Origin of the sequence: Chenggangzhangella methanolivorans (assembly GCF_042648545.1) — a bacterium.
Taxonomy (GTDB): Bacteria; Pseudomonadota; Alphaproteobacteria; order Rhizobiales; family Methylopilaceae; genus Methylopila; species Methylopila methanolivorans.
The window spans coordinates 438,158-494,672 of sequence record NZ_JBHRXS010000003.1; the positions used below are offsets into that span (position 1 = coordinate 438,158).

At 68.8% G+C, this 56,515-nt stretch carries 52 protein-coding genes, 1 tRNA gene and 1 pseudogene (2 of these 54 cut by a window edge); 22 read left to right on the forward strand and 32 right to left on the reverse strand.

Annotated features, from left to right (window positions below):
- The 6 genes from ACFOWB_RS02440 to ACFOWB_RS02465 all read right to left on the reverse strand — a co-directional run.
- Positions 1-1,357 carry the 5' portion of a tape measure protein gene (locus ACFOWB_RS02440; RefSeq protein ID WP_378145478.1) on the reverse strand. It extends 1,688 nt beyond the left edge of the window, so the window shows 1,357 of its 3,045 coding nt (coding positions 1-1,357); it begins with the start codon at positions 1,355-1,357; its stop codon lies off the left edge, out of view.
- A gap of 182 nt (positions 1,358-1,539) precedes the next feature.
- Positions 1,540-1,764 carry a hypothetical protein gene (locus ACFOWB_RS02445; protein WP_378145480.1) on the reverse strand — a complete coding sequence of 75 codons (225 nt, stop codon included), beginning with the start codon at positions 1,762-1,764 and terminating at the stop codon, positions 1,540-1,542.
- Complete coding sequence (locus tag ACFOWB_RS02450) at positions 1,764-2,828, reverse strand: hypothetical protein (protein WP_378145482.1); 1,065 nt, start codon at positions 2,826-2,828, stop codon at positions 1,764-1,766. The genes ACFOWB_RS02445 and ACFOWB_RS02450 overlap by 1 nt, the downstream gene beginning before the upstream one ends.
- An 8-nt stretch (positions 2,829-2,836) precedes the next feature.
- Positions 2,837-3,055: a hypothetical protein gene (locus ACFOWB_RS02455; protein WP_261401476.1), complete on the reverse strand. Its 219-nt coding sequence runs from the start codon at positions 3,053-3,055 to the stop codon at positions 2,837-2,839.
- Between the two features lie 99 nt (positions 3,056-3,154).
- Positions 3,155-3,775 (reverse strand): hypothetical protein, encoded by a 621-nt coding sequence (locus tag ACFOWB_RS02460; protein WP_378145484.1) that lies wholly within the window; start codon positions 3,773-3,775, stop codon positions 3,155-3,157.
- Between the two features lie 116 nt (positions 3,776-3,891).
- Positions 3,892-4,362, reverse strand: coding sequence for a hypothetical protein (locus tag ACFOWB_RS02465; RefSeq protein ID WP_261401474.1), 471 nt, complete (start codon positions 4,360-4,362; stop codon positions 3,892-3,894).
- Between the two features lie 487 nt (positions 4,363-4,849).
- Here ACFOWB_RS02465 and ACFOWB_RS02470 point away from each other — a divergent pair, with 487 nt between their 5' ends.
- On the forward strand, positions 4,850-5,065 hold the full coding sequence (locus tag ACFOWB_RS02470) for a hypothetical protein (protein ID WP_261401473.1): 216 nt from the start codon (positions 4,850-4,852) through the stop codon (positions 5,063-5,065).
- On the opposite strand, the gene ACFOWB_RS02475 is transcribed toward ACFOWB_RS02470, so the two are convergent.
- The 8 genes from ACFOWB_RS02475 to ACFOWB_RS02510 form a co-directional block, all read right to left on the reverse strand.
- Complete coding sequence (locus ACFOWB_RS02475; protein ID WP_261401472.1) at positions 5,040-5,297, reverse strand: hypothetical protein; 258 nt, start codon at positions 5,295-5,297, stop codon at positions 5,040-5,042. The genes ACFOWB_RS02470 and ACFOWB_RS02475 overlap by 26 nt on opposite strands.
- A complete protein-coding gene (locus ACFOWB_RS02480; RefSeq protein ID WP_261401471.1) occupies positions 5,294-5,545 on the reverse strand; it encodes a hypothetical protein in 252 nt (83 codons plus the stop codon). Before ACFOWB_RS02480 ends, ACFOWB_RS02475 begins: the two co-directional genes overlap by 4 nt.
- 112 nt (positions 5,546-5,657) lie before the next feature.
- Positions 5,658-7,508, reverse strand: a complete 1,851-nt coding sequence (locus tag ACFOWB_RS02485) for an AAA family ATPase (protein ID WP_378145487.1) — start codon at positions 7,506-7,508, stop codon at positions 5,658-5,660.
- 204 nt (positions 7,509-7,712) lie between these two features.
- Positions 7,713-8,021: a hypothetical protein gene (locus ACFOWB_RS02490; RefSeq protein ID WP_378145489.1), complete on the reverse strand. Its 309-nt coding sequence runs from the start codon at positions 8,019-8,021 to the stop codon at positions 7,713-7,715.
- Complete coding sequence (locus ACFOWB_RS02495; protein WP_378145492.1) at positions 8,018-8,272, reverse strand: hypothetical protein; 255 nt, start codon at positions 8,270-8,272, stop codon at positions 8,018-8,020. The genes ACFOWB_RS02490 and ACFOWB_RS02495 overlap by 4 nt, the downstream gene beginning before the upstream one ends.
- Positions 8,269-8,406 carry a hypothetical protein gene (locus ACFOWB_RS02500; protein WP_261401467.1) on the reverse strand — a complete coding sequence of 46 codons (138 nt, stop codon included), beginning with the start codon at positions 8,404-8,406 and terminating at the stop codon, positions 8,269-8,271. The genes ACFOWB_RS02495 and ACFOWB_RS02500 overlap by 4 nt, the downstream gene beginning before the upstream one ends.
- Before the next feature lie 66 nt (positions 8,407-8,472).
- Positions 8,473-8,670 (reverse strand): helix-turn-helix transcriptional regulator, encoded by a 198-nt coding sequence (locus tag ACFOWB_RS02505; RefSeq protein WP_261401466.1) that lies wholly within the window; start codon positions 8,668-8,670, stop codon positions 8,473-8,475.
- A 772-nt stretch (positions 8,671-9,442) separates the two neighbouring features.
- A complete protein-coding gene (locus ACFOWB_RS02510; protein WP_261401465.1) occupies positions 9,443-10,720 on the reverse strand; it encodes a tyrosine-type recombinase/integrase in 1,278 nt (425 codons plus the stop codon).
- A gap of 499 nt (positions 10,721-11,219) precedes the next feature.
- On the opposite strand from ACFOWB_RS02510, the gene ACFOWB_RS02515 reads away from it, so the two are divergent.
- The 5 genes from ACFOWB_RS02515 (at position 11,220) to ACFOWB_RS02535 (ending at position 13,579) form a co-directional block, all read left to right on the forward strand.
- On the forward strand, positions 11,220-11,780 hold the full coding sequence (locus ACFOWB_RS02515) for a hypothetical protein (RefSeq protein WP_261401464.1): 561 nt from the start codon (positions 11,220-11,222) through the stop codon (positions 11,778-11,780).
- A 95-nt stretch (positions 11,781-11,875) separates the two neighbouring features.
- Positions 11,876-12,103, forward strand: coding sequence for a YARHG domain-containing protein (locus ACFOWB_RS02520; RefSeq protein ID WP_378145496.1), 228 nt, complete (start codon positions 11,876-11,878; stop codon positions 12,101-12,103).
- Positions 12,091-12,615: an SH3 domain-containing protein gene (locus ACFOWB_RS02525; RefSeq protein ID WP_261401462.1), complete on the forward strand. Its 525-nt coding sequence runs from the start codon at positions 12,091-12,093 to the stop codon at positions 12,613-12,615. The genes ACFOWB_RS02520 and ACFOWB_RS02525 overlap by 13 nt, the downstream gene beginning before the upstream one ends.
- A gap of 257 nt (positions 12,616-12,872) precedes the next feature.
- Positions 12,873-13,256 carry a hypothetical protein gene (locus ACFOWB_RS02530; protein WP_378145498.1) on the forward strand — a complete coding sequence of 128 codons (384 nt, stop codon included), beginning with the start codon at positions 12,873-12,875 and terminating at the stop codon, positions 13,254-13,256.
- Positions 13,253-13,579: a hypothetical protein gene (locus ACFOWB_RS02535; RefSeq protein WP_261401461.1), complete on the forward strand. Its 327-nt coding sequence runs from the start codon at positions 13,253-13,255 to the stop codon at positions 13,577-13,579. Before ACFOWB_RS02530 ends, ACFOWB_RS02535 begins: the two co-directional genes overlap by 4 nt.
- 159 nt (positions 13,580-13,738) lie before the next feature.
- On the opposite strand, the gene xoxF5 is transcribed toward ACFOWB_RS02535, so the two are convergent.
- Positions 13,739-15,499 carry a lanthanide-dependent methanol dehydrogenase XoxF5 gene (gene xoxF5 / locus ACFOWB_RS02540; protein ID WP_378146066.1) on the reverse strand — a complete coding sequence of 587 codons (1,761 nt, stop codon included), beginning with the start codon at positions 15,497-15,499 and terminating at the stop codon, positions 13,739-13,741.
- A gap of 478 nt (positions 15,500-15,977) precedes the next feature.
- Entirely contained in the window at positions 15,978-17,087 is a 1,110-nt protein-coding gene (locus ACFOWB_RS02545) for a calcium:proton antiporter (RefSeq protein WP_261401460.1), read from the reverse strand.
- 280 nt (positions 17,088-17,367) lie between these two features.
- Between ACFOWB_RS02545 and ACFOWB_RS02550 the strand changes: the two genes are divergently transcribed.
- A complete protein-coding gene (locus tag ACFOWB_RS02550) occupies positions 17,368-17,859 on the forward strand; it encodes a DUF6790 family protein (protein ID WP_261401459.1) in 492 nt (163 codons plus the stop codon).
- Between the two features lie 19 nt (positions 17,860-17,878).
- On the opposite strand, the gene ACFOWB_RS02555 is transcribed toward ACFOWB_RS02550, so the two are convergent.
- The 3 genes from ACFOWB_RS02555 to ACFOWB_RS02565 all read right to left on the reverse strand — a co-directional run bounded on the left by ACFOWB_RS02555 (position 17,879) and on the right by ACFOWB_RS02565 (position 20,913).
- Positions 17,879-18,940 carry an alpha/beta hydrolase gene (locus ACFOWB_RS02555; RefSeq protein ID WP_261401458.1) on the reverse strand — a complete coding sequence of 354 codons (1,062 nt, stop codon included), beginning with the start codon at positions 18,938-18,940 and terminating at the stop codon, positions 17,879-17,881.
- 109 nt (positions 18,941-19,049) lie between these two features.
- Positions 19,050-19,958 (reverse strand): LysR family transcriptional regulator, encoded by a 909-nt coding sequence (locus ACFOWB_RS02560; protein ID WP_261401457.1) that lies wholly within the window; start codon positions 19,956-19,958, stop codon positions 19,050-19,052.
- Positions 19,959-19,995: 37 nt separating this feature from the next.
- A complete protein-coding gene (locus tag ACFOWB_RS02565; protein ID WP_378145502.1) occupies positions 19,996-20,913 on the reverse strand; it encodes a LysR family transcriptional regulator in 918 nt (305 codons plus the stop codon).
- Positions 20,914-21,072: 159 nt separating this feature from the next.
- Between ACFOWB_RS02565 and ACFOWB_RS02570 the strand changes: the two genes are divergently transcribed.
- The 9 genes from ACFOWB_RS02570 (at position 21,073) to ACFOWB_RS02610 (ending at position 34,886) form a co-directional block, all read left to right on the forward strand.
- Positions 21,073-21,531, forward strand: coding sequence for a hypothetical protein (locus ACFOWB_RS02570; protein ID WP_261401454.1), 459 nt, complete (start codon positions 21,073-21,075; stop codon positions 21,529-21,531).
- A gap of 182 nt (positions 21,532-21,713) precedes the next feature.
- Positions 21,714-22,973: an HlyD family secretion protein gene (locus ACFOWB_RS02575; RefSeq protein ID WP_378145504.1), complete on the forward strand. Its 1,260-nt coding sequence runs from the start codon at positions 21,714-21,716 to the stop codon at positions 22,971-22,973.
- The gene (locus ACFOWB_RS02580; protein WP_378145506.1) at positions 22,970-24,586 is read left to right on the forward strand and encodes a DHA2 family efflux MFS transporter permease subunit; all 1,617 of its coding nucleotides are present in this window, start codon (positions 22,970-22,972) and stop codon (positions 24,584-24,586) included. The genes ACFOWB_RS02575 and ACFOWB_RS02580 overlap by 4 nt, the downstream gene beginning before the upstream one ends.
- A gap of 464 nt (positions 24,587-25,050) precedes the next feature.
- The gene (locus tag ACFOWB_RS02585; protein ID WP_378145508.1) at positions 25,051-26,022 is read left to right on the forward strand and encodes an aliphatic sulfonate ABC transporter substrate-binding protein; all 972 of its coding nucleotides are present in this window, start codon (positions 25,051-25,053) and stop codon (positions 26,020-26,022) included.
- Between the two features lie 19 nt (positions 26,023-26,041).
- Positions 26,042-26,872 carry an ABC transporter permease gene (locus ACFOWB_RS02590; RefSeq protein ID WP_378145510.1) on the forward strand — a complete coding sequence of 277 codons (831 nt, stop codon included), beginning with the start codon at positions 26,042-26,044 and terminating at the stop codon, positions 26,870-26,872.
- Between the two features lie 4 nt (positions 26,873-26,876).
- Complete coding sequence (locus ACFOWB_RS02595) at positions 26,877-27,638, forward strand: ABC transporter ATP-binding protein (protein WP_261405763.1); 762 nt, start codon at positions 26,877-26,879, stop codon at positions 27,636-27,638.
- A 203-nt stretch (positions 27,639-27,841) separates the two neighbouring features.
- The gene (locus ACFOWB_RS02600; RefSeq protein WP_378145513.1) at positions 27,842-29,497 is read left to right on the forward strand and encodes a TackOD1 domain-containing metal-binding protein; all 1,656 of its coding nucleotides are present in this window, start codon (positions 27,842-27,844) and stop codon (positions 29,495-29,497) included.
- 20 nt (positions 29,498-29,517) lie between these two features.
- The gene (locus tag ACFOWB_RS02605) at positions 29,518-32,343 is read left to right on the forward strand and encodes a PAS domain S-box protein (RefSeq protein ID WP_378145515.1); all 2,826 of its coding nucleotides are present in this window, start codon (positions 29,518-29,520) and stop codon (positions 32,341-32,343) included.
- Positions 32,340-34,886 (forward strand): ATP-binding protein, encoded by a 2,547-nt coding sequence (locus ACFOWB_RS02610; RefSeq protein ID WP_378145517.1) that lies wholly within the window; start codon positions 32,340-32,342, stop codon positions 34,884-34,886. Before ACFOWB_RS02605 ends, ACFOWB_RS02610 begins: the two co-directional genes overlap by 4 nt.
- A gap of 4 nt (positions 34,887-34,890) precedes the next feature.
- On the opposite strand, the gene ACFOWB_RS02615 is transcribed toward ACFOWB_RS02610, so the two are convergent.
- The 8 genes from ACFOWB_RS02615 to ACFOWB_RS02650 all read right to left on the reverse strand — a co-directional run bounded on the left by ACFOWB_RS02615 (position 34,891) and on the right by ACFOWB_RS02650 (position 46,319).
- Positions 34,891-35,544 carry a response regulator gene (locus ACFOWB_RS02615; protein ID WP_261401449.1) on the reverse strand — a complete coding sequence of 218 codons (654 nt, stop codon included), beginning with the start codon at positions 35,542-35,544 and terminating at the stop codon, positions 34,891-34,893.
- A gap of 119 nt (positions 35,545-35,663) precedes the next feature.
- The gene (locus ACFOWB_RS02620) at positions 35,664-36,767 is read right to left on the reverse strand and encodes a hypothetical protein (RefSeq protein WP_261401448.1); all 1,104 of its coding nucleotides are present in this window, start codon (positions 36,765-36,767) and stop codon (positions 35,664-35,666) included.
- A gap of 35 nt (positions 36,768-36,802) precedes the next feature.
- A complete protein-coding gene (locus ACFOWB_RS02625; protein ID WP_378145519.1) occupies positions 36,803-37,285 on the reverse strand; it encodes a hypothetical protein in 483 nt (160 codons plus the stop codon).
- 154 nt (positions 37,286-37,439) lie between these two features.
- Positions 37,440-38,549, reverse strand: a complete 1,110-nt coding sequence (locus ACFOWB_RS02630; protein ID WP_261401446.1) for a hypothetical protein — start codon at positions 38,547-38,549, stop codon at positions 37,440-37,442.
- 5 nt (positions 38,550-38,554) lie between these two features.
- On the reverse strand, positions 38,555-40,228 hold the full coding sequence (locus ACFOWB_RS02635; protein WP_378145521.1) for a hypothetical protein: 1,674 nt from the start codon (positions 40,226-40,228) through the stop codon (positions 38,555-38,557).
- 3 nt (positions 40,229-40,231) lie between these two features.
- Positions 40,232-41,314 (reverse strand): GDP-mannose 4,6-dehydratase, encoded by a 1,083-nt coding sequence (locus ACFOWB_RS02640; RefSeq protein ID WP_261401442.1) that lies wholly within the window; start codon positions 41,312-41,314, stop codon positions 40,232-40,234.
- A 71-nt stretch (positions 41,315-41,385) separates the two neighbouring features.
- Complete coding sequence (locus ACFOWB_RS02645) at positions 41,386-42,924, reverse strand: hypothetical protein (RefSeq protein ID WP_378145523.1); 1,539 nt, start codon at positions 42,922-42,924, stop codon at positions 41,386-41,388.
- Positions 42,921-46,319: a hypothetical protein gene (locus ACFOWB_RS02650; RefSeq protein ID WP_378145525.1), complete on the reverse strand. Its 3,399-nt coding sequence runs from the start codon at positions 46,317-46,319 to the stop codon at positions 42,921-42,923. The genes ACFOWB_RS02645 and ACFOWB_RS02650 overlap by 4 nt, the downstream gene beginning before the upstream one ends.
- A 257-nt stretch (positions 46,320-46,576) precedes the next feature.
- Here ACFOWB_RS02650 and gyrA point away from each other — a divergent pair, with 257 nt between their 5' ends.
- The gene (gene gyrA / locus ACFOWB_RS02655; RefSeq protein WP_378145527.1) at positions 46,577-49,318 is read left to right on the forward strand and encodes a DNA gyrase subunit A; all 2,742 of its coding nucleotides are present in this window, start codon (positions 46,577-46,579) and stop codon (positions 49,316-49,318) included.
- A gap of 70 nt (positions 49,319-49,388) precedes the next feature.
- On the opposite strand, the gene ACFOWB_RS02660 is transcribed toward gyrA, so the two are convergent.
- From ACFOWB_RS02660 to ACFOWB_RS02675, 4 genes are all read right to left on the reverse strand, one after another.
- On the reverse strand, positions 49,389-50,492 hold the full coding sequence (locus ACFOWB_RS02660) for a GSCFA domain-containing protein (protein ID WP_261401436.1): 1,104 nt from the start codon (positions 50,490-50,492) through the stop codon (positions 49,389-49,391).
- On the reverse strand, positions 50,492-51,226 hold the full coding sequence (locus tag ACFOWB_RS02665) for a hypothetical protein (RefSeq protein WP_261401435.1): 735 nt from the start codon (positions 51,224-51,226) through the stop codon (positions 50,492-50,494). Before ACFOWB_RS02665 ends, ACFOWB_RS02660 begins: the two co-directional genes overlap by 1 nt.
- Before the next feature lie 164 nt (positions 51,227-51,390).
- Positions 51,391-51,930, reverse strand: a complete 540-nt coding sequence (locus tag ACFOWB_RS02670; protein WP_261401434.1) for a disulfide bond formation protein B — start codon at positions 51,928-51,930, stop codon at positions 51,391-51,393.
- Between the two features lie 17 nt (positions 51,931-51,947).
- The gene (locus ACFOWB_RS02675) at positions 51,948-52,529 is read right to left on the reverse strand and encodes a YqaA family protein (RefSeq protein WP_261401433.1); all 582 of its coding nucleotides are present in this window, start codon (positions 52,527-52,529) and stop codon (positions 51,948-51,950) included.
- A gap of 168 nt (positions 52,530-52,697) precedes the next feature.
- On the opposite strand from ACFOWB_RS02675, the gene ACFOWB_RS02680 reads away from it, so the two are divergent.
- A tRNA-Leu gene (locus ACFOWB_RS02680) sits at positions 52,698-52,782 on the forward strand.
- A gap of 545 nt (positions 52,783-53,327) precedes the next feature.
- On the opposite strand, the pseudogene ACFOWB_RS02685 reads toward ACFOWB_RS02680, so the two are convergent.
- Positions 53,328-54,008 (reverse strand): annotated as a pseudogene (locus ACFOWB_RS02685) (MFS transporter); the annotation flags it as partial.
- An 83-nt stretch (positions 54,009-54,091) separates the two neighbouring features.
- Here ACFOWB_RS02685 and ACFOWB_RS02690 point away from each other — a divergent pair.
- The 4 genes from ACFOWB_RS02690 to ACFOWB_RS02705 all read left to right on the forward strand — a co-directional run.
- Entirely contained in the window at positions 54,092-54,550 is a 459-nt protein-coding gene (locus ACFOWB_RS02690) for a winged helix-turn-helix transcriptional regulator (RefSeq protein ID WP_261401432.1), read from the forward strand.
- 82 nt (positions 54,551-54,632) lie between these two features.
- Positions 54,633-55,127, forward strand: coding sequence for a DUF3016 domain-containing protein (locus ACFOWB_RS02695; RefSeq protein WP_261401431.1), 495 nt, complete (start codon positions 54,633-54,635; stop codon positions 55,125-55,127).
- A gap of 148 nt (positions 55,128-55,275) precedes the next feature.
- Positions 55,276-56,232: a biotin synthase BioB gene (gene bioB, locus ACFOWB_RS02700; RefSeq protein WP_378146068.1), complete on the forward strand. Its 957-nt coding sequence runs from the start codon at positions 55,276-55,278 to the stop codon at positions 56,230-56,232.
- A gap of 163 nt (positions 56,233-56,395) precedes the next feature.
- A protein-coding gene (locus ACFOWB_RS02705) for an 8-amino-7-oxononanoate synthase (protein ID WP_378145531.1) crosses the window boundary here: on the forward strand, positions 56,396-56,515 show its start. 1,017 nt of this gene lie beyond the right edge of the window; only the first 120 of its 1,137 coding nucleotides appear in the window; its start codon is at positions 56,396-56,398; its stop codon lies off the right edge, out of view.

A 56,515-nucleotide genomic window follows, 5' to 3' on the forward strand; every position in this document is an offset into this window, starting at 1 on the left:
CCCGATCGCGCGCCGCCTGCCGCTGGCGCTCCAGCTGCATTGTCAGCGCCGCGATCTGCCTGCCTTCCTTGGACGCCGCATCGGCATTCACGCGCCGCAGGTTCGCCGACACCTCCTGCTGCACGGCTGAAAGGCCCGAAACCCTGATCTCTTCCTCGAGGTCCGAGATCAGTTCCTTGATGCGGTTCGACTGGCGTTCGGCGGCCTTGTCCACGCCGCCGTCGACCTTGTAGTCGGCGAGACTGATCCGCTTCGCCCCGCTCTTCTCCGCCGGCATCGAAAACCCCGGAAGGTCCGCAACCGGCGTGGCGTCCATGATCGCCTGCGCGGTCCCGCCAAGCCCAGCGCCCGCCGCAGCCCGACGCATCGTGTCGAGCTTTGCCGTCGCGCGATCGATCTCCTGGCCCATAGCCGTCAGCGTGGTCGCGAAGTTGGGGTTGTCGCCCATAACCTTGTTGAGTTCGGCCTTGCGCGCCGTCAGCGAGGCGATCCCGCGCTCGAGCGCCTCGACCGACGCCTGAGCCTTCAGGCCCGCCATCTCGTTGCCGTCGCTAAGCCCGGCAAGCGAGCTCAGCGTCTCGCCGATGATCTTCAGGCCAGTCAGGCGGCCGATGGCGTCCGCAAGATAGTCGACCTTGGCCTTGACGCCATCGAGGAAGCGGCCGGCGGCGGCGAACTCCGTGCTGAACTTGCCGATCAGATTCTCGGTGGCCTTGATCGCGCTGGTAAGGTTTTCGAAGCCGGCCACGAGATCGTCGGAGAACCCGGACGCATTGTCGATCGCGCCGACGAGGTTCGTCAGGGCGGTCCGGACGTTCGTCAGCGAGCCACCGACGGTCGTCGTCGAACTCGCGAGCTTGGTCTCGAAGGCTTGCGCGCCAACCTGCGCGCCCTCAAAGAACGCCTTGTTGGAGACCTGGCCGGCGGCGACCAGCTGCTTGAGCTTGGAGATCGACCCACCGGCCTCGTCGATGCCGTCAGCGGCGGCCTGCATCAGCGGCCGGATGCCTTCGGCGACCGAGTTGAACTCCTCCGCCTGCACCCGCGACGAGCCGAGCATCTGCCCAAGCTGGAGCAGCGCGCCGGACGCGGCCTCGGGGCTCGTGCCCGCGATCCGCATCGCCTGCGCGACCACGTTGGTGAATTTCAGGATGTCCTGCGTCGACGCCCCGAGATCCTTGGCGGCCTGAGAGGTCGACGAGAACAGCCCGACCATCGCCTCGACGGGCGCGAAGTTGCGTTCGGCCTGAGCGGTCAGCGTCTTGTAGACGGCGGTCAGTTCGGCGCCGGCGAGGCCCGCAACCTTGAGGCTGTTCTGAAGCCCGCGGTACTTGTCCGAGAGGTTGACCACCTGCATCGCTGCGAGGCCGAAGCCACCCGCCGCGAGAGCCGTACCTGCGGACGTCATCGACGTGCGAAACGCCGCCGCGCGCTTACCGAAGGCCGCCGTCTCGCGGTCAGCCGCAGCGAGCGCGGCGCGGAGCGGCGCAAGGTTCGCGGTGATCTCGACCTGAAGCTGGGAAAGCGTGCGGCTGTTCATCAGGCGCGGCCTCCCAAGAGATGCGCGGCCATCGGGCGTCCGGGCTTAGCGACGCTATGGCCCCACACCATTTCGAACAGCCGAGCCCGAGCCCGCGTCGGTGAGGCGCCGGAGGCGACGAGGCGGTCGACCGCGTCCTGCGGGACATTCAGCGGGGCGACGCGCCGGGCGTCAGCGACCATGGTCTCGAGGTCGGCACGGGTGGCGGGGGCTTCGCAGTCCATCAAGCCGCCCTCCGCTCGAGCTCGGCGCGGGCGACGGCTTCCGCGTCGCGCGCGGAAGTCCGCTGGCGCTCTTCCTCGGCCTCCGCGAGCGCCCGTAAATCGACGCCGAGATCGGTGACCTCGACCCTGTCGAACAAGTTCTCGGCTGGCGTCGCCTCACGCTTGCGCTCCCACTGGTTTCGGGCCGTCTGCGTCGCGATGCTCGGCGCATCTTCCGCCAGCCCTTTGGCGACTGCCGCGACCGCTACGGGCTCCGGCAGATAGCAGTCCAGAGGCGTCACGCGGCGCGCCTGGCCGTGGTGGTCGACGTAGGAGAAGCACGCGCTCGGATGGACGGGGATCGCGGGCGGCTCGCTAGCATGAATACGCGGTCCACTGGCGCGCCATTCGGCCAGAGCGCCGGCATGGCCATCGCGGACTTCAGTAGCGATATCGCGGAGACGCTCGGCAGCTGCAGCGCCGGCATCCGCGGCCGAACGACCTTCGACGGTGCGCTCGCGGGTGTAATGCGCGGGATAGAGATCGGCGCGAACCCCAATGTCCGGCAGCGCCGCGACCAGCGCCTCGAGCAGCACGCCATCGGCGAACTGCACAGGGCTCAGGCTCTCGCGGTTCGCCATAACCTGAGGCGCGGCCTTCGCGGACACCGCCAGCTGCATGCGGGCATGGGCCTTGGCGACCGCCTCGACCGCGGCTGCCATGTCCTTCGCCGCGGCCACGATCGCCTTGGCGCTGTCCTCCAGCCCCTTGGCGACCGCTTCGCGCTCGGCCTGGGCGGCTTCGGCGTCACGGCGGGCGACGGCGTCGGTAAGACGGCGCTCGACCTCAGCGAGGGCGTCGGCGACGGCCGCGAGGTCATCCTCTGCCTGGCGAGCCCGGTTCGCGGCGTGTCCGGCCTCGACGCCCGAGATCAGCGCCTCGCGCCGTTCGTCGAGCGCGGCAGCCTTCGCGGCCTCTAGCGAGGGCAACTTGGCCTCGAGGTCGGCCTTGGTCTTCTCCAGACCGCGGATGACGTCCTCGGCGGACTGCTTGCCGGTCAGGCGATCGATAAGCTTGCGGGCCATGCGGTTCCTCAGAGCACGCGCGAGCGACCGCCACGGGTCGCGACGCGCATTAGGTTGGGGAGTGGGCGGAAGGGGACGCCGTCGAGCATCAGGCGCGCCATGGTCGCGCCGCGGAGATAGTCGGCGGCCGTCAGGCCGCGAGCCTCGGCGGCGCGACGAACGGCGTCAGCCAGTTCGGTCGGAACTGCTGCGGTAAGTCTGGCGGGAAAGGAGATGATCTCGGCCATGCCCGCAGAATCGCGCGAGCGCGGGGGTCAGGTCGACTGGCCAAAACTGGACATTGGGGTGGTCAAAAGTGGACACTTCGTCCCGAGACAGACGTCAGATCATCTTGGGAAAAACTGAATGCTCATGGTCCCGCCGTTAATATTGCAGAAGGCCGGATTGCCAAACTTTCTGAAGTCCGCCCTGACCAGGACTTGATAGGTCTGCTTTCCTGGCTTGACTTCGAAGGTTTTGGATAATGGTGCCGGAACTAAGAATGTCCGTGAGATCTGCGCGAAGCCAACTTCACGCGGCACATAATTGATAGCGGTGTCACCGACAGTTAGTGCGCCGGGCGCGTTGTATACAATGGACTGAGAGCCCTGAGTAATAGCGAGATCGACAAATGTAGACGTCTCACCCACACGCAGATTGTACTGAGTTGGCCCCACGTCTGGCACACTCATAACGTCGCAAAAGACCGACCCATTCCAGTTAACTACAGCCGTCCCTTTGGACGGAAAATTTACTGAGTAGACCGTAGCTAGCTTTGGCCCCCGATCGTCCGGCTTTAAACTTAGGCAGAAATACAAGTTTCCTTCCGTGCCACAAGGCTTGCTTACCTTAGCGAACGGCGCGGCTTTGCTTGCGGCGCTTGACTGAACGTCGCTATCTTCAGCATAAGCGGCTCCGCTCATCAAAGTAAGCGAGCCCACGACGGCGGCGGCAAGCGCAGACTTCATGAGAACCACCCTCGAGAGCGTCTGCATCGACGCGAGGTGGTGACTTTAGGAGGGCTTCGTCAAACCGCAACTGAAAGCTTTGACGGCCCATCATAGGGCCGATCTGGAGGCTCGCTCTATCGTGGCAGACACCCAACCACCTTCGTCGCCGCGAGCTCGTTCAACGCCTGCCAGACGCCGGTTTCGAGAACCGCTCGCGTCTCCGCGATCGACTGAGCTTCGACCGCCTGCGGGGCTAGAGCGGCCGGCAGCGCCAAGAGTTTTGCGCGGACGCGACCGAACGCAGTCGCCACCGCGGTCCGGACATCTTCGCGCTCGAGCAGGCTTTCGCGCATCGTCGCGTTCTTCATCGCCTGAGCGTCGGCTTGCTCGCTAGCCAATCGAGCGCGAGCCTGGCTGAGGTCTGGCGCGTCCTCGCCGCGGCTGGCAGCGACCTCAAGGAGGTGCGCGAGGTACTGCTCGCGGATCGCGGCGAGATCGTATGAGCCGCGAGCCTGACGGGTGAGGATCCCCTGCTCGAGCAGTTCGTGGAAGCGGCGTGGCTTCAGGAAGAGGTGCTCGGCGCACTGTGCGGCTGTCGCCATCATCGGCCTCCAAGGTGCGGACATGTCCGCAGTGCATGAATGCAAAGCAGTTCGAATATCAGCGATCATCGGCTTGCGAATTTGCTGCGGACCCCTTTAGGAGGGCTGTGCCTAGAAAGGTGCCGGGCTCGCGAATTACCCTTGGTGGTTTTGGGGTCCAGGGGCCCCGTCAGAGTCTGCGACGAAGGCTGGCTGTCCATCCAACGTCCAGACGCCTACGTCCTTGGCTTCGGCTTTGCGCAACGAGATCGCCAGATTGCGGGCGGCATCGGATGTCGGAGCCGATATCTCGAACGTCGCAGAGCCGTCGGAAAACCTGATGATGTACGCCATGGCACCTCGCCGTCGTGCGAGATACTCGTGGGGACGGATTGCGGATGCACACCTGACTGTACGGCGGAATGACAGACGGCGGTGGGCGCTGAACGACTTGTAAAGCAACCATCGTCTATATGGTGAACCTTCGGCCTCCCTTGCGCGTCGCAGTTGCATGGAAAGTGATCTTGGATACGCAGAGCGCAAGGTTGCTGAAGCTGAGGATGCCCTCAGTAATGCGATCGCCATGTCATTCTCGGTGAAAAAATTTGGCTTGGAGACGGACTTCGGCGTTGCTGCGCGACAAGCGGATCTTCGGCAGTGGCGCGAGTTCCGGACACTGGTGTTGATTCGAAACGGCATGCTCAACACGGCGGGACTATCGGACTGATCAGCCCCTCCCTGATCGCCGCCTGCTCCGCAGCCTCAAGCGCCTCAATCATGGACCGCAGGAGATCTGGCCGGATTGAGACGCCGACGCTGGTAGCGGCGAAGCCTTTCTCGAAGACCGGGTCGTCGTAGACCCTCACGTCGACACAGCGCCGGCCGCGAAAGGTGGTGAGGCGGACGACCAGACTTGAGAGGTCGTTCTTCCGCAGATGGGCGACGATGCGATCTCTCATGGCGCCACCGTCCGCAGCTTGGCGCGCTCGATGTACCAGACGCCTCCAACCTTGAAGCCGAGCTTCTTGGCCCACCGTCGAGCGGTCTTCTCGCTCCAGCCGGTTTCGGCCTGCGCCTGCTTCAGGCGAAGCGCGTCGGTCGGAGCGACGTGAGGCCGCTCGCCATGCAGCACGGCACGGAGCGCTTCGGCAGCCTGCTCGGCGGCGTCGAGCGCAGCCTGACAGGCCGCGATCTCGGCGGCGGTCATGGGCGACCTCCTGCCGTGCCGTACCTCTGTAAGGAAAGCCGCCGTGCCGCAGTAGCCGCGCCGCACTTATAAGAGGTGCGGCACGGCACCTTTTCTGCCGTGGTGCCGTACCTCATTGCCGTACTCCGGCAGAGCTACGGCAACCGTCATCGCCGGAGCCAACGCGGACGTATTTTTTGACCTCGCGGTGGTCGTCTTTCTCCTCGTAAATTTCGAGCGCGCCGCTCGCGTACCAGACGGCTAGCAGTCGACGGATGCGAGCCCGATGGCCCTTGTTCATCGCGTCGAGCTCGAGCACGTCGGCCACGACGCCACCGACCCATTCGGCTGAGTTGTAGCTTTCACGGAACTTGCCGCGCCCCACCCGCCGCTGGATCTCCTCCAGCTGCGCCACGTTGTCGACGTGGCTCATGAGGCTCGGCGGCTCCCAGGTCTCGACGACGCCGACCCAATCGCTGAGATCCGGCGCCATGTTCTGGAAGGCGTTGCCGCCGGCCGGCTTGCCGTTCTCGAGGCAGACCGACGCCAGCCGATACCAATGCGTCTTGTCGGTCGGAGGCGCGAGGTTGTGCTTGCCGGCGCTGTCGGCGCCGCCGATCCGAAAGAACCGATTGGGCTCTTCGACGCCAAGTTCGTCGGCCTGCGCCTTCGTCATCTTGTTCATGGCGCGCCCAATGCGGCAGGCGTCCATGAGCGAGCTCGCGCCGCGGCTCTTTTCCGTCGTGACGGTCTCGCCGCCCGGCTTGCTGGAGTGGTGCGCAAGGCCGATCGCGGCGTTGGTGCGTTCGGCGATCGCGCCCCATTGCCGGGCGACAAGGTTGATGGCGACGTTGTCGTTCTCGCCGACGCCGTGGGTCGAGACGAACGGGTCGACGAGCATCGCGCCGATCTCGTTCTCGACCATCTGGGCGACGATCGCCTCGACGACGGGCGTCGCGACCTTGGCGCGCCCGTCAGCCATGTCCGCAATGCTGATCGGCACGTCGCGGCCCGACGTCAGGAAAAGTCGCCCGTCGACCTCCACTGGAGCGATGCCGTAGTGCTTCATGGCCGCGAGGACGCGGCGCTCGGTTTCTTCCTGAGGATCCTCGCCGCCATAGTACCAAACCTTGACCGTCTCGCGCGGCGCGGTCCCGAGCAAAGGCCTACCGGTGACGAGCACAAGCGCCTCTGCAAGCATCAAGCCGGACTTCCCCGACGCGCCCGGGGCGATGAGGCCCGACAGGTAGCGCCGGCAGTAGTCGTGCCCGAGCAGCCATTCGCGACGGGGGAACTGCGAAGGGTCGCGCCAGGTGAAGGGCGTGGCTTTGATTGCGTTCGGGGCCGGGGCTGTCGGTGCGACATTTGGCTGAGCGGCGGCGGGGTCAAATTTTGGAGTCGCCTTGGCGATCCCCAGAAGGTCGCTCGGCGGGTCGAGGGTGTCTCCGATCGAGTCGACGACCGCTCTAGGCTTATGGCCCGCATCGAGCCAATCTGAGACGTCGCCTTTCGGCGGCAGACCAGGCAGGCGCACGATGCTGACGCTCGCGGCGACCGGATGCAGGTGACGCGCGACGTCGAGGGCGTGCGCCTCGCCGGCCTCGTCATTGTCCGCGAGGATCCAGACAGTGCGTCCTTCGAACCACTGGTCGAGGTCCGACGTCCATTTCCCGGCGCCCTCGGATGCGCTCGTCGCCACGAAGCCGAGCGAGGCGAGCCGATCGACGTCCTTCTCGCCTTCGCAGACAAAAACGCCTTCCTGCGACGCGGCGAGGAGCTCCGGAAGCCGATATGGGATCTTCGGACCGGCCGGCTTTCCCTTCGCCCACGCGAAGCCGTCCCAGTGGTGCTGAGGAAAGTCCTTCGACTTCGTCCGGCGGACGCGCAGGTACGGCGAGCCGTCCGGCTGACGGTAGACGTACTCGTGAGTCCACCACTGGTCTCGGTTCGCGGGAGCAGCGGGCTGGAAGGCCGGAAGACCCAATTTTTCGCGAACAGTCCCGACAGGCGATGGGATCGTCTGTCGAGAACGAGTGCACCACGAAACCGTCGGTCGCCATGGGCGAGAGCTTGACCGCAAGCGAGCGGTCGTTCGCGGAGTGAAGGGGGCCAGGCGCAAGCACCTGACCACCGGAAACGTCGCCGCCGAGCGCCTTGGCGACTGATGCGAGATCAAGGGAGTGCACGTTCACGCCGCGCCTCCATGATCATCCTCGACGCACCACAGCCGAACCTGGCCGCACTGCCGGTGAGCGGCATTCCGCCGCCTCGCGATGTCCTGTGCGAACACTTCGCGGTAGGCGATGCGGAAGCCCTCGGCGAACTCCGTGGCCTCGTCGGGGTCTGGGAAGCTCTCGATCAGGTGCTCGCCGTTGTGGTCGAGCGCCATGACACGCCAGAAGCAGAGCTCGCCGCCGCGCGTCCAATGCTCACGAACTTCGACGCGGGGAATGAATCTGGCCGGCGACGTGGGGAAGAAGAGGATCTTCGCGCTCATCGGCCGCCTCCCATGTCGGGATTGGCCGCCATCCAGCGATCGGCGAAAGCTTCCGCCTCGAACGCGTTGTTGAAGGTGCCGAGCACGTCGAACCCGTCGGGCCCGTCGTGACGCACATACTCGACGTCAAAGACGATGAGGTCGGGTCGACCGTCGGGGTGATGACCGCAGACGTCCACCCGCGGCAGCGGGAGGACCTGTGACATCGGAGCGCTGGAGCGCGGACGGAAGGGAAGGATGCTCGCGCTCATCGCCGCGCCTCCCGCGGACCGATGCCCGCAAGCTGAGCGACCAGCGACGCGACCTCGGCGGAGAGGCCGAAGCGCTGTCTGAGATTGACGACAGCGACAGGGAGAGTATTTTCGGAAGCGTCGATCGTGCCCACGAAGACAGCTTCCGAGACCCGCCGGCGTGCCACCGCCGCGCGGGTTTCGCATTTGGAGGCCATGGATCAAGCGGCCTCCTGGCGGGAGGTGATGGCCTCGGCTTCACGCTCAGCGACCCACTCGCGGTCAGCCGTCTCCGAGATCCGCGTGACGGCGCCCACCTTCATCAGGCGCGGGCCTTTGCCGGCTTTCTGGAGATTGTAGAAGGTCGAACGGCAGAGACCGTGCCGCTTGCACCAGTCTTCGATCGTAAGGCTTTGCATCTGCTAACACCCTATTGAGGGCGGGTGCTTGGCTAGCGAGATGCTTCCGCGCTGCATCTCTGAACACCCGCGTTCATTGCGGTGTTCGGATGCTCGCGCTGATCTAAGCCACGAAAATCGCCATTAAATTAGCCATTGGCGTTTGTTTTAATGGGTTTACCTAAACCATTGCCACGCCACACGTTTCGTATCGCGTTCTCCATAGAGGTCGGCTTCAGTTGTGCCGCTTGGGGGTGTCGTTCAGCAAGCCATGCTGAGAGCGCCTGCGCTTGTTTCGCTAGCGTTGGCTCTAGCTGACCGTCAGCTATTCGGGCGTGAAGTTCTCCGATCACTAGGTCGGTGCTTGTCGGTCTGCCTGGCGCTCCTGTCCGATAAATTACAGCCGAAGCCGGTTCGCCAAGTTTAAGATCGCCCGTGGTGGGCTCAGGATCTGACCGGCTTGCATCGTCTGCGTTCTTCAGGAATACGTCCGCATACTTGTCCGGGCCTCTTTCGGGTGGACGGTCGCTGTGGATCCAACTCGAGTAGACGGTTCGCACACGTCCGCGCTGCCATAGCCGCCCTTCTCGTAAGGTTTGCATAGCATCGGCGCGGCGCCAGCGATCAGTCATTAGGTCGACCATCCTGCCTGTCGACGGATTGACGGCGACCGCTGTGCGCTCCCCTGCTTCGAGCAGGGTCAGGAGCTCTTCATAGGCATCGTCTTCGAAGCCTAATTCAGCCGTCCTCTCCTGAATGAACTGAGCGATCGTTGTGCAACCTGAAGGCACCCTCACTTCGCGGCCCTCATTTGCTCGACATTGTCCCCGCCACCTCCAAACTTCGGCGCACCAGCCCTGATGGCGTCGATGACGAAGGACGGAGCGAGGTGGCCGTAATGCTTCTCGACCATGCGCGTGTCGGCGTGCCCGAGGTTCCTCGCGACGACGAGCAGCGGCACGCCGTTCATGACCGCATGAGACGCCCAGGTATGGCGCATGCCGTGGAATGAGATCGGCGGCGTGACCTTGCCGTTCGCGCATGCTTCGGCCATGGGCCGCGCTTGCCGCGAAGCCTTCCACGGCTCTCCATCGAAGCGGACAAACATCACTTCACGACCGTCGCGGCCTGCGACGTGGCGCTTGAAGAACGCCGCCCCCTCGACGGTCAGGATGATGTGGCGCGGCGAGCCCGACTTTGATCTCCGGATCGCGATCGTACCGCTGTCGACATTGAAGTCCGACACCTCCAGCGCGCAGAGCTCGCCATACCGGGCGCCGGTCTCGAGCGCGCCGCGAAGCAAAGCTCGGAACGACGGCTCGGCGGCGTTCAGGAGCCGGCCGGCTTCGGCAAGCGACAGGTAACGCACGCGCGCGGCGTCGACATTCTCGAAGGGCTCTACGCGCCGCCATGCTGTGTCCGACGACACGCGGCCGGCCCGCCACTGGCGATTGAGAGCCGCCTTCAGGATCGTCAGCGTTCGATTGGCGGAAGCGCGACGACGACGCCTACCCTCGTCATCATCAGCCACCGGCTTGAAGCGCTGGTCGCGCCCCTTCTTGCTTCGGATCCTTGCGGGAGCCAGGGCGAGATCGCGAAGCCATTTGGTAATTTCGCGATCAGTCAATTTCTCGATTTCATTGGCGCCGAACGTCGGCAGGATGAATGCGTTGGCCCGAGCTCGGGCGTCGACGCCTGACCGGCGGTTCGCATCAACGAAATCGAGATAGTCGGCGATGGCATCGGCGACTGTCAGCGGGCCCGTCTTGCCTGCTGCGGCATGCGCCCGGCTGACCATGCGGGCGCGGGCCAAATCAAGCGCTTGCCGATAGCTGAGGATCGCGACGCCGTCCGCGTCCGAGAAATCGTCGGCTGTCGCCAGCGTCTCGGTTTCATAGTCGCGCTCTCCGACATAGTGCCGGGCGACCCACTTCCCGGCGCCTTTCGCCGGCTTGCGATAACCGATGTGAAGCCCGGGCTCTAAGTTCCGGTAATAAGGCTTACCGCGGGGCGTCAGACGCGCTCGCGCAGTCCTCGTTTCAAGATTGGCGTCCCGTACCGTCTTCGCCACGCGCGCCCCGCTTCGTGTCCAACACGTGTCCAATATATACGGGAGAACATAAGTGAACAACGGTGGACGCGCATATACGAACCCCTTCAGAAATCAGCATTTGATGTGGACAGCGGTGGACGCTGAAGAACGCCGAAATGTCCCTCTCACGGCGAAAACAGGGGTTCGAGTCCCCTTGGGAGCGCCAGGGATCTCAATCACTTAACTGGCATCTTTGCGTCCGCGTCCAGCGGACGTCCGACAAGCGCGCGCGGACGGCGGCGGCGTGAGCCGCTCCAGCCAGTCACGCGTCTCGCCTCGCCGCTTCACAGACACGGTCGGTACTTTCGAACCGACACGGCGCTTGAAGAATGTCGAAGTCACGTTTTGCATGAAGATGTTTGACTTTCGGTGGCGACGCGACCGGCGGCGGAATATCCAAGAGCCGTCGGTGGCCGAAGCGAGCCGGGCATGTCCGTCGAACTTCGGATCGAACATCCTCACCTCATCGCTCACTTGAGTGTCGGCGGCGCTTACGCTGCGTCCTCCGGCTCATCTCTGGCGCCGCACCCCTCATCGCTCCAGTGAGCGTCGCGAGGCCCGCCAATATGATCGGCGCTTAGTCGATCCAAATAAAAATCCGACGCATAATTACGTTTATCGCTCGACAATTTCTTCGGCGGGCGTTGACGGTATCAAGATAATTCCGCATCACCACTGCGCGATATCTTTTGCATTGAGGGCACTCATGAAGAATTATTTTGCATGCGCAGTCGTCACTGCGCTGTCGATCGCGTTTGCGCTTAGCTCCGCGGACGCCGCCAATCGCAAAGTCAATATTCGCAACAAAACCTCTCAGACCATGACAGAGTTTTACGCGTCAAATACCGGCTCGCAAGATTGGGAAGAGGACATCCTGGGCTCCCAGGAGCTGGAGCCCGGCGAAAAAATCGAAATCGACATCGATGACGGCAGCGGAAAGTGCAAGTTCGATTTTCAGGGAGTGTTCGCCGACGGAGAGAAGGTGATAAAGCGCAACATCAACGTCTGCCAAATCGAGACATTTTCCTTCACCGAATGAATTCGGCGACTGAGCATGGGGGATTCGTCATCACAAAAAATGCAAGAATACTCAGATTCTGCCTCGGCGTAATTGGATTTGCGTCGCTTCTGTCCTTGAGCGCGCCTGCATATGCGGACTTTCCATGTGACGAACTGGAGGGCGAGCGAAACGCGGTCTACAAGGACGCGGGCTATTGTTTCAAAACAACGCGGGCTATTCGCGCCTTCGGCAATGAAGGCTGCCAGTTCAAAAGACTTGAAGATGTGCCGTTGTCGGCGGGCGACCGCAAGAAGGTCGCGGAAATTCAAGAACAGGAGCGTGAAAACAAATGTCCGCGTTGATCCGGCTCGGCGCGCCGTTGGCGCTCGGCGTTCTGGCGGGAGCTCTGACCGCTCCGGCGTCCCGCGCGCAGGAACTCGATGAGCGGTGCCAGAAGATCGTTTCTGCGATCTGTGACGGCAAGCGGCTTGGGCGATGCTTTCAGAACGAAAAGATGTGGGATGACGTGCCGGCGCGCTGTCAGGGCGACGTTCAGACCATGATCGAGATGGAGCGCGAGGCGCTGCAGGAGCAAAAGCAGGAACGTCGTGAGGAGCGTCGCAAGGCGCGTCGCGGGGAAGGCCTCAGCTACGCCTGCGGCGGGATCATCCGCAGCCGCGCCTCCGGCTCCTCGGCCAAGGTCGGCAGCGTGCAGGAAGGCGAAGAAATCGAGGTTCTCGAAGAGACGGGCGTCTGGACCGACGACTTCCAGTGGTTCCGCATCCGGTACAACGGCCTCGAAGGCTACCAGTGGGGCGGCATCTTCTGGACCCAGGGCGGCCGCAAAGGCACGATCCCGAGCTGCAACGGATAGGTGAAAAGGCGGCCGAGGGGGGCACGTCGGCCGCACGCGCCTGGACGCCCGGAACTGCCGCAAGGCGTTCTTCCGCGTCTCGATCGAGGGGGTTGAGCAGCCGGAGGAGGCCCTCCCGATCGCCATCTGATCCGCCCAGCATGGCGGCCGCGGGTCTGGCTCGCAGCCTCGAGACCCGCGGCGCTCCATAATAAAAATTAATGAAATGGACGAAGCGCAGCCCGGCATCCATCCTCGTCACGAGTATGGAGACAGCAATGCGAGCGAATTCATCTTTCTCTGCTCTTATTACGTCCGTCTTATGCTGTCTCGGCACGGCGTCTCTGGCTGACGTCGCCGGCGTCAAAGGGCAGACCTTCGATCGGCTCACCTTCGAGGCCCCGTCCGGCAAGGAGATGCGGATCACGGCGCGCGGCATGGCCGTGATGCGCCACGCCGACAGCGCGGCCACCATCACGGTCATCGACAACGGGGCCCAGCGCCTGGGGCCGGAGACCGTCAGCCAGGAGCGCTGGACCAGGACGATCTCGATCACGGGCGCGGGCGCGCATGACGTGCTGCTGCTGTGCCAGGGCGTGAAGGCGTCGCCGGTCTATTGCGGGCTGACGCTCGAGGACGAACAGGCTCGTCCGGCCGAATGAGGCATACGGCGCAGCGGCGTGTCGGCTACGCTTCGGCGTCGGTCGACGTGGTTTACCTCGAGGGCGCGTCGACGCCTCCCGAGGACGAACGTTTCCTGGTCGTGGAGTGGGTCCAGTCCGGCGCCGGCTGCCAGGTCCGGCACGAGCCGCCCGGCCTGCGCTACGTCGTCAGCCCGGACAAGCATGCGTTCTGGATGAGCGAGGCCAAGCATCTCGCCCGCAGGCTCCAGCTCGAGCGCGTCTATTTCCTCGGCGCGCCGACGTTCGGGCCGTCCGACCCCGAGGACAAGGACGGCCAGGGATCGGGCGGCGACGAGCGCTGAGCGCTCGCGCCGACCGCGAGGGCGCGCGGGCGAAAGACCGACGACGCAAAAAGGCGGGCTCTCCACGAGCCCGCCTTTTCAAGTTCCGGCCCTGGGACGATGGAGCGGCCCCAGGGCGCAGCGGCGGCGAGCGGACCGGCCGCTCGCCGCCTGTAAGCGTCAGTCCGTCGGCAGCGTGAAGACGGTGAGCTGGCCGCCGAGAGCGGTGTACTGCGACAGGGCCGCATAGCCGCCGACCGCGCCGAGGCCGTCGGTGGAGTTGGTGAGGCCGGCCGCAAGGCCGATGCCCGCCCAGCCGCCGACGCCCGAGAGCACCGCGACGTACTGCTTGCCCTTGTGCTCGTAGGTCATGACGTTGCCGATGATGCCCGACGGGGTCTTGAACTTGTAGAGTTCCTTGCCCGACTTGGCGTCGACGGCCTTCAGGTAGCCTTCGAGCGTGCCGTAGAACACGATGCCGCCGGCGGTCGCGAGAGCGCCCGACCACACCGAGAACTGCTCCTTGTTCGACCAGACGATCTTACCCTTCTTGCCGTCCCAGGCGATGAAGTTGCCCATGCCGCCGTGCGAATTCGGGGCCGGGTACATCGACAGGGTCGCGCCGACGTAAGGCTGACCGGCGGTGTACGAGACGCGGAACGGCTCGTAGTCCATGCAGACGTGGTTGGTCGGCACGTAGAACAGCTCGGTCTCCGGCGAGTAGGCCGCAGGCTGCTGGTCCTTGGTGCCGAGCGCCGCCGGGCAGATGCCCTGGCTGTTGGTGTCTTCGCCGTTCTGCTCGGTCGAGTACTTGGCCACGACGAGCGGGCGGCCGTAGGTCTTGGACGACTTGTCCATGTCGACCTTGGTGGCCCAGTTCACGACCGGATCGAACTTCTCGGCGACCAGCAGCTCGCCCGTCGCGCGATCGAGCGTGTAGCCGAAGCCGTTACGATCGAAGTGCGTGAGAAGCGGGCGCTCCTTGCCGTCGATCTTCTGATCCGTGAGGATCATCTCGTTGACGCCGTCGAAGTCCCACTCGTCGTGGGGCGTCATCTGGTAGACCCACTTGGCGACGCCCGTGTCAGGGTCGCGGGCCCAGATCGTCATCGACCACTTGTTGTCGCCGGGGCGCTGCTTCGGGTTCCAGGTCGAGGGGTTGCCCGAGCCGTAATAGATCAGGTTGAGCTTCGGGTCGTAGGAGTACCAGCCCCAGGTCGTGCCGCCGCCGATCTTCCACTGGTCGCCTTCCCAGCTCTTCAGCGACGAGTCCTTGCCGATCGGCTTGCCGTGCTCGGTCGTCTTCTCGGGATCGACCAGAAGGTCTGTGTCGGGGCCGACGGAGTAACCGCGCCACGCCTTCGAGCCGTCCTTGAGGTTGTAGGCCGTGACCGACCCCTGGACGCCGAACTCGCCGCCCGAGATGCCGACGATGACCTTGTCCTTCACGGGAAGAACGGTCGCAGTGTTGGTCTCGCCCTTCTTCGGGTCGCCGTTGACGACCGACCACTTCTTCTGGCCGGTCTTGGCGTCGAGCGCGACGACCGTCGTGTCGGCCTGGTGCAGGATGATCATGTTGTCGGCGTAAGCGAGACCGCGGTTGACGGTGTCGCAGCACATCACCGGGATGACGGTCGGATCCTGCTTCGGCTCGTATTTCCAGACGATCTTGCCGCCGTCGTCGAGGTTCAGCGCGAACACGTTGTTCGGGAACGGCGTGTGCACGTACATCATGTTGCCGATGACGAGCGGCGAGCCCTCATGGCCGCGCAGCACGCCGGTCGAGAAGGTCCAGGCGACCTGAAGCTTCTTGACGTTCTTGGCGTTGATCTGGTCGAGCTTGGAGAAGCGCGTGTTCGCGTAGTCGACCGTCTGCAGCGCCTGCTGCTTGGGATCCTTCGTGATTTCGAGAACGCTGTCATTGGCGAGGGCCGGAGCCATCGCCGCTGCGGCGGCGCTCGCGCCAAACGCCAATCCCAGGCTGATCGTCTTGAACCGGTTCACCGGCGACCTCCGATTTGCTTATTATTTTTCAAACCGCGATGGAACTTCTCGCGACGGCGCGACTATGAGGATGTCGAAATAAGAGGTCTACTGATTTATTTCTTATTATTCTTCAGATTCAACGAAAGGTCTATTAGACGTGAATAATAAGTTTTTGAGATTATACTGACCCGAGGGAACGGCGCCGGCGGCTACCGAGCCGGCGCAGCGCTCTCATCCGGCCGTCCGGCGCAGGAGAGCGGCTGCGGCTCGACTTGGCATTCGTCCGGCGCGACAGGCGCGGGCGCCCGCGGCGCGCTCGCGCAGGCGGAGAGCGACAGAACGCCGAGCGCGACGGCGAGGACGGCCGCAAGGCGAGACCGCGCAGGCGCGCGGGATCGGGCGAAGGCCGGGCGGCCGCCGTCTCCCACGGCCCTCACGGCACGACGATCAGCATGAGATAGGCCACGAACACGACGAGATGGACGAGGCCGGTCAGCACGATCGTGCGCCCGGTGCCGAAGCTGATGACGCTGACCGCGAGCGTCAGGAACAACAGCACGGAGTCGCCCTGCCCGAGCCCGAGCGTCAGTTCGCGGCCGGCGATCATGCTCACCACCGCGACCGTCGGGATCGTCAGGCCGATGGTGGCGCAGGCCGACCCCAGGGCGATGTTGATGCTGCGCTGAAGCTCGTTGCGCCACGCCGCGCGGATGGCCGAGACGCCCTCGGGAAGCAGCACCAGGGCTGCGATCAGCGCGCCGATGATCGCGTCCACCTGGCCGACCTGGAGCGCGACGAGCCCGTGCTCGACGCCCGAGGCGACGTGTTCGGCGAGCAGCACGACGCCGATCAGGCCGGCGAACAGCATCACGAGGCTGACGACGATGTTGGTCTGCCTGGCCGGATGGTGGGCGTGCTCCGGCCGGGCCACCAGATCCTCGACGAAGTCGTCGCGGTGGCCGATCGTCTGCGCGAACACGAAACCGGCGTAGAGCAGAACCGCGAGCACGCTGACGAAGCCGAGCTGGGCGGCCGAGAAAGTGCCGGGCGCGGTCGTCAGCGTGTAGTTCGGCAGCACGAGCGTAAGAATGCTGAGCGCCGCCAGCACCGACAGCAGTGCGCTGGTGCCCTGGCGCTTGAACTCCTGATGGCGGTGCCGCCAGCTGCCGAGCACGAGACAGGCGCCGACGAGACCGCTCGTCACGATCATCACCGTCGAGAACACCGACTCGCGGGCAAGCGTGGGGTTGTTCTTCCCCTGCAGCATCAGCGAGACGATGATCGAGACCTCGATGCTTGTGACCGCGACCGTCAGCAGCAGCGTGCCGTAAGGCTCGCCGATCCGGTGCGCGACGCTTTCGGCGTGGTGCAGCACCAGGAACACCGTGAAGAACAGCATCCCGGCGGCGAAGACGTAGACCAGGATCGTCAGCGGCAGCGAATGGACCGCGTCATGGAGGTCGAAGATCGCCAGCGCCGCGCCGACGAGCAAGGCGGCGACCGGCGCCCCGTAGAACATGGCCGACTGCGCGCGGGTGGTCATCGGCGATCCTGGACTGGCTTTTTCCGGAGAACTCGAAGGCGCTTCACGGGCGCCTGCGACCGTGAAGAGAACACCGAAACGTTACGCCCCGGTCACCAGCGCGCATCGCCGCGACGTCAAGTTGCATTCGCGCCGCTTCGGCCGCGCGCGACAGGCTGAAAATCGCGGATCCTGGGCCCTCGACCGGGGAATACGGGAGAAACGCTCTGGCCGCCCGTCGCGCGCCGCGGCAGGATGCCGATCCCTGCTCCAGACAGGTCCCGAACCCGGATCACTCGCGATGATCGCAGACGCGATACGCCTGGCCCTCTCGAACGTCCCGCTCCTGATGTTCGTCGCCGCCATCGTCCTCGCGCTCGCGCGGCGCGGGCCGGGCTCGACGGCCGAGCGCCTGCTCGCCTGGCTGCTGCTGCTCGCGGTCGGCATCGACTCGCTCTGGGCGGGCGTGTTCCACGTGTTCTTTCCCGAGGTCGCGCGCGCGGCGATCGGCTGGGGCGCGAGCCCATTCCAGTACGAGATCGGGGTGGCAGACATCGCGCTCGGGGTCGTGGCGATCGCGTCCTTCTGGCGGAGCCCGCCGTTCAAGAGCGCGGTCGCGCTCTACGCCATCGTCTTTTATGTCGGCGTCATCGTCGGCCATATCCGGGAGGCGGTCACGCATGACGACTTCGCGCCGGACAATTTCGGCCTGCTGCTCGCGCTGACCGCCTTGCGGGCGATCCTGCTCGTCGGGCTGCTGCTTGCGGTCAGGACGCGGCCCTCGGCGGCCTGACGGTTTCGACCCGAAGGCCTCACCGCCGCGCAGGCGTCGCCGGCGAGATCGAGGCCTGGGTCATGTCGAACAGGAAGGTCCCGGCCTTCGAGGCGAGGCTCGAGCGCGCGCCGAGCTGCGCCCTCAGCTTGGGATAGACAGCCGCCATCGCGGCGTAGCGGTCGTGGCCCAGCCCGCCGGCGTTGGGAGCCTCGGAGATGTCGATCACGCTGACGTCGTATTTTCGCGCGCCCGCCTGCACCCTCGGATCGTCGACGTCGGCGTTTCCGACGCGCCGCCGCTCGCCCGCGAGCGCGCTCGACAGCGACAGCGCGCCGTCGTCTTTCGAGGTCATGACCACGAGCGGCTTCTTAAGCCGGCCGACCGCCTCGAGCTGCTCGACGAACAGGTCGACGTCGATGTCGGGGGCCGCCATCACCACCTGGTCGAGCCGGTCGAGCGTCCGGCCGCGACCCGAAAGCCTCAAGGTGCGCAGCGACTCCATCACGAGGTTCGACCCCATGCTGTGGCTGAACACGATGACGCGGCCCGTCCGTTCGGCCGCAAGGCCGTCGAGCACGCGCGCGAGGCCGTCGCGCGACATGGTCGAGGCGTCCCGGTCGGCCACATAGCCGGTCGGCGAGGCGGCCGAGGGCCAGGCGAACAGCACCGCGGCTCCCGCCACATGGGAGTCGGCGGAGAGCTGCGCGCGACGGAAGAGCGACTCCTCGAAGGTGTAGTTGTAGCCGTGGACGAAGACGCCCGTGGCGCCCGTCCGCGAGCCGCGCGAGGCCGCCGCCGCCTCCCTGAAGAAGGTCGCCTCGTCGATCCGGCGCGCCTCCACCACCGCGAAGCTCTTCGCGGCGTCCGCGCGCGCGTCTCCGCCGGCGCTCTCCACGTCCCCCGGCTTGTGGCCGGGCGGAACCGAGACGACGTAGCGGGCGAAGGCGAGCTCGTGGGACCGGTCGGCGCCGAACGAGATCGGCGAGACAGGGTCCGGCTTGCGGGTGGTGGCGACGAGCACCGGAACGAGCCGCGCGCCGGCGAGCACGGCTGCGGCCGCGAGCGCCGCGATCCATCCTGCGATCAGACGTCCGCGCACGCCCCCCGGCATACGATCCCCCAACTCACCGCCGTTCGGGCCGCGACCCCGCGCGCCGGCGCCATCATGGCACAGCCGATCGACCGTTGAAGAAGTTTCGGCCCGCCCGTCAGGTCCGGGCGTCGACCTCGAAGCTCATGGCGGCCGCGGCGCGTATGAGCGCGCAGAAGGCCGTCACGGACCCCGGCGCGTCGTCGCGGGTCATGATGACGAAGCGCCGGTCGGCGGGCTCGGGCAGGCCGTGCCCCGCCGCGAGTTCGGCCACTCCGGGGGCGAGCTTCAGCGCCTGGGGCAGCGGCAGCACGCCGAGACCGGCCTGCAAGGCGCTCTCCGCGGTGGCGAGGCTGAAGGTCTCGACCGCGATCCGCCAGCTCCTGCCGGCCGCCGCCAGCGTCTCGATCGCGACGTTGCGCAGGAAGCCGGGGCCCGAGACGCCGGCATCCGCCGGCGGGACGATCAGCGGCACCGGATCGGCGACCGGCAGAGAAAGGCCGCGGCGCCCGAACCAGACGAGCTTCGCCGACCACAACGGCTCCGCCTCGGGAATGCGCGGATCGGCCACCAGCACGCAGGCGTCGACCCGCCCCTCCCTGAAATCGGAGACGCTGCGGTCGAACCCGACGCAGGAGATCCGCAGCTCCACCTCCGGATGTTCTTGCGCGAACAGCCACAGCACCGTGGGCAGCGCCGTCCGGCTGAAGTCCTCGGTGAGCGCGATCCGGATGATCTCCGTCCGCGCGCCGCCGCGCAGATGGCGGCGGAGATCCTCGGTCAGCGACACCATCGCGCGGACGTAGATCATGATCGCCTCGCCCTCGGGCGTGAGCGCGACGCCGCGCGAGGACCGCCGGAACACCGGACGCCCGATCCTCGCCTCGAGCCGCCGGATCTGCTGGCTGACCGCCGGCTGGCGCACGCCGAGCGCCGCGGCGGCCGCGCTGAAGCTGTTCGCCTCGGCGATCGCGAGCAGCGTGCGGATCTGGTCGCGCTCGATCAGCGGGCCGTCGTCAATCGGCATGGCCAGGGTCGGTCTCCGGGCGTGTTCCAGTCTTGCTTCAGGCGTCGCCGTTCTTCGCGCCGCTCGCCCTGGCGATGGTTGCGCGCAGGAAATCGAGGAAAACGCGGATGCGCGGGGGGAGATGCCTGCGGTTCGCGTAGCAGATGTAGAGCGAAATCTCGTCGCACCAGTAGTCCGGAAGGCAGGCGACCAGCCGGCCCTCGGCGATGTCCCTCTCGATGTCCCACTCGGCTTTCAGCCCGACGCCGCGCCCGGCCAGCACCCAGTCCTGCATCACCTCGGTGCTCGTCGTGGTCAGCCGGCCCTTCACATGGATCGTGCGGATCCTGCCGTTCTCGCGAAAGCTCCAGTGGTCGAACGGCTTGCCGTCGATGAAGAGCCGGATGCAGTCGTGGGCGAGGAGGTCGTCGGGAACCTTCGGCTCGCCGTGGCGCGCGATGTAGTCCGGCGAGGCGATCACCAGGCGGCGGCTGCGCAGGGCGCGCGTCACCACCATGTCGGCGCCGGTCGGCGGCAGCACGCCGAGCACGACGTCGACGCCGTCGCGCACCGGATCGAAGATCGCGTCGGCGAGCACCAGCTGGATCTCGATGTTCGGATAGCGCTCGCTGAAGGCCGCGACGACCTCGCTCAGCACGTTGCGGCCCCAGTGCAGCGGCGCCGTCACGCGCAGATGTCCGCCCGGACTGTCGAGGCCCTGAACGACCTCGGCCTCGGCGTCCTCGATGTCGTCGATGATGCTGAGGCAGCGCTCGTGGAAGAGCGCGCCCTCCTCGGTCAGCTCGAACCGGCGCGTGGTGCGCGTCACCAGGCGGATGCCGAGGCGGCTTTCGAGCGCGCCGAGCCGCCGGCTCATCGCGGCGGGCGAGGTCTCGAGCTGGCGCGCCGCCGCCGACAGGTTTCCGGCCGCCACGATCGCCGCGAACAGACGGATGTCGCTCACCTCGTCGGTCACGGGCGCGGCCTCGTATGGGTTCGCCAGCATTACGCATGGCGCAAAGCTGCTTGTCGAGCCGCGCGCCTACTCCCTGGCGCGGCCGAAGCCCAAGTGAGGTTCAAGGAAACGAAAGGTCCCGCCCCGCGGCGCGGCCGACCGAAACGAAGGGAGCCGACCATGGCCCTGCTTCAGGTCCTCAGTCCCTGTCCCAAGACGCGCAACGCCCCGGCGGTCTTCCGCCCCTCCCCGCGCGGACGTCCCTGCGAGGCGGTCCGGCGCGCCTGCCGGCACGCGCAGGCGCCCGCGCCTTCGGTCGAGAGGCAGGGCGAAAGCGACCTGCTGCGGCGCCTGGCCGGTCCGGCCGTCGTCATCGTGGCGGCCCTCGCCGCCGTCTTCGCCGTCTGGGCCACGGTGCTGAAGCCGATCGAGGTCGCGGCCGACGCGCTCGGCGGGATGTTCGAAGTCGTCGCGCCGGACTCGCCCGAGACGCCGCAGCTTCGTCTCGCTCGCGCCGAGCGCGATTTCGGCGCCGCGACCTCGAAGGCGGCGCGCAGCTCTGCGGCGTCGGACCGCGCGGAGGCCGCGCGGCGGCTCACGCTGATGGAGGCGGCGAGGGACGCGGCGGCGCAGCCCTAAGCCCTCGGGCGAAGCGGGAGACAACGCGCTCGCGGGCGTTCGGTTCGTGCGCTCAGCGCAAAGGTGCTTCACGAGCCCGGCGCCTACAGGCCGGCGTGCGACGCAGCAGATGACGGCTCGCTGATTTCGTCGGGGCATGACGTTCGAGCGGGGATGGGATCACGCGAAGGAGGAGCATCGCCATGGACAGCGACCTCGAGACGCGCATCGACGACCGCCAAGGCAAGGACCTCCGTAAAGGAGGCAAGGACCTCCACAAGATCTTCGACGTGGAGCGCCCAGGCGACGAGACCCGGGCCGAGGCCTCGCCTCCGCCAAAGGACAAGAAAAGTCCCGACGCCGACCCGCGCCGGAGCGACGACGGCGGCGAGGCTCCCGAGCGGAGCGACGGCTCGCGGACCGGCAAGACCGGCGGCCTCTCGCGCGGCCGCAAGATCCTGCTGGGCTCCGCGGCCGCATTCGCGATCGCCGTGGTCGCGGCCGGCGGCGCGCTCTACTACGCGCACTATGTGGCGCCGTACGAGACCACCGACGACGCCTTCGTGGACGCGCGTTCGTTCTCGATCGCGCCCAAGGTCGCGGGCTACGTCGTCGGCGCGCCGGTGACCGACAACCAGCATGTCGAGGCCGGCCAGACGCTGTTCGACATCGACCGGCGCGACTACCAGATCGCGCTGGAGCAGGCCGAGGCGCAGGTGCAGTCGGCGCAGGCCGCGATCCAGAACTACGACGCCCAGATCGAGGCGCAGAAGGCGCAGGTCCAGGGCGCGCAGTCCTCGGTCGAGCAGGCCGAAGCGGCGCTGAAGTTCGCCCAGCAGGACGCAGACCGCTATTCCGACCTCGCCAAGAAGGGCTACGGCACGGTCCAGAACCAGCAGTCCACCACCTCGACGCTGCAGCAGCGCCAGGCGGCGGCCGACCAGGCGAAGTCCAGCCTCGCGGCGGCCACGAGCCAGATCAAGACGCTGCAGGCGAGCCGCGAGAGCGCGGTCGCCGATCTCGCCCGCGCCCGGGCCCAGCGCGACCAGGCCAAGCTCAATCTCGACTACACCCACGTGGCCGCGGCCCAGTCCGGCCGCCTCGTGCGGCTCACCGGCGCGAAGGGCCAGTACGCGCAGGCCGGCCAGAGCCTTTCGATGTTCGTGCCCGACGAGATCTGGGTGACGGCGAACTTCAAGGAGACGCAGGTCGCCGACATGCGGCCCGGCCAGAAGGTCGACGTCGAGATCGACGCCTATCCGGGCCGCAAGGTCACCGGTCATGTCGACAGCGTGCAGCCGGGCTCGGGCACCGCCTTCAGCCTGCTGCCGGCCGAGAACGCCACCGGCAACTACGTGAAGGTGACGCAGCGCATCCCGGTCAAGATCGTCGTCGACGACTGGCCCAGGGACGTCGCGATCGGACCCGGCCTCTCCATCGTGCCGGCGGTGAGGGTGAGGTGAGCGACGTCGCAGCCGCCGACGGCGGCCGCGAGCCCGAAGCCGCGAAGGACGCGACGGTCGGGCTCGCCTCGTGGGCGATCGCGGGCGTGGTGGCGCTCGCGACCTTCATGGAGGTGCTCGACACCACCATCGCCAACGTCGCGCTTCGCTACATCTCCGGCGGTCTGGCGGTCGGGCCCGACGAGGCCTCCTGGGTCGTCACCAGCTATCTGGTGGCGAACGCGATCTCGCTCACCGGCTCGAGCTTCCTCGCCAAACGCTATGGCCGAAAGGCCTTCTTCATGGCGAGCGTGTCGCTGTTCACCGTCTCGTCGATCGCCTGCGGCTTCGCCTGGAGCCTCGAATCCCTGCTGCTGTTCCGCGTGCTTCAGGGGCTCGGCGGCGGCGGCATGGCGCCGCTCGCCCAGTCGATCCTCGCCGACGCCTTCCCGCCCGCCAAGCGCGGGCAGGCCTTCGCGCTCTATGGCATCGCCGTGGTGGTGGCGCCGGTGGTCGGCCCGACGCTCGGCGGCTGGCTCTCCGACAACGTCTCCTGGCACTGGTGCTTTCTCATCAACGGCCCGGTGGGCGTGATCGCGCTCGGCCTGATGTGGTGGCTGCTGGAAGATTCGAAGGCCGCGGTCGCGGAGCGCAAGCGCCTCAAGTCCGAAGGCGTGCGCTTCGACGTGGTCGGCTTCCTGCTGGTCGCGACCTTCCTCGGCGCGCTCGAGGTGGTGCTCGACGAAGGCCTCCGGGACGACTGGTTCGACTCGCGCTTCATCATCGCGTTCACGGCGATCGGCGCCGTCGCCTTCGTCGCCATGATCCCGTGGTGCCTGAGGGCCAAGAACCCGGCGGTCGACTTCCGCCTGCTCGCGACCCGCCAGTTCGCCTCCTGCTTCGTGGTGATGCTCGCGACCGGCGCGATCCTGATCGCCACCACCCAGTTCATCCCGCAGATCGTCCAGGAGCAGTACGGCTATACGGCGACGCTCGCGGGCCTCGTGCTCGCGCCCGGCGGCGTCGTGACCGTGATGGCGATGATCACGGCCGGCCGCGTGTCCTCGAAGGTCCAGCCCAAATGGATGATCGCGGCCGGCGGCGTGGCGATCGCCTACGGCATGTACAGCCTGACCTATCTCTACAACGACACGACCTACTGGTACTTCGTGGTGTCGCGCATCTTCGTCGGCGCCGGGCTGCCCTTCGTGTTCCTGTCGGTGACGGCGGCGTCCTACTACGGCATCCGCCCCGACCAGACCGACCAGGCCTCGGCGCTCATCAACATGGCGCGCAACGTCGGCGGCTCGATCGGGGTGTGCGTGGCGCAGAACACGCTGGCGCATCGCGAGCAGTTCCACCAGTCGCGGCTCGTGGAGCACGCCGACCCGTCGAACCCGGCCTATCAGGAGGCGCTGCGGCGCGCGACCGAGCTGTTTTCGACCCACGGCGACCCGGCCTCCGCGCAGAGCCGCGCCATGGGCTGGATCGCCGACCAGGTCCAGACCCAGGCGGCGCAATTCGCCTATATCGACGTGTTCTGGACGCTCGCCTTGATGGCGATCAGCGTCGCGCCGCTCGCGATGATCCTGAAGTCCGTGCCGCTCGGCGGCGCGCGGCCGGCGGCCCACTGAGCCGCGCTCCGTCGGCGAAACCGCAGGCGCCGCTCGGCCGGAAGGTGATCGGCGCCGTCAGGCTGATCTGCTTGTCCGGGACGCTCGCCGGAATGTCCGGAAGCCACCGCGAGGCGCGGCGCACGATCGCGCAGATAACGCTGCCGCTCACCCGCCTGCGCGCTCGCGTCGACCGCCGGCAGCATCGCCGGCGACGCGAGCGCCAACGCCGCCGCCTTGATCTTCATCACGTCGGGCCTCGACTGCGAAAGCCGGCGCCGTCCGCCGGAGCCGTCGACGGGCGCCGCGCCGCCCCGGCCGGCGCTCGCAAGTTAATGATATCAAATTTATAGAATGAGTTGACTCAATCTGGCGTTCCAGTGGACAACAGGCGCCTCGCTGCGGCGCCGCATCGGCGCGGCCGTCGCAGATCGGCAGCCCAGATCCCATTGGCCAGAGCCATGGCTCATGATCGGAGTTCTCCAATGACCGCCTTCAGCCGGCGCGGCCTTCTCGCGGCCGCGGCGCTTCTCGCCTTCGGCCTGTTCGACACGGCGCGCGCGCAGCCCTCGGAGATCCGGCTCGACTGGGCGACCTACAGCCCGGTGTCGATCGCGCTCAAGGAGAACGGCTTCCTCGAGAAGGCGCTGGAGGCCGACGGGATCAAGGTGCGCTGGGTGCAGTCGCTCGGCTCTAACAAGGCGCTCGAATTCCTCAACGCCGGCTCGCTCGACTTCGGCTCCTCGGCGTCCGCCGCGGCGCTCATCGCGCGCATCAACGGCAATCCGATCAAGTCGATCTACGTCTATTCCCGCGCCGAATGGACCGCGCTCGTCACCAAGCCCGACAGCGGGATCGCGAGCGTCGCCGATCTCAAGGGCAAGCGCGTCGCGGTCACCCGCGGCACCGACCCGCACATCTTCCTCATCCGCGCGCTCGCCCGCGAAAAGCTCTCCGACAAGGACGTGAAGCTCGTGCTGCTCCAGCACGCCGACGGGCGGCTCGCGCTCCAGCGCGGCGACGTCGACGCCTGGATGGGCCTCGACCCGATGATGGCCTCCGCCGAGCTGCAGGACGGCGCCAAGCTCGTCGTCCGCGATCCCTCGCTCAACAGCTGGGGGGCGCTCAACGTCCGCGAGGCCTTCGCGGCCGAGAACCCGGCGCTCGTCGACAAGGTTCTGGCGGCCTACGACCAGGCCCGCAAATGGTCGCTCGCCAATCCCAAGGAGCTCAACGCCCTGCTCGCCAAGGCCGCCAAGCTTCCCGAGGACGTCGTCGCCCTCCAGCTCGAGCGGACCAAGATCGCCTACACGCCGATCAGCGACGACGACGTCGCGGCGGTGACGGCCGCGGGCGAGGCGCTGTCGGCCGCCGGCGTGCTTCCGGCGACCGCCGACGCCGCCAAGGCGACCGGCGAGCTGATCGACCGCCGCTTCGACGCCAAGTTCGTCAACTGAGCCCGGAGGCCGACAGCCGATGAGCGACTTCGCCCTTTCGCCCGCCGGCCGAAGGCTCGGCCTCCCGGCCTGGCCGAAGGGCCTGAAGGCCTCTCACGCGCTGCTCGGCCTCGCGTTGCCCGTCGGGGCGGCGCTGCTCTGGGAGGCGCTGGTGCGTCTCGGCGTCTCGGACGGGCGGCTCGTCGCGCCGCCGAGCCGGATCGCCGAGACGCTCGTGGCGCTGTGGAAGAGCGGCGACCTTGCGCTGCACCTCTGGACCACCGGCTGGCGGGTCGCGATCGGCTTCGCCATCGGCGTCTTGGCCGGCACCGGCCTCGGCGCGCTCGCCGGGGCCTCGACGCTCGCGCGCAGGCTGATCGACCCGACGCTGCAGGGGCTGCGCTCGGTGCCCTCGCTCTCCTGGGTCCCGCTCTTCATCCTGTGGCTCGGCATCTTCGAACCGTCCAAGGTCGCGCTCATCGCCGTGGGGGTGTTCTTCCCCGTCTATCTCGGCGTGCTCGGCGCCATCGCCTCGGTCGACCGCAAGGTCATCGAGGTCGGCCGCATCTTCCGCCTGTCGCGGTTCGCGCTCGTGCGCCGCATCCTGCTGCCCGCGATCCTGCCCTCCTACGTGCTCGCGCTGCGCGCAGGGCTCGGGCTCGGCTGGATGTTCGTGGTCGCGGCCGAATTCATGGGCGCGTCCGAGGGGCTCGGCTATCTGCTGGTCGACGGGCAGCAGCTCGGCAAGCCTGACCAGATCGTGGCCTGCATCCTCGTCTTCGCGCTCGTCGGCAAGATCACCGACGGGCTCATCGTGGCCGCCACCGCGCCGCTGCTGCGCTGGCAGGACGTCGAGCGTCGGGAGGACTGACGCGATGTCGCTGTCGATCCATGAGGTCAGCAAGAGTTTCGGGGGGCCGCTCGTCCTCTCCCGCGTGTCGCTGCCGGTCGAAAGGGGCGGCATCCTCGCCATCGTCGGCGGATCCGGCTGCGGCAAGAGCACCCTGCTGCGCCTCGTCGCCGGCCTCGACGCCCCGAGCGCCGGCGAGATCTGGCTCGACGGCGCGCGCGTCCTCGCCCCGCGCGAGGAGATCGGCCTCGTGTTCCAGGAGCCACGGCTGTTTCCCTGGCTCAACGTGCGCGACAATGTCGGCTTCGGCCTCGCGGACCGCCCGCCCTTCGAGCGCCACGACCTCGTGCATCAGGCGCTCGAACGCGTCGGGCTATCCGACCGCGCCGACGCCTGGCCGCGCGAGCTCTCCGGCGGGCAGGCTCAGCGCGTCGCGCTCGCCCGCGCCATCGTGGCGCGCCCGAAGGTGCTTCTGCTCGACGAGCCGTTCTCCGCCCTCGACGCCATCACCCGCGCCGACCTGCAGGACCATCTGCTCGAGCTCTGGCAGGCCTATGGGCTGACCGTGGTGCTCGTGACCCACGACGTCGACGAGGCCGCCTATCTCGCCGACGAGGTGGCGGTGCTCGCCGCGCGCCCGGGACGGCTTTCCGCCTCGATCAGGATTTCGGAGCCGCGGCCCCGCACGCGCCGCTCGCCGGGCCTCGAGGACGAGGCGCGCAAGATCGCCGCCGCGCTCGACGCCGCCATCCGCGACGGCGCGCGCAAGGCTTCCGCCGCCGGATGACGACGGCCTAGGCCATCATGGCCGCGAAGCGCGGCGCGGGCCTGTCGGAGCGCGAAACGAAGACGGTCGAGACGCTCGGCGGCTCCGCCGGCCGCGGAGCCGGCCAGACGGCCTAGACCGCCCCCGGACAACCCTCACGAAGCCGTTAACCATTCGTTAACCGGTTCGGCCGAACCGTCGCGTGCGATTGTTTGGGGCACGTGATGTCGCGTCGAATTCTTCTGGTCGAGGACGACGGCGTCACCGTCGACGTGGTCGCGGGCCTCCTGGCCGCGAAGGGCTTTGACGTGGACGTCGCGACCGACGGCGTCAGCGGCGTCGAGAAGCTCTGCAAGGGCGGCTACGCGCTCGCCCTCATCGACTATCACCTGCCCGAGATCGACGGCTACGCCTCGGCCCGCGTGATGGGCCAGATGCTCATCGAGAGCGAGCGCCCGAAGCTCGTCGCGCTCACCGCCGATCCCGCGAGCCTCAAGGCCCGCGGCGACGTCGCGGCCGTGTTCGACGCGTTGCTGCCGAAACCCTTCGAGCCGAAGAAGCTGCTCGCCCTCGTCGAGGAGCTGATCCGCGATCCCGGTCACGAGCTCGCGGTCGACGCCGCCCGGCAGGCCTGGATCGGCCTCGGCCTGTTCGACCGCCCGCGCGCCTTCGCGGTTCCGCCCGCCACGCCCGCCCAGGCGCTCGCGCTGCGCGACTATTTCGAGCTCGTCGACGACCTGCGCTCGGCCGAGGCCCTGCTCCTGCTCGACGCCGCGCGCGTCGACGCGCTCGCGGCCGTGCGCCGTCAGGGCGCGGCGCATCTCATTCCCGCCATCGACCTCACCGGCGCGCGCGCCCGCGAGCTCGACGCCTCGTTCCGCCCCAACGATCCTGCCTCCTGGAGCGGCGTCGCCGACGCGCTGCGCGCCTTCTGCGCCCGCGCCGAGACGCTGACGGTCGCGGCCCGCTGCTCGGCCGAGGCTGATCTGCGCCTCATGGCCCAGCTCCACGTCTCGGGACGCGCGCTGGAGCCGACGCCCGATCCCGCCGAGCGGCTGCTGTTCGTCTACCAGGGCGGGCTTGGCGAGGCGGCGGTCAAGACCGCCGAGCGGCTCGTCGCCCGCGGGCTGATGGCGAAGAATTTCGCCGAGCGCTTCCATGTCTGCGAGGGCTGCGCCTCGCATCGCCTCAACGTGCGCGAGGAGTGCGGCTGCTGCCGCTCGCCCGACATGCGCGCCGTGAAGCTCCTGCGTCACCACCGCTGCGGCGCGGTCGCGCACGAGGACGACTTCCGCGCCGGCGGCTGGTTCGCCTGCCCGAAGTGCGAGCAGATGCTCAAGCGCTATGGCGAAGATTATTCACGCGCCGGCGAGGCCCTGCGCTGCGGCGCCTGCGGGGCCGCGAACGGCGAGGCGGCGATCGGCTTCCTGTGCCTCGACTGCGGCGCGCACGCCGACTCCGCCGCCACGCCCACCGAGGACGTCCACGCCTATGCGCTGACGTCCGCCGGGACGCGCCTGCTGACGTCCGGCGACGCCGACGCCGCTGCGCCCCGCGCGGCGCGCGCCGCCGCGGTCCGCTTCGCCGAGAACGGTCGCAGCGCCGTGCTTGCGGAGCTGCGGTTCCGCACCGCCGAGCGCGTGATCGCGGCTCAGGGCTGGGACGCGTTCGAGACGCTGCGGCGGCTCTTCCTCGAAAACCTCGCGGTCGCGCTCGGCGAGGACGCGCGCCTGCTCGAGAGCGGCGAGGTCAGCTACCTGGTCGTGCCGGACATCGCTCCGGAGGACTTCGCCGCCGTGGAGGCCGCGCTGGTCGCCCGCTGCGCCAAGGGACCGGCGAGCGCGCTCGGGCCGCGAATCTCGATCCTCGAAGCCGCCTGAGGCGGGGAAGGCGTCGCGTCATGGGGCTGCTGTCCTCGCTTCTGTCGGGCCGCGCCGAACCCACGCCTCAGCCGACCGAGGCCGAGGCCCTGCTCGCCCTCGTCGAGCAGGTGGCGGAGGTCGGCCACTGGCGCGTCGAGCTGCCCTCGCGCGCGCTCGTCTGGTCGCCGGAGATCTTCCGGATCTATGGGCTCGAGCCGCGAGGAAGCGCCCCCGACATCGCGGACGCGATCGCCGCCTATCATCCCGACGACCGCGCCGAGGTCGCGCGCGTCATCGACCACGCCATCGAGACCGCGACCGCCTTCGACTTCGGGCTTCGGCTCTACCGGCCGGACGGCGAGCTGCGTCACGTCGTGTCGCGCGGCTTCTGCGAGGTCGACGGCGAGGGCCGCGTCGCGGCGCTGTTCGGCGTCATCATGGACGTCACGCGGCAGAAGCGCGCCGAGCAGATCGCGCGCGAAAGCGAGGCGCTCTACCGCCTGCTCGCGGACGCGGCGACCGACATCATCATGCGCTGCGACCTCGACACCACGCGGCGCTACGTCTCTCCGGCCGCCCGCGACGTGCTCGGCTACGACCCCGCCGAGCTCGTCGGCACCAGCCCGCTCGACGACGTCCATCCCGACGACCGCGTCCGCCTCGAGCGGATGTTCACCAAGCTGCAGGACGGCGAGGCGCGGACGGCCTCGATCCGCCATCGCGCCCGCCGCCGGAACGGCTCCTACGTCTGGATCGAGGCCTCGTACCGGATAGTGTGCTGCGGCGCGGGCGGAAAGACGAGCTTCGTCGCGACCGTCCGCGACGTCTCGGAGGGCGTCGCGGCTCAGTCGGCGCTGCGCGACAGCGAGGCGCGCTTCCGCGTGCTCGCCGAAAACGCCAGCGAGCTGATCATCCTTGGCCATGACGACGGCCGCCTCTCCTACATCTCGCCGGCCTCAGAGCGCCTGCTCGGCTTCACGCCCGCCGAGCTCGGCGCGATGAGCCTCGCCGACTACGTCCATCCCGACGACATGGAGCAGTTGCTCGCCGCCACCGGCCGGCTCTCGCGCGGGGCGGCCGAAGTCTCGGTCGTCTATCGCGCGCTCCACAAGACGCGCGGCTGGATCTCGGTCGAGGGCGGCTTCCGCCGCATCCCGAGCGCGACCGGCGACGAGCCGACGATCGTGGCGACCTATCGCGACGTCTCCGGGCGCATGCGGCAGGACGAGGCGCTGCGCCACGCCAAGGACGCGGCCGAGACCGCCCGCGCCCAGGCCGAGGCGGCGAGCCGCGCCAAGAGCGACTTCCTCGCCTCGATGTCGCACGAGATCCGCACGCCGCTGAACGGCATCCTCGGCTACACCGACCTGCTGCTCGAGGAGGATGGCCTCGACGCCGGCCACATCCGTCTGGTCGAGCGCATCCAGAGCGCCGGCGCCGCGCTCCTGACGGTCGTCAACGACATCCTCGACTTCTCCGAGATCGAGAGCGGCAAGGTCGAGCTCGACCCGCAGCGCTTCATGCTGGAGACCCTCGTCGACAACACGGTCTCGATCGTGCGCGGGCAGGCGACGCACAAGCGCCTCGCGCTCGAGGTCGAGGTCGATCCCGCCGCGCCGCGCGCGCTCATCGGCGACCAGGACCGGCTGAGGCAGGTGCTGCTGAACCTGCTCAACAACGCCGTGAAGTTCACCCCGTCGGGTTCGGTGACGCTGTCGGTCGAGCAGATCGGCGTCAGCTCCCGCGGCGCGCGCCTGCGCTTCGCCGTGACCGACACCGGCATCGGCATTCCGCACGAAAAGCGCGCGCGCCTGTTCGAGCGCTTCAGCCAGGTCGACGGCACCATCCGCCGCGAATTCGGCGGCAGCGGGCTTGGCCTCGCGATCTCCAAGACGCTGGTCGAGCTGATGGGCGGCGACATCGGGGTCGACAGCACGCCCGGCAAGGGATCGCGCTTCTGGCTCGAGGTCGCGCTGCCGGTGGCGGGCGAGGCCGAGCCGGCCGCCGCCGGCCGCGCGACGCTCTCGAAGAGCGAGAACCCCGCCCACATCCTGCTGGTCGAGGATCTGGAGCTCAACCAGGAGCTCGCGGTCGCGGTGCTGAAGAAGGCCGGCCACACGGTCGACGTCGTCTCCGACGGCGCGCAGGCCGTGCACGCCGTCCAGCACGGCCGTTACGACCTCGTGCTGATGGACGTGCACATGCCGGGCATGGACGGGCTCACCGCCACCGGCCTCATCCGCGCGCTCGACGGCCCCGTCCGGGCGATCCCGATCGTCGCGATGACGGCCAACGTCCTGCCCGAACAGATCGTGCGGTTCCGCGCCGCCGGCATGGACGACCACATCGGCAAGCCCTTCAAGCAGGCCGAGCTTTGCGCCGCGGTCGAGCGCTGGGCCGGCGCGATCGTCGAGGAGGACGCCGAACCGTCCGACGCTGGCCCCTCGGCCCCCGACCCGCTCGACTGGACGCAGTTCGGCGAGCTGACGAGCCTCCTAGGCGACGCCTCCGCGCGCGGCCTCCTCGCCAAGCTCGAGGTCGAGATCGGAACCCGGCTCGGCGACGCGAGCCTCGCGCGCGGCCGCGGCGACGCTTCGAGCCCGGCGCCTGCGCATGACGACCTCGCGAAGGACGGGCTCGCGGGCGACGCCCATGCGATCGTCTCGGCCGCGGGCCTCATCGGCTTCGGCGATCTCTCCCGCGCCTGCTCGGAGCTGGAGCGCGCCTGCCGCAACGCCGACCCGACCGAGAACGCCGTCGACGCGGTGCGGACCGAACGCGACCGCGTCTTCGCGCGGCTGCGTGAGCTCGCCGCCGAACCGGGACTGTCGCGCCACGCCTCCGCCTCGAGCGCCGCAGCGTGACGCCGTTCGGGACCGGTTTCCCGAACGCCTCGATCGCGCGGCGGCCGGCCGTCACGCTGGCGCTCGCCGCGCTGGTGGTGTTCGCCACGGCTTACGGCGGCATCGAGTTCACCCGCGGCACGGCGCGCGTCGCGGCGATCTGGCCCGCCAACGCCGCGCTGCTCGTCATCATGCTGAGCCTCGGCGCCGGCCGCGCGCGCATGCTGGGGCTTGCGGCCGCCGGCTATCTCGGTTTCGCGGCCGCGAACTTCGCTGCGGGCGACGGTCTCGCGATCTGCCTCGGCCTGCCGGTCGCAAACCTCGTCGAGGTGATGATCTGCCGCGCCGCGCTCATGCGCTTCGGCGACCATGACCTCACCCGCCCTCGCGCCTTCGCGATGTTCTGCGCGGTCGCGGCTGGCCCGGCGTCGCTCGCCTCGTCGCTGACGGCGGTCGCGCTCTTCGCCGTCGTCGCCCCGTCGACGGCGCTGTCCTCCTTGTTCTGGGACTGGTACGCGGCCGACGCGCTCGGCCTCGTGACCTTCACGCCGCTGTTCTGGTCGATCGCCACGCGCTCGGTCGAGATCTCCCGCAAGAGGCTGCCCGCAGCCGCGCTGACCGCGGCGGCGTTCTGCGCTTTGCTCGCCGCGATCTTCGTGCAGAGCACCTATCCGGTCCTGTTCCTCGTCTATCCGGCGCTCATCGTCGTCGCCTTTCAGTTCGGCTTCGGCGGCGCGGCGGTCGCGCTCGTCGTCACCGCGACGGTCGCGGTCGTCGCCACCTCGAACGGCCATGGGCCGCTGTCGCTGATGCGCGGCACGCTCAGGGAGCAGATCGCGATCCTGCAGATCTTCGTCGCGGTCAGCGCCGCGATGAGCCTTGCGGTCGCCTCCGTCCTCGCAGAACGCGAGAAGCTCAATCGGCAGCTCCGCGCCGCCAAGACCGCGGCCGAGGCCGCCGAGGACCGGCTGCGCGAGAGCGAGGCCCGCTACCGCCTGCTCGCCGAGAATTCGAGCGACGTGATCGCGCTGAGCGGCGCGGACGGACAAGTCGACTACGTCTCGCCTTCGGTCGCCGAGCTTCTCGGCTATCCGCCCGAGACCTTCGCGTCGCTCGGGCTCGGGGCGCTCCTGCATCCCCAGGAGCGGCAGGGCCTGCTTGAGAGCCTGCGGGAGCTCGGACCGGAGCGGCCGAACCTCACCAAGGTCCTGCGCCTGCGCGGCGCGGCCGGCGGCTGGCTCTGGGTCGAGGGCGCGTTCGCCTTCGTGCCGGACGCCCGCGGCGCGAAGACGCTCGCGGTTCTGCGCGACGTCGGGGAGCGCAAGGCCTACGAGGCTGAGCTCGAGGACGCCCGGCGCGCCGCCGAGGACGCGCTGCGGGTCCGGAGCGAATTCCTCGCCACCATGAGCCACGAGCTCCGCACCCCGCTCAACGGCATTCTGGGCTTTTCCGAACTGCTCATCGAAAGCGGCGAGCTGCGCTCGGCCGAAGGCCTGCGCTACGCCCGCCACGTCGAGACGTCGAGCCGCGCGCTGCTCGCGATCGTCAATGACCTGATGGACGTCTCGCGGCTCGAGGCCGGCGCCGTGGAGCTCGACCCTCAGCCGTTTTCGCTGCGCGAGCTCGTCGAGGGCTGCGCCGCGATGCTTCGGCGCGAGGCGGATCGCAAGGGGCTGGCGCTCGTCGTCGAGGTCGCCGACGACGCGCCCGACCGTCTCGTCGGCGACGACGCCCGGCTGCGCCAGGTGCTGATCAACCTGCTGTCGAACGCCGTGAAGTTCACCGACGCCGGTTCGGTGACCCTGCGCGCCTCCTGCGCGGCGGACGGCGAGGCCGCCGCCGTGCTCTGCGTCGTGGTCGAGGACACCGGCATCGGCGTGCCGGACGACAAGCGCGACCGCCTGTTCAAGCGCTTCAGCCAGGTCGACCAGACGACCTCGCGCCGCTACGGCGGCGCCGGCCTCGGCCTGTCGATCTGCAAGAGCCTCGCCGACCTGATGGGCGCCGACATTTCGCTGGCGAGCCGGGAGGGCGAAGGCAGCGTCTTCACGCTCTCGGTGCGGCTCGCGCTCGGCGCGCCCGAGCCCCTGCGCGGGACGACGCCCCGACTGGCGCTCGCCGCGGCGCCCTCGCGGCGCGGCCATGTCGCCGAGGCCCGGCCGGCCGAGCCTTCGGCGCGCACGCTCGCGGCGGACGATCCCGAGCTGCTGCACCAGCCGACGCTCGACGAGCTCGTGGCCTTTCTGGGCGACGCCCCCGGCGGGGCCTTCCTCGACCGCCTCTCCGACCAGATGTCCGCCGCCTTCCGCGCTCCGCCGCGCAGCCGCGAGAACCTGCCGGAGCTGCGCTACGAGGCCCTTGCGCTCGCCTCGACGTCCGGCATGCTGGGCTTCCACCGCCTTCAGGCCGCGTGCCTCTCGCTGGAGATCGCGATCGACCGCGGGCGCGGCGAGATCACGGCCGACGCGCTGCTCGCCTTCGCGCAGGCGCGGCTGGCGCGCGACGCCTCGGGACCGGCGCTCGCGGCGGCGCGCGCCGCGCCTCCGCTGCGCGCCGCAGGCTGAGTTCTCAGCCGGCCGCGCGGCGGTCGAGCCCGAACCGCGCCGCGGCCTCCACCGCCTCGCTCCGCCCGCCGACGCCGAGCGCGCGGAACAGTCCGGCGAGATGGATCTTCACCGTCCCGAGACCGAGCCCGAGCGCGCGGGCGATCTCTTTGTTGGACTGATTGTCGATGAGAAGCCGCAGCACGTCGTGCTGGCGTTCGGTGAGCGCGGGCGGGCGGCCAAGCGGCGCAAGGCCCCGCGCGGGCGTCAGTTCCGCGATCGAGGCCGGCAAGAAGATCCGCCCCGCGACGATCTCCGCGAGCGCCGCCTCCATCTCGCCAAGCGGCAGCGTCTTGGGCACATAGCCGTGGACCCCGGCCGCGAGCGCCGCCAGCATGTCCTCGCGCCGGATCGAGCCTGAGACCACCGCGGTCTTCATCGCCGGATGGGTTTCGCGCACCGCCTGCAGGCTGAAGGCGTCCTTGACCCCCGGCATGTCGAGGTCAAACAGCGCGAGCGCGACGCCCTCCTCTTCGCCGAGCCGTTCGAACGCCTCGTCGAGCGAGGCGGTCTCGACCACCCGCTCGAAGCCGAGCCGGCTCTTCAGCAGCGCCGAAAGCGCGGCGCGCGGAAGCTCGTGGTCATCGGCGATCACCGCGATGCGTGGCGCTCTCTCCAAGCCGTCCTCCGGGGGCGGCGAAGACCCTTGCGACCATCCCGATGCGGCCGGCGCGCCCTGACGCTCTGTAACACGAGAGGGGCCTGCGCGCTGTTCGTCGCCTAGGCGAGCGCCGTCGCTCAGACGGCCGCGAGAGGCTCGTCGATCGCGAGCCGCTCGCGCGGCTTGCGGCCCTGCGACCGGCCGACCGTGAGATAGTGCAGCAGCGGGTTCTCCACGCCGCCCTCGCCGCTCTCGAGATAGAAGGCGGGATCGAAATAGATGCTCGGCTTCAGCCCGTCCGGGGCGCCGTGGCGCAGATAGTGGAGCGCCGGATCCATCGCGAGCCGCGCCGCCTCGCGATGCTCCATCAGATACCAGACGGCGTCGAACAGGGGGCTGCTGCGGATGAGCTCAAGCGCGCGCGCCTCCTCCGGCGTGACGTCGGGTCCGCGGCGGGGCGCTTGCCGGACAGCCGTGGCCGCCGCGACCGTCCCGCCGAACAGCGGTCCCGCAAGCGCGACGTCGACGAAGACCGGCGCCGTTTCCGGAGCGCGCTCGCTGGCTCGCGCCGGAGCCTGAGGCGTCGTGGCAGGCCGCCGTTCGGCGCGCGCGACCGCCACGGCCTCCGCTTTTTCGTCCGAGAGCCTCATGACGAGCACGCCGGCGGCTTCGCCGAAGCGCACATAGTGCAGCAGCGGCGCGAGCCCGCGCTCGGCCGCGTCCGGATTGTCGTCGAGATACTGTTCGGCGTCGAAGGCGGCGGAGGGATGGAGCTGCTCGTCCAGCCCGTGGCGCACGTAGTAGAGCGCCGGATGCAGCCTGGATTTCCGCAGGTCCGAATAGGTCTTGCGGAAGAACTTCACGTCGAACAGCGGGCTCGCCACCAGCTGGGCCACGGCGCGGCGCTCTTCGCGGCGCAGCATGTCGGGGAAGCCTGCGCCGGCGAGATCGTCCTCGCCGATCGCCTTGCGGCCCGTCGCCTCGCCCTCGGTAAGGAAGTGGACCAGCGGGTTGTGGCCGGCCCGCGCGACGTCGATGTTGCTCGCCAGATACGCGGCGGACACGAAGCCGCGGCTCGGCGCGAGCCCGTTGCGCCCGCCGACGTTGAGAAAATGCTGGACGAAGTCGACCCTCTTCTTCGCCAGCAGATCAGGATCGACCTGCGTCGCGTACCAGCCCTCGTCGAAATAGGCGCTGTCCCGGACGAGCTCGTAATGCGGCGATTTCGGAGCGTTCTTCACAGACAGTCCATCCCCCGGAGCGCCGCCCTTGCGCGTCAGACCGAGACGACCTTCAGCACGTGGCCGCGCTCGGTGCCGTTCGGCACGCTGACGGTCCAGGTCTTGAAGTGCGGCAATGACTCTCGACGCTCCGGGTCGAGCCTGCCCGTCGCGAAGTCGAGATAATAGCGGTTCGCGTCGCCGGGATACACCACTGCGCTCAGACCGGAAGGCGTGATGACCAGCCCGCCGATCGGGTTGTTGCCCTGGTGATGCGGCACCAGGCTGTCGACGTTGGGCCGGATGACGACGTCGGGCAGGCACATGACCTCGACCGAGTTGGCGTCGTCCCATCCGCTCATCTTGAGCGGAGCCTTCTCCTTGGATCCGGCGAAACGGACCATCTTCAACTCGCCGCTCGGCAGCGCCGCCGCGAAGGCGACGAGCGTCTCGCCGCTGAAGCGAACAAGGCAGACGTCGCCCGCGGCCAACTCCCCGACCTCCTTTGCGAGGACGGGATTCTCAACGACCAAACTCATGGAACCGTCCCCTGAACACACTCTTCGCCGGACGCGCCCAGGCCGTCGCGCGGCCCGCCCGCCCCCCGGCCGTCTGGCGCGCCGCGTCAGCCTGAAGCCGGCGGTCAAACGCCTCTTCGCGCTTGCAGCATGGATAGAAGCCGATCCCCGCAACCTACGCAAGCACGGCGGCGACCTCGTCTGAGGGACGAGGAGCGGGACGCTCCTTCGACTTTTCCGCCGCCAGTTCGAAGATCTGCAGGATCTGGCGCTGGAGCAGGTCATGGCTGTAGTGCGAGGCGAGCTTCCGGCGCGCGCGGCCGACGACGTCCTGTCGCACGTCGTCGCGCAAGAGCCGCCTGATCGCGTCTCCCCATTCCGCCTCGCCTTCCGCGAGCAGCCCCGATCCGCCCGCGCAGGCCGAGGCGTAGACCGGCCCGTCCGAGGCCACGGTCGCGATGCCGGCGAAGCTGTACTCGACCCACTTGGTGTCGGCCTTGCAGTTGTTGAACACCGTGGGCTCGAGCGGCGCGAGGCCGACCCACCACCCAAGCGTGCAAAGCTTTGCGAGGAAGGCCGCGTAGTTCATGTGCGGCGCATGATGGCCGACGCGATCGCCGAACCGCGCGAGCTCCGGCGGGAACTTGATCGTCCCGTAGGTCTCGAAACGGAGCGTCGGGATCTCCTCCATCAGCCGCTCCAGAACCGGAACCACGAGCGCGAGATCGGCGGAGTGCCCCTCCGATCCCATGTAGCCGACGATCGGCGCGGCCGATGGCCGCGGCTCGCGCAACGCCGCAGGATCGACGCTGCAGTAGAGGTCGCCGGTGACCAGCGGCGCCTTGAGCCGATAGCCGGCGAAGGTTTCCGCAAGGCCATGGGTCGAGACGTAGATCACGTCCGCTGCGTCCATGTTGGACCGAAGCGCCGCCAACCGCTCGGGACGGGTATAGGCCTCGTATTTCTTCGGACCGATGTTGGTCGGCACGTTGAGCAGGTCGTCGTCGATGTGGAAGACGACCGGGATCCGGGCCTCGCGCGCGCGCTCGATCAGCGGCGCGCCGTCGGCGAGCGAGTAGCGCGACATCACGAGGATGTCGGGCCGGTAGTCCTCGTAGCGCCGGATCAGCGCCGCCTGGTCCTTGCCGTGCGCCTCGAAGGCGAGCGAGACCTCGCCGGCCGAGATCCGGTCCTGGAACGGCTGGAGAAAGCTGATGAGCTGCGTGGCTCCGACGGCGTCGGCCACGATGAAGATGCGGGTCGCCCCGTTGGTGATCTCGGCCATCGCGCTCACACCGCTCCGATCGGGCGCGCGCCCGCGGCGAAGCCCGCAGGCGCCGCATGCGGCCACGCCCCCCGCCGCCGCTCCGACGCCGAGGCCGCGGCGGCGTCGAGCGCCTCGCCGACGGAAGCCGCGCCGTCGTCCGGCGCGGACTCGAGCACCACGATGTCGGCGTCGCAACCGAGGAAGCGGGCGAAAGCCTTGTCGTCGGCGGTCAGGACGATCGCCAGATCCGCCGCGCCAAGGAGGAGGTCGAGGCTCGCCGCCCGTTCCGGAGCGTCGCCGAGCGCGGACGCCATGCCGGCTTCGAAGCGGCACACGAGAGCCGCGCCCGCGACCCGCGCGGCCCGCAGCGCCGCCGCCGCGACCTCGCCGCAGTCGGCGTCGCACGCCACCACCGCGAAGCCGCCGTCCTCGATCCGCGCCGCGAGATCCTCGCCAGCGCTCGCCTCGGAGTCGGCGGCGTAGCCGGCGGACGCCAGGACGCCGAGAAGCGCCTCCACGTCCTCGAAGGCGCCGACCACGAGCGCGGAACGTTCGGACGCGGACTCAGGTTCGTCGCCTGCGCGGAAGCTCGACAGCGCCGCAGTGGTCACCGGCGCGGCGTTCGCGAACAGCCGGGCGAAGCGGGCGTAGATCTCGTCCGGATCGATCACAATCTTGCGGCTTTCGAGAAAAGCCCGCTGGCGCGACAGCGCCACCGTCGGCCGCATCGCGGCGTCGCGCGCGAAGGAGAGCCATTCCGGCAGGCTGCTGATCTCGACGAGGCCGGCGTAGTTGTCGACGTCCATTCCGCCGGACGGGTCCTGCCAGACGGCGGCCGGGACGCCCGCGAGCACGAAGTCCATCAGCACCGAGGAGGGCGCCGAGATCGCATAGTCGAAGTCGGTCAGGTCCATCGAGTAGATCGGCTGGTTCTGGATCACGACGTTGTCCGGCAGGTCGACGGCGTTTTTCAGCACGTACTGCCCGCCGGGGTGCGGCCTCAGATTGACGTCGATCCCATAGCCGCCGTAGTGGCGGCAGAACCGGGAGAAGAGGTCGAGAAAGATCACGTTGGTGTCGGCGCGCGCCTTGAGGCGCACCGAATGCAGGTTCTCGCACACGAGGCCGCCGGCGCCGGCCGGCGTGCGGTGGCCCGCGAACGCCGCGTTCAGCACCGCGCTCGGGCCTGTGACGACGAGCTTGGACCGTTCCGAATATCCGAGCGCAGTCAGCGTCTCGGGCTCGCACCAGCCGCACACGACGTCGGCCGCGAAGCGGATGTCGCGGCCGTGCGCGGCGTCATGCGCGCGGTTGTGCATGAAGCCGACGCACTCATAGCCGTGCTGCAGCGTGACCTTGAGGAAGCTCGACGGCGCGACGCGCAGCACGTTGTGGGTCTCGGCGTGCGCCGGAAGGTGGGACTCGCTCGCCGTGACGACGACGCCCGACTTGCCCTTCAGAACGGCGTAGGCGTCGAGCTCGCTCGCATAGACATGGACCGTCCCGTCGACCGCGGCCGCGATCAGCGCGACCTCGCGCGCCCAGGTCTTCTGCTTGTCGCGCTCCAGGAACTTGTCGGAGACGAGGAAGAGGATTTTGCGGCCGAACTCGCGCCGCGCCAGAAACGCCAGCGGCCGCAGGATATTGACGTCCTGCAGCAGGTTGAAGAGGAGGACGACGTGGGGCGTCGCGGCCATGGCTCAGATCCGCCCCGCGGCGCGCTCGACCTTCGCCCATTCGGCGAGCGCCGAAAGCCCTTCGGCGAGCGTGACCCGCGGCTCCCAGCCGAGCGTCTCGCGGGCCTTCGCGACGTCGCCGACCGCATAGCGCACGTCGCCGGGCCGGAACTTGCCGGAGATCCGGAGATCGTCAGGCGAGCGGCCCATGGCCTTCAGCAGGATCCTGGCGACGTCGACGATCTTGGCTTCCGAGCCGGTCCCGATGTTGATCGGGCCGTCGGGAACCGTCGCCGCCGCGCCCGCCGCCGCGAGCGCCGCCACCACGTCGTCGACGAACACGAAGTCGCGCGCGATATCGCCGTCCTCGTAGATCTCGAGGATCTTCCCGTCGAGGATCATCTTCGAAAATACCGACAGCACGCCCGTATAGGCGTTGTATAGGCTCTGGCCCGGCCCGTAGACGTTCTGAAACCGCAGCACGAAGACGCCGAGATCGGAGCCTTCGGCGCACTGCTTCAGCACATATTCCTGCATCAGCTTGGTGGAGGCGTAGACCGAGGCCGGCCGGGCCGGCAGCGCTTCGTCGGTCGGGCAAGGCTCGAGCGCCTGGCCGGCCTCGTCGGCCAGACCGAACCTGCCAGCCGCGAGATCGCCGGTCGATCGAGGCGGGGCGGAGACCACCCGCCCGTCCGCACCGCGCGCCGCGCCCTCGCCATAGACCGAGCGCGAGCTCGCCAGCACCACGCGCCGGGCTCGCGGCGCGAGCGCGCGCAGCGCTTCCACGAGATGGGTGCAGCCGAGCACGTTCACCGCGCAGTAGCGGGTCGGCTCGTCATAGGACTGGCCGGTGCCGGTCTCGGCGGCGAGATGGTAGACGACGTCCGGATCGGCCGCCCGGACGGCCTCGGACACGGCGGCCGGATCGCAGACGTCGCCCTTCCGGAACACGACGCTTTCGGGCCAGTCGGGGAGCTTCGGATCGGGCCCGTGGACCTGCGGATGCAGGTTGTCGAGCACGGTCACCCGGTCTCCGCGCGCCACGAGCGCGGCCGCGAGGCGAGACCCGATGAAGCCGGCTCCGCCGGTGATGAGCGCTGACGCCATGTTGTGCGACGGATCCTCTTAACTGACGCGGCGGCTGCGGCCGGCGAGACGGCGGTCAACCTGAAGCGGGGTCACGCGAGCGCCGGCTCCTCGCCGCCGTTCCGCGCCGCCGCGCGACGGCCGACGCCGGTCCACAGCGGCGAGACGAGTTCGGACACGGTGAGCCGCACCGGCCCGAAGAGTTCGGCGAGAAGATCGGCGACATAGGCCATGGTCGCGTCGTAGCGCATCGACGTCACGGCGAGCGAACGGCAGGCCGCGAGGTCTGAGGGATCGAACGGGCATGGCGTCGCGAGATCGCCGAGCCGGATCCGCAGGCTCGCGACGCCGAGCCGAGCCGGATCGAGGCCGAGCCGTTCCAGAGCCTCCGGCGCAAGCCTGGCCGCACCCGCCGGCGACAGCACGACCGCAGGATCGGCGCCGTCGTCGGCGACGAAACGCAGGTCGAACGGCAGACGCTGCTGGCTGAACGGGCTTGCGACGGACAAATGGCCGAGGCGCTGCGCGAGCGCATGGACCGGAGCCGGCGATTGCCGGCCATGGATCACGGCGGAAAGGCTCGACGTCGCTGCGGCGGGCGCGGCCGGCCCAAGCGTCTCAAGGAATGCGGAGAGCCGGCCGGCCTCGACCTCCGCCTCGCCCCATTCGGCGAGCTTGCGGGCGAGCGCGCCGACCGTCTCGCGCCGGAGCGCGAGCGTTCCGGCCTCGAGATCGGAGATCAGCGCGCCCGCGTCTTCATAGACAAAGGGCTTGAGCTCTCCATAGAGCGGGTAGCCGGCCGAGAGCGCCTGCGCGCCGCCGGTCAGGGTGGTGACGGCCCGGTTCAGCGACTTCACGACGCTGAAGTTCTGGGCGCGCACCGGCAGGAAGCACAAGAGGCTGGAGGCGATCGACTCGGCCTCGAGCTCGGGCGTCCACTCTTCGAGGTCGCAAGGCACGGGCAGCCGCGCGATCATCTCGAGGCGCTCGACGTCGAGCGCCCGGCGGTTGGTGAGGATCGACACGCGCGGCCGGTAGCCCGCGCGCACGAAGTCGAGCAGCGCGCCGCTGAACGCGTGAAGGTCCGAAACGCCAAGCCGGAAATGCGGATTGTCGCCGATGCCGAACCAGGTGACGTCGATCCGCCGCGTCGACAGCGCGCGCTCCGCGTTCAGCTCCACGCGGCGCGCCACGGCCTCGGCGTCGAGGGCGATCGAGGCGTCGTGCATCACGTGGATCGGCAGCCTCGGCAGGATGCCCTTGAGCTTGTCGGCCATCAGCGGCGTCGAACACATCGCGAAGTCGAGCCGGGCCGCAAGCCCCCTCAGCCATTCGCGCAGATGGACGAAGCGGCTGTCGGCGACGTCGCTGTAGTAGTCGTCGAACACGTCGACGCCGACCCGCGCGCCGCGGCTGCGCAGGTCCTCGGCGAGCGCGACGGTGCGCGCGTCATGGCACTTGGAGAACACGAAGACGTCGGCGTCGCGCCCGCCCTGCCCCAGCGCCTCGATCGGCAGGAGCTCGAGCGCGTGGCCCGCCGCCTCGAGCCGCTCCGCGAGGCGGTGGTAGCGGATGCGCACGCCCGCGGTCGCGAGCTGGCGCTCGTCGGGAATCACGATCCCGATCTTCATGACGCGAACTCCCGCACGACGGTCGCGTTGGCCGCGACGGCGGCCCGTTCCTTCGGCGAGACAGCGACCCTCACGGATGGCGGACGCTCCAGCCCTTCGCCGTAGCGCGCCACGCGGATCGTCGACACGCAGAGATTGCGCCGTCCGGCGAGCGTCTGGCGCAGCCCCCAGGCCGCCTCGCTTTCGTCGTCCGCCGGCGCCTCCGCCACGGCCTCGGCGCTCAGCACCGCGAAGTCGAGGACGTTCGCCGCCACCGGATAGACGGCGTTCGGGAAAGCCTGAAGGCTGTCGCAGGCGACGAGCGTGAGTTCGGTCTCGTCCGGCGCGCGGGCGGCTGCGGCGAAATAGCCGCCGCTCAGCGCCTCGATCGCGCCGACGCGCTTGGCCGCGTCCTCGTTGATCGCGACGCAGGCGGCCGAGGCGGTCCCGCCGGCCTCGGCAAGCGAGAGCAGGACCGCGAGCGTCGACGGATCGGGCGCGACGACGCCCGATTTCGCGACCAGCAGATAGGGCGCGCCGGTTTCGCGCGCGGCGGCGGAGACCTCAGCCCAGAACCCGCCTTCCGCCTCGCGCACGTCGGCGCGGCCAGGGAACGCCTTCTCGGCCGCGCGAGAGATTTCGTCCGCGTCGGCGGCGTCGTTCGTGAGCCTGATCGACACGCGGAAATCGGAGACGCCGGTCTGGCGAGACAGCGACTCGATCAGCCGCGTCGCCTCGGTCGTTCCGGCGCAGAACAGGATCGCGGCGAAGTCGGCCGACGTCCTGGCCGCCCGGATGGGCGCGTCGGGCGCGACAGGCCGGATCAGCGACGCGTCATGCGCCTTGACGAAGCGCCGGCGCCGGATCGCAAGCGTGGGACGGGGTCCCTCGACTTCCGCGTCGCCGTCTCCGAAAAGGACGGGGTAATCCAGCGGAACGCTCCGGCCCTGTGACGACAGGCAGCGGGCGTCGAGTTCGGGCGGGCGCACGAGCAGGCGCGCCTCGCCGGAGGGCGCGGCCGCGATCACGAAGGCGCCGCTTGCGCCGGCGGCTCCCGGCCCTCGAAGCCGCCGGGCGGCGAGCGCCGCAAGGCTCGGTATGGCGTCGGGCGGCAGACGCAGCGTCAGGCCCTGGCGAGCCCGGCCGCGCGGCGCGAGCGCCCGGCGCAGGTGATCCCGGATCGGATCGACGTCATCCTCGTCGTCGTCGAGCTCGACCGCGACGCCGAAGCGGCGGTCGAGCCAGCCGAGCAGCGCGTCCGAAAAGATCGGCTCGGCGCCGGTCGCGCCGGCGGGATCGACGAGGATCCGCGCGAGTGCGCCCGGCCCTTCGACCAGATCTGCGAACGCGGACTCGCTTGCGAGCGTCAGCCCCTCGACCGGATCCTGGCCTTGTCCGTCGGCGACGAGCTCGGCGTGATGAAGCCCGCCGCGCGCCAGCGACGGAAACGGCAGCAGGGCGAAGCCGACGATGCGGCCGCCCGGTTCCGACAGCGTCAGCAGGACCGGCTCGAGCGGCTCCAGCAGCGCGAGATCGAGGAGGCCGGGGCCGGCGGCGGGCAACAGGATCTCGCCGCAAAGCCTGAGCGCCGAGCGATCCCGGGGCGAGCCCTGGTAGCCGCGCGCGACGTGGCGCGATCCGTCGAAGCCCGCAAAGCCGCCGAAGCGAAGCCGCAAGGCGCCCGCGTCCACGAACCAGGCGTCGGACAGACGCGCCGGGCCGGACCGGAACGCCTGCGCGAACAGGCCGTCGCCGGAGCCGTCCGCGCCGACGCCGGTCTCGACCGGGTCGAGACCGGCGAGACGCGCATAGGCGGCGAGCGGCGCGAGCGAAACGCCGGCGGCCACCTGCCCGATGGGACGGCCCGCGAATGCGACGGCGTCGGGCAGACGTTCGGCTTGCGCGGCGCTGAGCCAGTCGACCGCCGGACCAGCGGCCGGACGCGAGGGCTCGGAAATGGACGCCGCGTCGGACGGCAGGCGCCCGGCGGGATCGGAGACGTCGAGCAAGGGCGAAGACGGGCGCCGGTCGCGGCGGCCTTCGGCGAGGAAATGCAGCACGGGATTGGCGCCCGCAGGCAGGGCCGGCCCCGCGCCGACATAGTATTCAGCGTCGAACAGCGCGCTCGGCCGCCGACGGCGGGGACCGCCGACCTGCAGATAATGCGCGGCCGGCGAGAGGCCCGAGCGGGCGACCTCCGGATAGCGCTTCACATACCAGGCGGCGTCGAACAGGCGCGTGCCAGCGAGCGCCGCGAGCGCTTCCTCGACCGGCATGTCGGCGCCGGCTTTTGCAGCCACGCGCACGTCGGCGGGAGCGGCCTTCGGAACGTCGACCGTGGGGACGGCGTCGGCGGGTTCGTCGACTCCCGGCGTCGGCGCGTCGGCCTCTGGCGCGAGCGGGGCCGCCGCTTCGGCCGCTGCGGGCTCGGTCGGTTCCGCGGCGGCGGGCTCGTCCGCTTTGGCAGGCGCGTCGAGCTCGGGCTCGTCCAGGCCCGGTTCTTCCGAACCCTCCTGTTCTGCGCCCAGCTCGTCCGCGTCATGGTCTTCGCTGGCGACGTCCACATCGACGTCGTCCGGCGTCTCCTCGGGCTCCGCGGCCGAAGGCGGCGCGTCGTCGACCAGCTCCGCAACGGAGCCGGTTTCAGTCTCAGCGACCGGGATTTCGTCCGACGGCTCGGAGACATCGGCGGCTTCGGTCGCAGCCTGCGGCTCTGCGTCATCGGCGGTCGACTGCCTGGCTCCAGAACGCGCGAAATGGACCAGCGGCGGCAGGCCGCTCTCGACCAGGTCCGGATTGTCCGCCGCATAGCGCGCGGCGTCGAAGTCGGCGCTCGGATTGGCGAGCGTCTCGAGGCCGTGGCGCACGTAGTGCAGCATCGGGTGCAGCCCCGAGCTACGCGCGTCCGGGTAGGTCTCGAGATAATAGGCCTCGTCGAAGCCGCCGCTGCGCGCGACCGCGGCGATCATGCGCTGGTCTCGGCGTCCGAGATTGGCGAGGCCGAGCCCCTCGAGATCCTGCCGGCGGATCGCGCGCTTGCCCGTGTCCTTGCCGGTTTTGAGGTAGTGCACCAGCGGATTGGCGCCGTTCCGGGCGACGTCGGGATAGAGCGCGAAATAGGCCGACGACACGAAGCGCGCGCTCGGCGACAGCCCGTTGGGCCCGCCCTCGACGAGAAAATGCCTCAGCGCCGAGCCGCCCTCGCCGAACTTCGGCTTGTAACGCTCGACATACCAGGCCTCGTCGAACAGTCCGCTGTCCTCGACCAGCCGCTCGTCCGCCTCGCTCGCAGTCGTCTTTTTCGCCACGCCCTGTCGCCACTCGCTCGCGACGCCCCGCCGCGGCATGCCGCCGCCGTCGCCCCGCGGCGCCGCAACCATGCGGCCGCGACAGTAGCGGGCGGCCTGCCGCGCCACAACCTGCCGCCGCGTCGCGCCTGCTGCGCCGCGACATAAACCGGGTCGCGGCCTCCCGCGCGCCCGATTCGGCGCCGTCGCGTCCGATTCGGGGCAGAGAACCGAGACATCCCTGTGAAAAGCTGGGAGCTCCCTTGCAAGCCATTGAGATCGTTCGACGTTCCCGACCGCTCCGGCGACCGGCCCGCTGGCGTTCGACGCCAAGACGGTCTAGGGTCCGGGCCGATCTCAGATTGCTCTAGAAAGCGTGCCTCGACTTGGCTGATCCGAACGACCTGACCTCTGGCGGCCCCGCGGGCGGCGAGCCTTCCGACGTTCGTCCCGTGTCGATCGCGGACGAGATGCGCCGCTCCTATCTCGACTACGCGATGTCGGTGATCGTCTCGCGCGCGCTTCCCGACGTGCGCGACGGCCTGAAGCCCGTGCACCGCCGCATCCTGTTCTCGATGAACGAGAACGGCTATTTCCCGGACCGGCCCTACCGCAAGTCCGCCCGCGTGGTCGGCGACGTCATCGGTAAGTACCACCCGCACGGCGACCAATCGATCTACGACGCGCTCGTGCGCATGGCGCAGACCTTCTCGATGCGCCTGCCGCTCGCCGACGGCCAGGGCAACTTCGGCTCGGTCGACGGCGATCCGCCCGCGGCGATGCGATACACCGAGATCCGCCTGGCCAAGCCCGCCATGGCGCTGCTCGACCACATCGACGAAGACACGGTCGACTTCCAGGACAACTACGACGGCTCCGAGCGCGAGCCGACGGTCCTGCCCGCGCAGTTCCCGAACCTTCTCGTCAACGGAGCCGGCGGCATCGCGGTCGGGATGGCGACCAACATCCCGCCGCACAATCTCGGCGAAGTGGTCGACGCCTGCGTGGCGCTCATCGAGCGTCCCGAAATGGAGCTCGAGGAGCTTCTCGAGATCGTGCCCGGCCCGGACTTCCCGACAGCCGGCCGCATTCTCGGCCGCGGCGGCATCCGCTCGGCCTATTCGACCGGCCGCGGCTCCGTAGTGATGCGCGCCAAGGTCGACGTCGAGGAGATCCGCAAGGATCGCGAGGCGCTGATCGTCACCGAGATTCCGTATCAGGTGAACAAGTCGCGCCTCATCGAGCACATCGCCGAACTCGTCCGCGAGAAGCGCGTCGAGGGCATAGGCGACCTGCGCGACGAGAGCGACCGCAAGGGCATGCGCATCGTGATCGAGCTCCGCCGCGAGGCGGTGGCCGACGTGGTGCTGAACCAGCTGTTCCGTTTCTCCGCGCTGCAGACCTCTTTCGGCTGCAACATGGTGGCGCTGACCGGCGGCCGTCCCGAGCTGATGACGCTCAAGGACATGCTCGTCGCCTTCATCGCGTTCCGCGAAGACGTCGTCTCCCGGCGCACCAAGTTCCGCCTCAACAAGGCGCGCGACCGCGCCCATGTGCTCGTCGGCCTCGCCATCGCGGTCGCCAACATCGACGAGGTCATCCGCCTCATCCGCACCGCGCCCGATCCCGCGACAGCGCGCGAACGCCTGATGGAGCGCGACTGGCCGGCCGAGGACGTCGCCTCGCTCATCAAGCTGATCGACGACCCGCGCCACCGGATCAACGACGACGGCACCTACAAGCTCTCGATCGAGCAGGCGCGCGCGATCCTCGACCTGCGCCTGCAGCGTCTCACCGCGCTCGGCCGCGACGAGATCGGCGAGGAGCTCGACAAGCTCGCGGCCGAGATCGCCGATTATCTCGACATCCTGAGCAAGCGCGAGCGCGTGCAGGAGATCGTGCGCGCGGAGCTGCTCGACGCCAAGGCCCAGTTCGCGACGCCGCGCCGGACCGAGATCATCGAGTCCGAGGCCGACTTCGAAGACGAAGACCTGATCCAGCGCGAGGACATGGTCGTCACCTTCACGCATGGCGGCTACATCAAGCGCGTGCCGCTCGCGACCTACCGGGCCCAGCACCGCGGCGGCAAGGGCCGCTCCGGCATGGCGACGCGCGACGAGGACTTCGTCAGCCGCCTCTTCGTCGCCAACACCCACACGCCGGTGCTGTTCTTCTCCTCGCTCGGCCAGGTCTACAAGCTCAAGGTATGGAAGCTGCCGCTGTCGGCGCCCCAGGCGCGCGGCAAGGCGCTCATCAACCTGCTGCCGCTCGATCCGGGCGAGCGCATCACCACCATCATGCCGCTCGTCGAGAACGAGGCCGACTGGGCCAAGTACGACGTGATGTTCGCGACCTCGGGCGGCACCATCCGGCGCAACAAGCTCAGCGACTTCACCAATGTGAACCGCTCCGGCAAGATCGCGATGAAGCTTGAGGCCGGCGAATCCATCGTCGACGTGCAGATCGCGTCGGAAGACGACGACGTGCTGCTGACCACCTATCGCGGCCAGTGCATCCGTTTCCGCGTGACGGACGTGCGCGTGTTCAAGGGCCGCGATTCGGTCGGCGTGCGCGGCGTCACGCTCGGCGAGGACGACCGCGTCATCGCGCTCTCGATCCTGCGGCACTTCGAGGCGTCGCCTGACGAGCGCGTGGCGTATCTGAAGCGCGCCAACGCGGTGCGCCGCGGCCAGGGCGAGAGCGTCGCCGAGGACGCGACCGCGGACGCCGAGGCCGAAGCCGGCGCCGACATCGAGCTCGGCGCCGAGCGCTACGCGGCGATGTCGGAGGCCGAACAGCTCATTCTGACCATCTCCGAGAACGGCTACGGCAAGCGCTCGTCGTCCTTCGAGTACCGGGTCACCGGACGCGGCGGCAAGGGCATCGTGGCGATGGTGACCAACGACCGGAACGGCCCGCTGGTCGCCTCCTTCGCGACCGAGCATTCCGACCAGATCATGCTGGTGACGAACGCCGGCCAGACGATCCGCTGCCCGGTGGACAACATCCGCCTCGCAGGCCGCTCGACCCAGGGCGTGATCGTGTTCTCGACCGGCGACGGAGAGCGCGTCGTCTCGGTCGACCACATCGGCGAGGACGAGGCCGAAGAAGAGGCCGCGCCGGAGTGACGTGAAAAGGCCCGCCGGCGACGAGCGGGCCTTTTTGATTCTGGTCAGCGCGTTCCTTCGGCCTTCCGGCTCAGGTCTGGTCGAGCAATTGCTCGTCGCACAGCGCCTCGACCCATTGCGACGCGCTCGCATAGGCCGCGGCCGCTCCGGCGGCGGGCGCGAGTTGGGGCGCGGGCCTTTCCGACGGGATCGCCTCGACGCGGGACGCCTCGCTCTTCAGCGTCGCATGGGCCATGAAGACCTTCATGACATGGGCGACGCCCGCCTCGGTGACGTTGCGCAGATCCTCCGCGTAATAGGCGCCGCGGGCGCCTGGCCCCGTGATGATCTCGTAGGACGGAAAATACTGAACGTGCTCGTTTTCCTGCGCGAGCATCTCGGCCGCGACGCGCAGGACGGACTTCGAGTAGACGGTCGCCGACACGACGTTGCCGCCGGCCGCCGCGGTGGCGGCGAGCGGCACGGGCGAGACCGTCAGCATCACTCTGGCGCGCGGGTTCACCGACCGGAGCCCCTCGAGGAACTGGGACATGTCGGCGTGAACGTCGGCGAGGGTCTGGTTGTAGAACTCGTGGAGCGCCGGGTCGAACACGCCGCCCGAGACGCCGGGACAGATCGGAAAGACCGCCCCGTCGGCGCGCGAGCGCCAGCATTCGGTGAGGCCGAGCGTGAAGATCAGGACGTCGAGCTCGCTGAACATCCGCCGCACCGCGGACAGATGATAGGCGCGGTCGGCGCGCATCTCCGCCTCGTTCGCGAAGCCGCCCGGCTGGACCGTGGGGCGGAACGGATCGAGCGCGGAGCCGTCGCTCTCGATCCAGACGTCCTCCTGCGGCTCAAACGAACCATGGGCGCGACGAAACAGCTGGAGCAGCTGGCGGGCGGTGTAGACGTTGCCGAAGCGCGCCGAATAGACGCCGTACTGATGCGCGGCGGCGACCGGGCGCGGGGTCAGCGGATGGGCGTCCTCGGCGATGAAATAGTTGAGCCCGCTCGCGCTCAGATGCCGCGCGATATGCTGGGCGAAGCAGCTCCCCGACGTCGCCACCCGGGTTTCCGGACTGAGCTCGAGTTCGAAACGGCCGACCGGATCGATGTCGCCGGACGGCGCGTCGCGCACGGTCGCGTTCCAGAACGATTTCGCGGGCAGGCCGCGATAGGGATGCTCGCCCATCAGGCTCCTCGCGGGTGGCCGGCGATCTGGTCCAGCACGACGACGCCGTAGGCGGCGTTGGCGTGGGTGGCGTCGCGGCCATAATAGTCCCGCTTGAGAAAACCGGAAGGGTCCTTGGTGGCGTCCGGCGCCGGGACGAAGACGACGCCGATCTCGTCGCACAGGGCCTTGGTCATGCGCGACTGCAGCCGCCACAGCTTGCGCCGCAGCGCCGGCTTGCTCAGCCCGACGGTCGAGATGTCGAGCTTCTTGAAGTAGGTCTCGGCATGACTGAGGATGAAGGCGTCGTCGTCCTTGGGCGGCGGCGCTTCGAGATGGAGCACGGTCGCCTTTCCGCCGGCGAGCTTCTTGAGAAGCTTGCCGTCGCGCCCCCTCACGAAGCGCTCGAACGTCGCCTCCATGATCTTGACCGGGATCGCGCGCGCCTCGGGGTCGAGCGCCTCGTCGGGATCGCCGGGCTCGATGAAGTCGAAGGGTTCGGGATGCCGCATGAGGCCGAAGACGTTGAACTGATTGCCGCCGAGCACAGAGACGATCAGGTCGCCGGGTTGCGCCGCCGCCGCGATCTCCTCGAGCTCGCTCTCGGCGACGCCCTCGCGCAGAACGCCGTTCTTGATCTGCTGCAGGCGGTCGATCATCACCTCGCCGAGGTCCGCGCCGCCGCGCTTGGCGAAGCCGTCCTTGATCGCGATTGTGTGGCTGTCGCCGATGATCGTCGTTTTCGTGGTGCTCATTTCGTCGGCTGGTTCGTCAGCGCGGTCGATCGGGCCCGGAGCGAACCGTCTCGCCACAACCCAGGGAGGCGTTTGTCGTCATCAGATAAGCTGGGATCGACCAGCCGCGCAACGCCGCCCGGAAGCTGCGCGGGGTCAATGACTTCCGCGCCGAAGACGCCGCGTCAAGCCCCGCCTTGGGCGGCGCCCGGGCGTCGAGCGCCAAGAGCTGCGATCGCCGAGAGCGCCAGACAGATCAGAGCGTTCCAGCCCGCCAGCGAAATCCCCAGAATTCGGAACGCGGCGGCGTCGCACGGAACGATTCGGGTCGCGCGCATTTGATCGAGCAAACCGCCGGCGGCGGTCGGCGCGGCGTTCGCGCCCGCGCAGCTCGCAGGGCCCGGCCAGAACCCCCACTCGACCCCGGCGTGATAGGCGCTGAGGCCGGCTCCCGCGAGAAACAACAGGGCCGCAAGGGCGAGCGCGATCCGCGCGGGAGCCGGCGCGCCGCGCGTCGCGAGCAGCCAGGCGGCGAGCGCCAGCGGCGCGCCGAGATAATGCGGCCAGCGTCCCCACAGGCACAGCATGCAGGGCACGTAGCCGAAGCCGTGCTGCATCACGAGCGCTCCGCCGACGGTCGCGGCCGAGACGATCGCGACGACGAGCGCCGTGGCGGCGGGGGTCAGGCGGGTCGTCATGACGCCCGGCATGTCGGAATTCGGCATGGCTGTCGCGACCGCTGTCAGAACACGTATTTGACCAGCACGAAGCCGCCGACGATCACCACCAGCAACAGGATGGCGGAGAGTTCGAGCCGCTTCTCGATGAACTCGCGCACCGGCTCGCCGTAGCGCCTGAGCAGCCAGCCCACCGCGAGGAAGCGCAGGATCCGCGAGACGAGCGAGAGCGCGAAGAACAGCCAGATGTCGTATCCGGCGAAGCCCGACGTGATGCTGACGAGCTTGTAGGGAATGGGCGTCAGGCCCTTCAGAAGGATGATCCACAGACCCCACTGGGCGTAGGTGTCGCGGAACGCGTCCATCTTGTCGCCGTAGCCGTAGAGCTGGATGATCCACAGCCCCAGCGTGTCGTAGAGCAGCGCCCCGATGGCGTAGCCGACCATGCCGCCGAGCGTCGAGGCGAGCCCGCACATGATCGCGAGCCGATAGGCGCGCTCCGGACGCGCCAGCGTCATCGGCACGAGCAGGATGTCGGGCGGCAGGGGAAAGAACGAGGCTTCGGCGAACGAGACCCCGAAGAGCGCCGCGTCGGCCCTCGGACCCGCGGCGAGCGAGAGCGTCCAGTCGTACAGGCGTCGCAGCATGACTCAGACTTTCGGACGAACCGGCGCGAGCGGCCGCGCAAGATGCGGACGGGGGGAGACCAAGCGCCTTCCGCGCCGGAATGCAAGCCTGCGTCCGGGTCTTCGTCCGCGACATGGTCGCGAAGCCCTTTACGCAGCCGCGCCGGTCATGCGAATTCAGTCGCGCGTGCGGGTGTGGTGGAATTGGTAGACGCGCCGGACTCAAAATCCGGTTCCGCAAGGAGTGTCGGTTCGAGCCCGACCACCCGCACCATCTCTCTGCAGGCGGCTCCATGAGGCCGCGCTCCAGACGCAAAGCCCCGCAGCGCTGAAAGCCGCCCCGAGCCAGGCGACGCCCGTCCAGCCGGCGAGCGCGAAGACCGCAGTGGACGAGATCGCGCCGATACCGCTGCCGATCGAATAGAAGAGCATGTAGCCGCCGACGAGCCGGCTGTCGGCGGCCGGGAACGCCGCGACCATCAGGCTCTGATTCGTGACATGGACCGCCTGCACCGCGAAATCGAGCAGGACCACGCCCAGCGCGAACAGCGCGATCGAGCGGTCCAGAAAGCCTATGGGCAGCCAAGACAGGGCGAGCAGCGCCAACGCCGCGCCCGTGGTCGCTTGTCCGAAGCCGCGGTCGGCGAGCCGGCCGGCCTTCGCGGCGGCGAGCGCCCCGGCGAGGCCGGCGAAGCCGAACAGTCCGATCTCGGAATGGCTCAGCGAGAACGGCGGCGCGCCGAGCGGCAGCGCCATCGCGGTCCACAGGCAGCTGAAGCTTGCGAAGGCGAACAGCGCGATGAGGCCGCGGCTGCGCGGCAGCGGCTCGCGCAGGAACAGCGCGAGCGTCGATTTCAGGATTTCGCCATAGCTCTGCCGGGTCGCAGGCGGGCGACGCGGCAGCATGCGGGCGAGCAGCGCCGAAAGCGCGAGCATGAGGCCGGCCGAAACCAGATAGACCAGCCGCCAGCCGCCGAGATCCGCCAACGCGCCCGAGACGAAGCGGGCCGCCAGGATGCCCGTCACCACGCCGCTGGTGACGAGTCCGACGGCGCGCCCCTGTTCGCCGGGCGCCGCGAGCGCCGCCGCGAAGGCGACGAGCACCTGAACGACGACGGCGAGGAGCCCGACGAGGATCATCGCGCCGAGAAAGACCGGCGCGCTCGTGGCCGAACCCGCGACGAGCAGCGCGGCGGCGGACGCCATCGTCTGAACGATCACGAGCCGGCGACGATCAAGCCGGTCTCCAAGCGGCGCGACGAACAGGAGGCCCGCCGCATAGCCCGCCTGGGTGAGGGTCACGACCAGGCCGACGGTCGCAGGCTCGATCGCGAAGCTCTCCGCGATCGAGCCCAGCAGAGGCTGGGCGTAATAGACATTGGCGACCGCGACCCCGCAGGTCGCCGCGAGCAGGAGCAGCGTCGCGCGCGACGGGCCTTCGGCTTGTCGCCTGCGCGCGGCCCCGTCGGTCGAAAGAGCTCCGGCCATGTCCGTCCCCATTCCAGTCTCATAACGAGACCAGTTGCTGCGCGACAAGTCCAGTCTTATTTTGAGACTGAAATTGAACTCGAGGAGGGTCCGGGATGCGGCGCGTCAGTTTCGGGAGCGCGGACTGTCCGGTGGCGCGCGCCCTCGACGTGATCGGCGACTGGTGGTCGCTGCTGATTGTGAGAGACGCCTTCGACGGCGTCCGGCGCTTCGGCGCGTTCCAGAAAAACCTCGGCGTCGCCAAGGGAATGCTGGCGACCCGCCTTCAGGCGCTGGTGGAGGCCGGCGTGCTGGAGCTCGCGCCCGCCTCCGACGGCAGCGCCTACTCCGAATATGTGCTGACGGCGAAGGGCCGCGACCTGTTCGTCGTGGTCGCGGCGCTGCGGCAATGGGGGGAGGACCACCTGTTCGCCGCCGGCGAGCCGCGCTCGGCGCTCGTCGACGCGCGCGACGGCGCGCCGGTCGCCCGGCTCGAGGTCCGCGCGGCCGACGCGCGCCCCCTCGCCTTTGACGAGACCCGCGTCGAGAAGGCTCGGCCCGCAAAAGGAGCTTGAAGGGCCGTCGACGCGCGCCGAAATAAACGAGCGACTGAGGCGCGCGTCTGGCCGAGGCGCGCCATGATGCGAGGAACTCGCCATGAGGCGCATTCTGCTTGGGCTCGCCGCCGCGCTGGTCGCGGCCTCGCCTGCGGCGGCCGAGATCACCGTCCTCGCCCGACCGACCGGCGACGCCTCGTCGCTCGTCTGGCGCAGCGCCAGCGAACGCGAGGCGATGTACCGCCATCTTTCCCGCACGCTCATGCGGCTCGGCGAGCGCGACCTGCCGAAGAGCCAGAGGCTCGAGGTGAAAATCCTCGACGTGCGCCCGGCGGGCCAGTTCGAACCGTGGCGGGCCGGCGGCGCCGACAACGTCCGGATCATGCGCGACGTCACGCCGCCGAGCGTGAAGCTCAGCTACCGCCTCTCGGACGGCCGCCGCGTCATCGCTTCGGGCGAAGAGACGGTGACGGATATGAACTACCTCTGGGACGCCGCCGCCCGCTCCTCGCTCGGCTCGTTCCCCTACGAGACCGAGCTGATGCGCGACTGGTTCCGCGACCGCATCGTCAGGCTTAAGCCCGCGCGGGGCTGAGCGCGCCCTCCTCCTCCGCGTCCATCGGAGCGTTTCGCCCAGCCCGCTTTCCATGTATGCGGGTTGGTCATCGTCGGCGCCTGCCGGCGGCGAAACGACGGAACCGACCATGGCGTTTGCGGAACTGATCTCGACGGTGGAGCGCGCGATGACGCGCACGCACTGGACGCGCGAAGCCGCGAAGTCGCTCTACGCGCTGCCCTTCGCGGATCTGATGTTCGAGGCGCAGACCGTCCACCGCCGCCATTTCGATCCCAATCGCGTGCAGATGAGCCGGCTGCTGTCGATCAAGACCGGCGGCTGCGCGGAAGACTGCGGCTATTGCAGCCAGTCGGCCCGCATGCCCGGCGAAAAGCTCAAGGCCTCCAAGCTGATGGAGGTCGAACGGGTGATCGACGAGGCCCGCAAGGCGAGAGACGGCGGCGCGACGCGCTACTGCATGGGCGCGGCGTGGCGGAGCCCGAAGGACCGCGACATGGACATGGTCCTGGCCATGGTCGAGGGCGTCAAAGGCCTCGGCATGGAGACCTGCATGACGCTCGGCATGCTCACCCCCGAGCAGGCCCTCCAGCTCAAGGACGCCGGGCTCGACTATTACAACCACAACCTCGACACCTCGGAGCGCTATTACTCCGAGATCATCACCACGCGCACCTTCGCCGATCGGCTCGAGACGCTCGACAACGTGCGCTCGGCCGGCATGAAGGTGTGCGCAGGCGGCATCCTCGGCATGGGCGAGACGGTCGACGACCGCGTCGACATGCTGGTGACGCTCGCCAATCTCGACGAGGCGCCCGAGAGCGTGCCGATCAACATGCTGATCCCGATCCCCGGCACCAAGCTCGAGAACGCAGCGCCCATCGACCCGTTCGACTTCGTGCGCACCATCGCGCTCGCCCGCATCATGATGCCGACGAGCCATGTGCGCCTGTCGGCCGGCCGCACCGAGATGTCGGACGAGATGCAGGCGATGTGCTTCCTCGCCGGCGCGAACTCGATCTTCGTCGGCGAGACGCTCCTCACCGCCGACAATCCGGGCGAGGACCACGACGGCGCGCTGTTCCGCCGACTCGGCGTCGAGCCAGAGGCGCTCGGGGACGAGTGAAGCGGCGAAAGCCGACTGCGCGCTTCGAGACGCGCCTTCGGCGCTCCTCAGCATGAGGGATGTCGAGGGTGATGCAGCGCACAGGAAGACCTCATGCTGAGGAGCTTCGCGCAAGCGAAGCGTCTCCAAGCACGCAGTTCGTCTCTGCAGCGCGGACCTTCTGATGACCCGCCTCTCCCGCTTCGAGACCGCGCTCGAGGGCCTCTCCCGCAAGGATCGGCTGCGCGGCCTCGCGCCCCGCGAGGGCCTCGACTTCGCGTCCAACGACTATCTCGGCCTTGCG

Coding starts and splice junctions, on each gene's coding strand:
- ACFOWB_RS02445 (WP_378145480.1), bottom strand. CDS start 1,764: ATGGACTGCGAAGCCCCCGCCACCCGTGCCGACCTCGAGACCATGGTC.
- ACFOWB_RS02450 (WP_378145482.1), bottom strand. CDS start 2,828: ATGGCCCGCAAGCTTATCGATCGCCTGACCGGCAAGCAGTCCGCCGAG.
- ACFOWB_RS02455 (WP_261401476.1), bottom strand. CDS start 3,055: ATGGCCGAGATCATCTCCTTTCCCGCCAGACTTACCGCAGCAGTTCCG.
- ACFOWB_RS02460 (WP_378145484.1), bottom strand. CDS start 3,775: ATGAAGTCTGCGCTTGCCGCCGCCGTCGTGGGCTCGCTTACTTTGATG.
- ACFOWB_RS02465 (WP_261401474.1), bottom strand. CDS start 4,362: ATGATGGCGACAGCCGCACAGTGCGCCGAGCACCTCTTCCTGAAGCCA.
- ACFOWB_RS02470 (WP_261401473.1), top strand. CDS start 4,850: ATGGAAAGTGATCTTGGATACGCAGAGCGCAAGGTTGCTGAAGCTGAG.
- ACFOWB_RS02475 (WP_261401472.1), bottom strand. CDS start 5,297: ATGAGAGATCGCATCGTCGCCCATCTGCGGAAGAACGACCTCTCAAGT.
- ACFOWB_RS02480 (WP_261401471.1), bottom strand. CDS start 5,545: ATGACCGCCGCCGAGATCGCGGCCTGTCAGGCTGCGCTCGACGCCGCC.
- ACFOWB_RS02490 (WP_378145489.1), bottom strand. CDS start 8,021: ATGAGCGCGAAGATCCTCTTCTTCCCCACGTCGCCGGCCAGATTCATT.
- ACFOWB_RS02495 (WP_378145492.1), bottom strand. CDS start 8,272: ATGAGCGCGAGCATCCTTCCCTTCCGTCCGCGCTCCAGCGCTCCGATG.
- ACFOWB_RS02505 (WP_261401466.1), bottom strand. CDS start 8,670: ATGCAAAGCCTTACGATCGAAGACTGGTGCAAGCGGCACGGTCTCTGC.
- ACFOWB_RS02525 (WP_261401462.1), top strand. CDS start 12,091: ATGTCCGCGTTGATCCGGCTCGGCGCGCCGTTGGCGCTCGGCGTTCTG.
- ACFOWB_RS02530 (WP_378145498.1), top strand. CDS start 12,873: ATGCGAGCGAATTCATCTTTCTCTGCTCTTATTACGTCCGTCTTATGC.
- ACFOWB_RS02535 (WP_261401461.1), top strand. CDS start 13,253: ATGAGGCATACGGCGCAGCGGCGTGTCGGCTACGCTTCGGCGTCGGTC.
- xoxF5 (WP_378146066.1), bottom strand. CDS start 15,499: ATGGCTCCGGCCCTCGCCAATGACAGCGTTCTCGAAATCACGAAGGAT.
- ACFOWB_RS02545 (WP_261401460.1), bottom strand. CDS start 17,087: ATGACCACCCGCGCGCAGTCGGCCATGTTCTACGGGGCGCCGGTCGCC.
- ACFOWB_RS02550 (WP_261401459.1), top strand. CDS start 17,368: ATGATCGCAGACGCGATACGCCTGGCCCTCTCGAACGTCCCGCTCCTG.
- ACFOWB_RS02560 (WP_261401457.1), bottom strand. CDS start 19,958: ATGCCGATTGACGACGGCCCGCTGATCGAGCGCGACCAGATCCGCACG.
- ACFOWB_RS02570 (WP_261401454.1), top strand. CDS start 21,073: ATGGCCCTGCTTCAGGTCCTCAGTCCCTGTCCCAAGACGCGCAACGCC.
- ACFOWB_RS02575 (WP_378145504.1), top strand. CDS start 21,714: ATGGACAGCGACCTCGAGACGCGCATCGACGACCGCCAAGGCAAGGAC.
- ACFOWB_RS02585 (WP_378145508.1), top strand. CDS start 25,051: ATGACCGCCTTCAGCCGGCGCGGCCTTCTCGCGGCCGCGGCGCTTCTC.
- ACFOWB_RS02590 (WP_378145510.1), top strand. CDS start 26,042: ATGAGCGACTTCGCCCTTTCGCCCGCCGGCCGAAGGCTCGGCCTCCCG.
- ACFOWB_RS02595 (WP_261405763.1), top strand. CDS start 26,877: ATGTCGCTGTCGATCCATGAGGTCAGCAAGAGTTTCGGGGGGCCGCTC.
- ACFOWB_RS02600 (WP_378145513.1), top strand. CDS start 27,842: ATGTCGCGTCGAATTCTTCTGGTCGAGGACGACGGCGTCACCGTCGAC.
- ACFOWB_RS02605 (WP_378145515.1), top strand. CDS start 29,518: ATGGGGCTGCTGTCCTCGCTTCTGTCGGGCCGCGCCGAACCCACGCCT.
- ACFOWB_RS02625 (WP_378145519.1), bottom strand. CDS start 37,285: ATGAGTTTGGTCGTTGAGAATCCCGTCCTCGCAAAGGAGGTCGGGGAG.
- ACFOWB_RS02630 (WP_261401446.1), bottom strand. CDS start 38,549: ATGGCCGAGATCACCAACGGGGCGACCCGCATCTTCATCGTGGCCGAC.
- ACFOWB_RS02635 (WP_378145521.1), bottom strand. CDS start 40,228: ATGGCCGCGACGCCCCACGTCGTCCTCCTCTTCAACCTGCTGCAGGAC.
- ACFOWB_RS02640 (WP_261401442.1), bottom strand. CDS start 41,314: ATGGCGTCAGCGCTCATCACCGGCGGAGCCGGCTTCATCGGGTCTCGC.
- ACFOWB_RS02645 (WP_378145523.1), bottom strand. CDS start 42,924: ATGAAGATCGGGATCGTGATTCCCGACGAGCGCCAGCTCGCGACCGCG.
- ACFOWB_RS02660 (WP_261401436.1), bottom strand. CDS start 50,492: ATGGGCGAGCATCCCTATCGCGGCCTGCCCGCGAAATCGTTCTGGAAC.
- ACFOWB_RS02665 (WP_261401435.1), bottom strand. CDS start 51,226: ATGAGCACCACGAAAACGACGATCATCGGCGACAGCCACACAATCGCG.
- ACFOWB_RS02670 (WP_261401434.1), bottom strand. CDS start 51,930: ATGCCGAATTCCGACATGCCGGGCGTCATGACGACCCGCCTGACCCCC.
- ACFOWB_RS02675 (WP_261401433.1), bottom strand. CDS start 52,529: ATGCTGCGACGCCTGTACGACTGGACGCTCTCGCTCGCCGCGGGTCCG.
- ACFOWB_RS02690 (WP_261401432.1), top strand. CDS start 54,092: ATGCGGCGCGTCAGTTTCGGGAGCGCGGACTGTCCGGTGGCGCGCGCC.
- ACFOWB_RS02695 (WP_261401431.1), top strand. CDS start 54,633: ATGAGGCGCATTCTGCTTGGGCTCGCCGCCGCGCTGGTCGCGGCCTCG.
- bioB (WP_378146068.1), top strand. CDS start 55,276: ATGACGCGCACGCACTGGACGCGCGAAGCCGCGAAGTCGCTCTACGCG.